General features: G+C 63.8%; 63 protein-coding genes (2 of these 63 running past the window's edge). 31 read left to right on the top strand and 32 right to left on the bottom strand.

Going from position 1 to position 53143, the window contains the following annotated elements:
- On the bottom strand, window positions 1-239 hold the 5' portion of the coding sequence (gene rsmI / locus BUA69_RS09970; RefSeq protein ID WP_046137202.1) for a 16S rRNA (cytidine(1402)-2'-O)-methyltransferase. The gene continues 658 nt to the left of window position 1, outside the view; 239 of the gene's 897 nt are visible here — the first part of the coding sequence; the start codon lies at window positions 237-239; its stop codon lies off the left edge, out of view.
- Window positions 240-380: 141 nt separating this feature from the next.
- Between rsmI and BUA69_RS09965 the strand changes: the two genes are divergently transcribed.
- Complete coding sequence (locus BUA69_RS09965; RefSeq protein ID WP_052950800.1) at window positions 381-1619, top strand: penicillin-binding protein activator; 1239 nt, start codon at window positions 381-383, stop codon at window positions 1617-1619.
- 159 nt (window positions 1620-1778) lie between these two features.
- On the opposite strand, the gene hemW is transcribed toward BUA69_RS09965, so the two are convergent.
- The 3 genes from hemW to rph form a co-directional block, all read right to left on the bottom strand.
- On the bottom strand, window positions 1779-2930 hold the full coding sequence (gene hemW / locus BUA69_RS09960) for a radical SAM family heme chaperone HemW (protein ID WP_082094004.1): 1152 nt from the start codon (window positions 2928-2930) through the stop codon (window positions 1779-1781).
- Complete coding sequence (locus BUA69_RS09955; RefSeq protein WP_046137204.1) at window positions 2917-3564, bottom strand: non-canonical purine NTP pyrophosphatase; 648 nt, start codon at window positions 3562-3564, stop codon at window positions 2917-2919. Before BUA69_RS09955 ends, hemW begins: the two co-directional genes overlap by 14 nt.
- A gap of 163 nt (window positions 3565-3727) precedes the next feature.
- On the bottom strand, window positions 3728-4444 hold the full coding sequence (gene rph / locus BUA69_RS09950) for a ribonuclease PH (RefSeq protein ID WP_046137205.1): 717 nt from the start codon (window positions 4442-4444) through the stop codon (window positions 3728-3730).
- Between the two features lie 151 nt (window positions 4445-4595).
- On the opposite strand from rph, the gene hrcA reads away from it, so the two are divergent.
- The gene (gene hrcA / locus BUA69_RS09945) at window positions 4596-5678 is read left to right on the top strand and encodes a heat-inducible transcriptional repressor HrcA (RefSeq protein WP_046137206.1); all 1083 of its coding nucleotides are present in this window, start codon (window positions 4596-4598) and stop codon (window positions 5676-5678) included.
- A gap of 99 nt (window positions 5679-5777) precedes the next feature.
- Window positions 5778-6356 (top strand): nucleotide exchange factor GrpE, encoded by a 579-nt coding sequence (gene grpE / locus BUA69_RS09940; protein ID WP_046137207.1) that lies wholly within the window; start codon window positions 5778-5780, stop codon window positions 6354-6356.
- 117 nt (window positions 6357-6473) lie between these two features.
- On the opposite strand, the gene pncA is transcribed toward grpE, so the two are convergent.
- Window positions 6474-7112: a bifunctional nicotinamidase/pyrazinamidase gene (pncA, locus tag BUA69_RS09935; protein WP_046137208.1), complete on the bottom strand. Its 639-nt coding sequence runs from the start codon at window positions 7110-7112 to the stop codon at window positions 6474-6476.
- Between the two features lie 21 nt (window positions 7113-7133).
- A complete protein-coding gene (locus BUA69_RS09930; protein ID WP_046137209.1) occupies window positions 7134-8921 on the bottom strand; it encodes an aminodeoxychorismate synthase component I in 1788 nt (595 codons plus the stop codon).
- Window positions 8922-9089: 168 nt separating this feature from the next.
- Between BUA69_RS09930 and BUA69_RS09925 the strand changes: the two genes are divergently transcribed.
- The 6 genes from BUA69_RS09925 (at window position 9090) to BUA69_RS09900 (ending at window position 16048) form a co-directional block, all read left to right on the top strand.
- Window positions 9090-9422: a hypothetical protein gene (locus BUA69_RS09925; RefSeq protein ID WP_046137210.1), complete on the top strand. Its 333-nt coding sequence runs from the start codon at window positions 9090-9092 to the stop codon at window positions 9420-9422.
- Window positions 9423-9682: 260 nt separating this feature from the next.
- Window positions 9683-11596, top strand: coding sequence for a molecular chaperone DnaK (dnaK, locus tag BUA69_RS09920; RefSeq protein WP_046137211.1), 1914 nt, complete (start codon window positions 9683-9685; stop codon window positions 11594-11596).
- A 477-nt stretch (window positions 11597-12073) separates the two neighbouring features.
- The gene (locus tag BUA69_RS09915) at window positions 12074-12532 is read left to right on the top strand and encodes a hypothetical protein (RefSeq protein ID WP_046137212.1); all 459 of its coding nucleotides are present in this window, start codon (window positions 12074-12076) and stop codon (window positions 12530-12532) included.
- Window positions 12533-12751: 219 nt separating this feature from the next.
- Window positions 12752-13801, top strand: coding sequence for an alpha/beta hydrolase (locus BUA69_RS09910; protein WP_072866534.1), 1050 nt, complete (start codon window positions 12752-12754; stop codon window positions 13799-13801).
- 208 nt (window positions 13802-14009) lie between these two features.
- Window positions 14010-15152 carry a molecular chaperone DnaJ gene (gene dnaJ, locus BUA69_RS09905; RefSeq protein ID WP_046137213.1) on the top strand — a complete coding sequence of 381 codons (1143 nt, stop codon included), beginning with the start codon at window positions 14010-14012 and terminating at the stop codon, window positions 15150-15152.
- Window positions 15153-15187: 35 nt separating this feature from the next.
- Window positions 15188-16048 (top strand): glycosyltransferase family 8 protein, encoded by an 861-nt coding sequence (locus BUA69_RS09900; protein WP_046137214.1) that lies wholly within the window; start codon window positions 15188-15190, stop codon window positions 16046-16048.
- Here the strand turns inward: BUA69_RS09900 and BUA69_RS09895 are convergent.
- Both BUA69_RS09895 and BUA69_RS09890 read right to left on the bottom strand, forming a co-directional pair.
- Window positions 16045-16254, bottom strand: coding sequence for a hypothetical protein (locus BUA69_RS09895; protein WP_046137215.1), 210 nt, complete (start codon window positions 16252-16254; stop codon window positions 16045-16047). The genes BUA69_RS09900 and BUA69_RS09895 overlap by 4 nt on opposite strands.
- Window positions 16255-16327: 73 nt before the next feature.
- On the bottom strand, window positions 16328-16735 hold the full coding sequence (locus tag BUA69_RS09890; RefSeq protein WP_046137216.1) for a VOC family protein: 408 nt from the start codon (window positions 16733-16735) through the stop codon (window positions 16328-16330).
- A 131-nt stretch (window positions 16736-16866) separates the two neighbouring features.
- On the opposite strand from BUA69_RS09890, the gene BUA69_RS09885 reads away from it, so the two are divergent.
- The 3 genes from BUA69_RS09885 (at window position 16867) to pyrF (ending at window position 18786) form a co-directional block, all read left to right on the top strand.
- Entirely contained in the window at window positions 16867-17412 is a 546-nt protein-coding gene (locus BUA69_RS09885) for an NADPH-dependent FMN reductase (RefSeq protein ID WP_046137217.1), read from the top strand.
- Between the two features lie 2 nt (window positions 17413-17414).
- Window positions 17415-18023 carry a histidine phosphatase family protein gene (locus BUA69_RS09880; RefSeq protein ID WP_046137218.1) on the top strand — a complete coding sequence of 203 codons (609 nt, stop codon included), beginning with the start codon at window positions 17415-17417 and terminating at the stop codon, window positions 18021-18023.
- 64 nt (window positions 18024-18087) lie between these two features.
- Window positions 18088-18786: an orotidine-5'-phosphate decarboxylase gene (pyrF, locus tag BUA69_RS09875; RefSeq protein WP_046137219.1), complete on the top strand. Its 699-nt coding sequence runs from the start codon at window positions 18088-18090 to the stop codon at window positions 18784-18786.
- A 650-nt stretch (window positions 18787-19436) separates the two neighbouring features.
- Here the strand turns inward: pyrF and BUA69_RS09870 are convergent.
- Window positions 19437-19787 carry a VOC family protein gene (locus BUA69_RS09870; protein WP_046137220.1) on the bottom strand — a complete coding sequence of 117 codons (351 nt, stop codon included), beginning with the start codon at window positions 19785-19787 and terminating at the stop codon, window positions 19437-19439.
- 134 nt (window positions 19788-19921) lie between these two features.
- Between BUA69_RS09870 and dapB the strand changes: the two genes are divergently transcribed.
- From dapB to BUA69_RS09855, 3 genes are read left to right on the top strand one after another with little or no spacing between them, the layout of a single operon-like run.
- Window positions 19922-20725: a 4-hydroxy-tetrahydrodipicolinate reductase gene (gene dapB / locus BUA69_RS09865; protein ID WP_046137221.1), complete on the top strand. Its 804-nt coding sequence runs from the start codon at window positions 19922-19924 to the stop codon at window positions 20723-20725.
- Window positions 20725-21165 carry an EVE domain-containing protein gene (locus tag BUA69_RS09860; protein WP_046137222.1) on the top strand — a complete coding sequence of 147 codons (441 nt, stop codon included), beginning with the start codon at window positions 20725-20727 and terminating at the stop codon, window positions 21163-21165. The genes dapB and BUA69_RS09860 overlap by 1 nt, the downstream gene beginning before the upstream one ends.
- 12 nt (window positions 21166-21177) lie before the next feature.
- Window positions 21178-21792 (top strand): 2,3-bisphosphoglycerate-dependent phosphoglycerate mutase, encoded by a 615-nt coding sequence (locus BUA69_RS09855; RefSeq protein ID WP_046137223.1) that lies wholly within the window; start codon window positions 21178-21180, stop codon window positions 21790-21792.
- A 280-nt stretch (window positions 21793-22072) separates the two neighbouring features.
- Here the strand turns inward: BUA69_RS09855 and BUA69_RS09850 are convergent, their stop codons facing one another.
- Both BUA69_RS09850 and BUA69_RS09845 read right to left on the bottom strand, forming a co-directional pair.
- Window positions 22073-22942: a methylated-DNA--[protein]-cysteine S-methyltransferase gene (locus tag BUA69_RS09850; RefSeq protein WP_046137224.1), complete on the bottom strand. Its 870-nt coding sequence runs from the start codon at window positions 22940-22942 to the stop codon at window positions 22073-22075.
- Between the two features lie 49 nt (window positions 22943-22991).
- A complete protein-coding gene (locus BUA69_RS09845; protein ID WP_082094005.1) occupies window positions 22992-23483 on the bottom strand; it encodes a DUF2244 domain-containing protein in 492 nt (163 codons plus the stop codon).
- A 25-nt stretch (window positions 23484-23508) separates the two neighbouring features.
- Between BUA69_RS09845 and nth the strand changes: the two genes are divergently transcribed.
- Entirely contained in the window at window positions 23509-24195 is a 687-nt protein-coding gene (nth, locus tag BUA69_RS09840) for an endonuclease III (protein WP_046137314.1), read from the top strand.
- 69 nt (window positions 24196-24264) lie between these two features.
- Here the strand turns inward: nth and BUA69_RS09835 are convergent, their stop codons facing one another.
- Entirely contained in the window at window positions 24265-24720 is a 456-nt protein-coding gene (locus BUA69_RS09835; RefSeq protein ID WP_046137226.1) for a DUF2214 family protein, read from the bottom strand.
- Between the two features lie 86 nt (window positions 24721-24806).
- Between BUA69_RS09835 and BUA69_RS09830 the strand changes: the two genes are divergently transcribed.
- Complete coding sequence (locus tag BUA69_RS09830; RefSeq protein WP_046137227.1) at window positions 24807-25391, top strand: TetR/AcrR family transcriptional regulator; 585 nt, start codon at window positions 24807-24809, stop codon at window positions 25389-25391.
- 65 nt (window positions 25392-25456) lie between these two features.
- Window positions 25457-26464 (top strand): adenosine kinase, encoded by a 1008-nt coding sequence (locus BUA69_RS09825; protein WP_046137228.1) that lies wholly within the window; start codon window positions 25457-25459, stop codon window positions 26462-26464.
- 477 nt (window positions 26465-26941) lie between these two features.
- Here BUA69_RS09825 and coaA read toward each other — a convergent pair whose 3' ends face one another.
- The 9 genes from coaA to hisB form a co-directional block, all read right to left on the bottom strand.
- On the bottom strand, window positions 26942-27892 hold the full coding sequence (gene coaA / locus BUA69_RS09820; protein WP_046137229.1) for a type I pantothenate kinase: 951 nt from the start codon (window positions 27890-27892) through the stop codon (window positions 26942-26944).
- Window positions 27892-28215, bottom strand: a complete 324-nt coding sequence (locus tag BUA69_RS09815) for a phosphoribosyl-ATP diphosphatase (RefSeq protein WP_046137230.1) — start codon at window positions 28213-28215, stop codon at window positions 27892-27894. Before BUA69_RS09815 ends, coaA begins: the two co-directional genes overlap by 1 nt.
- Window positions 28216-28260: 45 nt before the next feature.
- Window positions 28261-29085: an imidazole glycerol phosphate synthase subunit HisF gene (gene hisF, locus BUA69_RS09810; RefSeq protein ID WP_046137231.1), complete on the bottom strand. Its 825-nt coding sequence runs from the start codon at window positions 29083-29085 to the stop codon at window positions 28261-28263.
- A complete protein-coding gene (locus tag BUA69_RS09805; protein ID WP_046137232.1) occupies window positions 29082-29309 on the bottom strand; it encodes a hypothetical protein in 228 nt (75 codons plus the stop codon). The genes hisF and BUA69_RS09805 overlap by 4 nt, the downstream gene beginning before the upstream one ends.
- A complete protein-coding gene (locus BUA69_RS20755; protein ID WP_052950802.1) occupies window positions 29306-29641 on the bottom strand; it encodes a hypothetical protein in 336 nt (111 codons plus the stop codon). The genes BUA69_RS09805 and BUA69_RS20755 overlap by 4 nt, the downstream gene beginning before the upstream one ends.
- Window positions 29638-30366 (bottom strand): 1-(5-phosphoribosyl)-5-[(5-phosphoribosylamino)methylideneamino]imidazole-4-carboxamide isomerase, encoded by a 729-nt coding sequence (gene hisA, locus BUA69_RS09795; RefSeq protein ID WP_046137316.1) that lies wholly within the window; start codon window positions 30364-30366, stop codon window positions 29638-29640. The genes BUA69_RS20755 and hisA overlap by 4 nt, the downstream gene beginning before the upstream one ends.
- Window positions 30363-31016 carry an imidazole glycerol phosphate synthase subunit HisH gene (gene hisH / locus BUA69_RS09790; RefSeq protein WP_046137233.1) on the bottom strand — a complete coding sequence of 218 codons (654 nt, stop codon included), beginning with the start codon at window positions 31014-31016 and terminating at the stop codon, window positions 30363-30365. The genes hisA and hisH overlap by 4 nt, the downstream gene beginning before the upstream one ends.
- Entirely contained in the window at window positions 31013-31369 is a 357-nt protein-coding gene (locus BUA69_RS20955; RefSeq protein ID WP_046137234.1) for a DUF2628 domain-containing protein, read from the bottom strand. Before BUA69_RS20955 ends, hisH begins: the two co-directional genes overlap by 4 nt.
- A 139-nt stretch (window positions 31370-31508) precedes the next feature.
- Entirely contained in the window at window positions 31509-32096 is a 588-nt protein-coding gene (gene hisB, locus BUA69_RS09780; RefSeq protein WP_046137235.1) for an imidazoleglycerol-phosphate dehydratase HisB, read from the bottom strand.
- 298 nt (window positions 32097-32394) lie between these two features.
- On the opposite strand from hisB, the gene hslV reads away from it, so the two are divergent.
- From hslV to hslU, 3 genes are read left to right on the top strand one after another with little or no spacing between them, the layout of a single operon-like run.
- Window positions 32395-32955 (top strand): ATP-dependent protease subunit HslV, encoded by a 561-nt coding sequence (gene hslV / locus BUA69_RS09775; RefSeq protein ID WP_046137236.1) that lies wholly within the window; start codon window positions 32395-32397, stop codon window positions 32953-32955.
- Window positions 32952-33470 (top strand): GNAT family N-acetyltransferase, encoded by a 519-nt coding sequence (locus tag BUA69_RS09770; RefSeq protein ID WP_046137237.1) that lies wholly within the window; start codon window positions 32952-32954, stop codon window positions 33468-33470. The genes hslV and BUA69_RS09770 overlap by 4 nt, the downstream gene beginning before the upstream one ends.
- Window positions 33463-34770 carry an ATP-dependent protease ATPase subunit HslU gene (hslU, locus tag BUA69_RS09765; RefSeq protein ID WP_046137238.1) on the top strand — a complete coding sequence of 436 codons (1308 nt, stop codon included), beginning with the start codon at window positions 33463-33465 and terminating at the stop codon, window positions 34768-34770. Before BUA69_RS09770 ends, hslU begins: the two co-directional genes overlap by 8 nt.
- A 52-nt stretch (window positions 34771-34822) precedes the next feature.
- Here hslU and BUA69_RS09760 read toward each other — a convergent pair whose 3' ends face one another.
- From BUA69_RS09760 to BUA69_RS09745, 4 genes are all read right to left on the bottom strand, one after another.
- Window positions 34823-35335, bottom strand: coding sequence for a hypothetical protein (locus tag BUA69_RS09760; RefSeq protein WP_052950803.1), 513 nt, complete (start codon window positions 35333-35335; stop codon window positions 34823-34825).
- Between the two features lie 69 nt (window positions 35336-35404).
- Window positions 35405-35773: a helix-turn-helix domain-containing protein gene (locus BUA69_RS09755; protein WP_046137239.1), complete on the bottom strand. Its 369-nt coding sequence runs from the start codon at window positions 35771-35773 to the stop codon at window positions 35405-35407.
- The gene (locus tag BUA69_RS09750; protein ID WP_046137240.1) at window positions 35770-36369 is read right to left on the bottom strand and encodes a Smr/MutS family protein; all 600 of its coding nucleotides are present in this window, start codon (window positions 36367-36369) and stop codon (window positions 35770-35772) included. Before BUA69_RS09750 ends, BUA69_RS09755 begins: the two co-directional genes overlap by 4 nt.
- 26 nt (window positions 36370-36395) lie before the next feature.
- On the bottom strand, window positions 36396-37106 hold the full coding sequence (locus BUA69_RS09745) for a Tim44/TimA family putative adaptor protein (RefSeq protein WP_046137241.1): 711 nt from the start codon (window positions 37104-37106) through the stop codon (window positions 36396-36398).
- A gap of 177 nt (window positions 37107-37283) precedes the next feature.
- On the opposite strand from BUA69_RS09745, the gene BUA69_RS09740 reads away from it, so the two are divergent.
- Window positions 37284-37739 carry an FxsA family protein gene (locus BUA69_RS09740; RefSeq protein ID WP_052950804.1) on the top strand — a complete coding sequence of 152 codons (456 nt, stop codon included), beginning with the start codon at window positions 37284-37286 and terminating at the stop codon, window positions 37737-37739.
- A 77-nt stretch (window positions 37740-37816) separates the two neighbouring features.
- Window positions 37817-38338 (top strand): protein-export chaperone SecB, encoded by a 522-nt coding sequence (gene secB / locus BUA69_RS09735; protein ID WP_046137319.1) that lies wholly within the window; start codon window positions 37817-37819, stop codon window positions 38336-38338.
- A gap of 259 nt (window positions 38339-38597) precedes the next feature.
- Here secB and dnaQ read toward each other — a convergent pair whose 3' ends face one another.
- The 4 genes from dnaQ to BUA69_RS09715 are packed head-to-tail and all read right to left on the bottom strand — an operon-like array spanning window position 38598 to window position 41336.
- Window positions 38598-39296: a DNA polymerase III subunit epsilon gene (gene dnaQ / locus BUA69_RS09730; protein ID WP_046137242.1), complete on the bottom strand. Its 699-nt coding sequence runs from the start codon at window positions 39294-39296 to the stop codon at window positions 38598-38600.
- A complete protein-coding gene (gene coaE, locus BUA69_RS09725) occupies window positions 39293-39889 on the bottom strand; it encodes a dephospho-CoA kinase (RefSeq protein WP_046137243.1) in 597 nt (198 codons plus the stop codon). Before coaE ends, dnaQ begins: the two co-directional genes overlap by 4 nt.
- Window positions 39890-39891: 2 nt before the next feature.
- A complete protein-coding gene (locus BUA69_RS09720; protein WP_046137244.1) occupies window positions 39892-40722 on the bottom strand; it encodes a shikimate dehydrogenase in 831 nt (276 codons plus the stop codon).
- A complete protein-coding gene (locus BUA69_RS09715; RefSeq protein ID WP_046137245.1) occupies window positions 40719-41336 on the bottom strand; it encodes a Maf family protein in 618 nt (205 codons plus the stop codon). Before BUA69_RS09715 ends, BUA69_RS09720 begins: the two co-directional genes overlap by 4 nt.
- Before the next feature lie 444 nt (window positions 41337-41780).
- Between BUA69_RS09715 and hemE the strand changes: the two genes are divergently transcribed.
- From hemE to BUA69_RS09675, 8 genes are all read left to right on the top strand, one after another.
- Window positions 41781-42815, top strand: coding sequence for a uroporphyrinogen decarboxylase (gene hemE, locus BUA69_RS09710; RefSeq protein WP_046137246.1), 1035 nt, complete (start codon window positions 41781-41783; stop codon window positions 42813-42815).
- Between the two features lie 36 nt (window positions 42816-42851).
- Window positions 42852-43274 carry a protoporphyrinogen oxidase HemJ gene (gene hemJ / locus BUA69_RS09705; protein ID WP_046137247.1) on the top strand — a complete coding sequence of 141 codons (423 nt, stop codon included), beginning with the start codon at window positions 42852-42854 and terminating at the stop codon, window positions 43272-43274.
- A gap of 276 nt (window positions 43275-43550) precedes the next feature.
- Window positions 43551-44816, top strand: a complete 1266-nt coding sequence (rho, locus tag BUA69_RS09700; RefSeq protein ID WP_046137248.1) for a transcription termination factor Rho — start codon at window positions 43551-43553, stop codon at window positions 44814-44816.
- A gap of 74 nt (window positions 44817-44890) precedes the next feature.
- Window positions 44891-46168 (top strand): tRNA uridine-5-carboxymethylaminomethyl(34) synthesis GTPase MnmE, encoded by a 1278-nt coding sequence (gene mnmE / locus BUA69_RS09695; protein WP_244468830.1) that lies wholly within the window; start codon window positions 44891-44893, stop codon window positions 46166-46168.
- A gap of 115 nt (window positions 46169-46283) precedes the next feature.
- Window positions 46284-48146, top strand: a complete 1863-nt coding sequence (mnmG, locus tag BUA69_RS09690) for a tRNA uridine-5-carboxymethylaminomethyl(34) synthesis enzyme MnmG (protein WP_046137250.1) — start codon at window positions 46284-46286, stop codon at window positions 48144-48146.
- Window positions 48146-48793 carry a 16S rRNA (guanine(527)-N(7))-methyltransferase RsmG gene (gene rsmG / locus BUA69_RS09685; protein ID WP_052950805.1) on the top strand — a complete coding sequence of 216 codons (648 nt, stop codon included), beginning with the start codon at window positions 48146-48148 and terminating at the stop codon, window positions 48791-48793. Before mnmG ends, rsmG begins: the two co-directional genes overlap by 1 nt.
- Window positions 48794-48819: 26 nt before the next feature.
- Complete coding sequence (locus tag BUA69_RS09680) at window positions 48820-49620, top strand: ParA family protein (protein WP_046137251.1); 801 nt, start codon at window positions 48820-48822, stop codon at window positions 49618-49620.
- A 10-nt stretch (window positions 49621-49630) separates the two neighbouring features.
- Window positions 49631-50506, top strand: coding sequence for a ParB/RepB/Spo0J family partition protein (locus tag BUA69_RS09675; RefSeq protein WP_046137252.1), 876 nt, complete (start codon window positions 49631-49633; stop codon window positions 50504-50506).
- Window positions 50507-50641: 135 nt separating this feature from the next.
- Here BUA69_RS09675 and holA read toward each other — a convergent pair whose 3' ends face one another.
- The 3 genes in view from holA to leuS are tightly spaced (each overlapping or abutting the next) and all read right to left on the bottom strand, a layout consistent with a single transcriptional unit that may run on beyond the window.
- Window positions 50642-51664, bottom strand: a complete 1023-nt coding sequence (holA, locus tag BUA69_RS09670; protein WP_046137253.1) for a DNA polymerase III subunit delta — start codon at window positions 51662-51664, stop codon at window positions 50642-50644.
- Window positions 51664-52170: a hypothetical protein gene (locus BUA69_RS09665; protein WP_046137254.1), complete on the bottom strand. Its 507-nt coding sequence runs from the start codon at window positions 52168-52170 to the stop codon at window positions 51664-51666. The genes holA and BUA69_RS09665 overlap by 1 nt, the downstream gene beginning before the upstream one ends.
- Window positions 52157-53143 carry the 3' end of a leucine--tRNA ligase gene (leuS, locus tag BUA69_RS09660; protein WP_046137255.1) on the bottom strand. The gene runs 1632 nt beyond the window's last position, so only the last 987 of its 2619 coding nucleotides appear in the window; its start codon lies off the right edge, out of view — the gene reads right to left on this strand; it ends in the stop codon at window positions 52157-52159. The genes BUA69_RS09665 and leuS overlap by 14 nt, the downstream gene beginning before the upstream one ends.

The following is a 53143-nucleotide window of genomic DNA, read 5'->3' as shown; positions in this document are numbered from 1 at the left end:
TCGTGCAGGGCAATGCGTCGCCCCTTGATGCCATAGTGATCGAGCAGGCGGGCGGACTGCCGCGTATCCTCGCACAGCACGACCGAAGCGGCGGCGAGGGTCTCCAGCGCACGAATGGTGATGTCGCGCAGATTGCCGATCGGGGTGGCAACGACATAGAGCCCGGGCGCCAGCGGCGGCGCCACAAAGCTCTGCCCGGCGATGAAATAGCCCGGCGCTTTGCCCGTATCCGCGTCCATGAATGCCCCTTTGACTGCTCGTCTCTGCCAGTTTTAGCAGTGACGCCCTCCTTGTATAGGAGCGGTTAAGTTTCGGTTAGTCTTTGATTAACCCGATCGCGCGACTCTGAGGCAATGACCGGCAGACGAGGGGGATTTCCCGTGACCAGCAAGAGCCAGCCCCGGTGGCTGTGGCGACGCGCTATTGGCGCGGCGCTGGTGTTCACGCTGGCCGCCTGCTCCCCCGGTGACTTTTCCATTGGCTCGCGCCGCCTGTCCTGGCCCGGCGATAGCCAGCCGGGCATGCCACCGCAACAGCAGACCAATCCACCGATATTGCCGACAGCGGCCGGGGAAACCTTTGGCCGTGGTCCGGTGCGGGTGGCGCTGCTCCTGCCACTGAGTGGCGATCCAGCGCTGGCAGGGGTTGGCCGTTCGCTGGCCAATGCGTCCAAACTGGCCATCAGCTTTATCGAGGTCAGCCCCACCATTGCCGAGAATATTACCATCGTGCTCAAGGATACCGGTTCCAGCCCGGCCGGGGCGGCGCAGGCCGCCAGCGCCGCGGTACAGGAAGGCGCCAGCCTGATTCTGGGACCGCTGAAGGCCGACCAGGTGACGGCAGCCGGATCGGTGGCGCGCTCGTCGGGCACGCCGCTGATCGGGTTCTCCAACAATTCGGCGGCGGCGGGGCCAGGAGTCTATCTGCTCAGCGTGTTGCCGGAAGCCGAACTCAAACGCAGCCTGGCCTTTGCCGTGGGTCAGGGTCGGCGCGGCTTTGCCGCCATCATCCCGGCCACCGACTATGGCCGAGCGCAGGAAAAGGCCTTCCGGCAAGCGCTGGCCAGGATCGGGCTACCACCGGGACCGATCTACACCTATAGCAGCCAGGCGGAAGCGCGCAGCATTATCGATCAGGCCCTGCCACAGCTTCGCAATGGTGGCATCGATGCGCTGTTCATTCCCGACCGTGACGCAGCACCAAGCTTCGGCATGCTGATCGAGCAGGCCGGTATCGACCGCGGTGGCCTGACCATTATCGGGTCGGCCGATTGGGAGGGGGACGCGCGGATCGCTGGGACGACCGGGCTGGCCAGTGCCATCTATCCCAGCGTCGATCCGGCTGGATTGCAGGCGATCACCGGCGAGTACCAGGCCAGGTTTGGCGCGCCACCGCATGCGCTATCAACCATCGCCTATACCGCCACGATCCTTGCCAATGTGGGGAGCCTCTCGAAGGCCAATCCGCGCTACAACCAGATCCTGATGACCGCCGCCGCCGGCTTTAACGGCCGCGATGGCGTGTTCCGCTTCCTCGGCAATGGACAAAGCGAATATGCGCTGGCGATCAAGCAGGTCGGCAATGGGACCACGACGGTGATCGACGGACCCAAGCTCTAGTTCTTTTGGCGTCGTGCAGTTTCACCCCACCGCACGGCGCTGCCCGCGGACTTGATCCGCGGGTCATTGGCAGCGCATGCAGGGGGAGAGAGGCCCACGGATCAAGTCCGTGGGCAGCGTGGTGGGTGGGGTCAATTAGGACCCGGCAACCGACAGTGCTCAGGCGGCGAGATCGGCCACCACCGCGTCCAGGACCGGCCAGCCGCGATCGGTGACGCGGATATTGCCGTTGGGCAGCGTCTCGACAAAGCCATAGCCCTTGAGATCGTCGATCTGGCGCTGGTTGATCTTGCGACCGCTGAGGGCAGTGAAGCGCTGGGGCGAGATGCCTTCGCGCAGGCGCAGGCCCATGACGAGGAATTCGTCGCCCTGTTCTTCCCAGGTCAGAACGTCATCCACCACCATGCCATGGCCCTGGGCCACGACCTTTTTCTGCCAGTCGAAGGGCAGCAATTCGGCGGCGGTGGCGTGGCGCTGGTTGTTGATCAGCAGGCGGCCATGGGCGCCCGGGCCGATGCCGGCATATTCGCCATAGCGCCAATAGAGCAGGTTGTGCTGGCTCTCCTGGCCGGGGCGGGCATGGTTGGAAATCTCGTAGGCGGGCATGCCGGCCTGGGCGGTCAGTTCCTGCGTCATCTCGTAGAAATCGGCGGCCAGGTCTTCGTCCGGCATCTTGAGCTTGCCAGCCTGATGCAGATCGAAATAGCGCGTGCCCTGCTCGATGGTCAGCTGGTAGAGCGAGATATGGCCCTTGGCCAGCCACAGGGCTTCCTTGAGTTCGTCTTCCCAGTCTTCCAGCGTCTGGTGCGGGCGGGCATAGATCAGATCAAAGCTCGAGCGCTCGAATACCGACTGGGCAATGCGCACGGCGGCAACCGCTTCCTCGACCGAGTGGCGGCGCCCAAGTTCGGCCAGCGGCTTTTCGCGCAGGGATTGCACGCCCAGCGAAACGCGATTGACCCCGGCGCCACGGAAACCCTTGAAGCGTTCGACTTCGACGCTGGTCGGATTGGCCTCCAGCGTGATTTCGGCGCGGGTCTCCACCGTCCAGTGCCTGGCGATGGCGTCGATGATGCGCTCGACCGCCCAGGGGCTCATCAGCGATGGGGTACCACCGCCGAAAAAGATCGACTGCACGACGCGGCCCGGAGCAAGGCTGGCCGCATGAGCGATCTCTCGCTCATAAGCCTCGACATAGCTTTCCTCATCGAACGCACCGCGATGGACGTGCGAATTGAAATCGCAATAGGGGCATTTGGAGGCACAGAAGGGCCAATGCACATAGACCCCGAACAGATCATTGCCGCTCAATTGCGCCCTCGACAAATTTTGCAAAGGCCCGGGCGCGATGGCTAAGGCCCATCTCGCCCGGGGCCCAGCTGTGTTTCATGGCGCTTGGCATCTGGCCAAACGTAATGTCGTAGCCATCGGGCATGAACACCGGATCGAAACCGAAACCGATATCGCCACGCGGCGGCCAGACCAGCGTGCCCTCGACCTTGCCCTCGAACAGCCAGTCGCGGCCATCGGGATGGGCGAGGCAAAGCGTGGCATTGAACGAGCCACGGCGCTGGCCGGGCGTCGTCGCATTGGCGGCCTGCAGCGCGTCTTCGACCCGCTTCATGCCATGGGTGAAGTCCTTGTCGGGGCCAGCCCAATTGGCCGTATAGACCCCGGGCTTGCCGCCCAGTGCATCAACACACAGCCCCGAATCATCCGATAGCGCCAGCATGCCCGAAGCCGAGGCTGCAGCATGCGCCTTGATGCGGGCGTTTTCGGCAAAAGTGGTGCCGGTCTCATCGGGCTCAGACAGGTCAAGCTCGCCGGCCGAGACGATCTCTAGACCGAAGGGCGCGAACAGTTCCTGGAATTCGCGCAGCTTGCCAGCATTGTGCGAGGCCAGAACCAGCCGGTCGCCGTCGCGCAGGCGCAAGGATGGGGTCATCGTTGGCCTCCGCGAGTCTTGCGTTCGGATGGGCGCTGGGACTGATCGAGCGCCCGGGCAATATCGTGCCAAAGCGCGCAATTGGCTGCAATTGTCGGCCGAACTGCCTCAGGCCGGCGGGACGCGGGCTGGGGCGCGGCGGGTTTATTGCGGAATAGAAACCTCATGCGGAAAGCGCCGTCTGTTGCAGCAGGCTCAACTCGCCAATGCCCTGTTCGGCCAGCGCCATCAACGCATCGAGCTCGTCGCGGCTGAAGGGGGCCTGTTCGGCGGTGCCCTGAATTTCCACGAACTTGCCGGTGCCGGTCATGACGAAATTGGCGTCGGTATGGGCTTCGACGTCTTCGAGATAGTCGAGATCGAGCACCGGAGCGCCGCGATAGATGCCGCAGGAGACCGCAGCGACCGAGTCGCGCAGCGCCTTGCCCTTGGTCAGCTTGCGCTCGTCCATCCAGGCAATGGCATCGGCCAGCGCGACATAGGCGCCGGTGATCGAGGCGGTTCGGGTCCCGCCATCGGCCTCGAGCACGTCGCAGTCGATGGTGATCTGATTTTCACCCAAAAGCTGCAGGTCGACGATGGCGCGCAGCGAGCGGCCGATCAGGCGCTGGATTTCCTGGGTACGGCCCGACTGCTTGCCGGCCGTGGCTTCGCGTCGGGTGCGGCTGCCGGTGGCGCGGGGCAGCATGCCATATTCGGCGGTGACCCAGCCCTGGCCCTTGCCGCGCAGCCAGCCGGGCAGGCTGGTTTCAACCGATGCCGTTACCAGCACCTTGGTATTGCCGAACGAGACCAGGCACGACCCTTCCGCCTTCATCGCGACATTGCGCTCAATCGTCACTGCGCGCATCTGGTTGGGTTCACGTCCGGAAGGCCGCATCGGCAAATCACCTCAAAGGGGTCGGGAAAAATCCCATTAACCGCCTCTTAACCCTCCTTGGCAGCCCTCACAAGCGCCCGGCGCTTGGCGCGCGGTCACAAACCGCTTAAATGACTGACCAGGGTTAAAGCGGAAGATTTTATCTAGTCTCATGTCCAAGCCTCCCGAAGACTTCCTGGCCGTGCTCAACACCCGTAGCCAGGACATTTTCAAGAAGATCGTGCAACGCTACCTCGATACCGGCATGCCGGTGGGGTCGCGCGATCTGTCACGCATGCTTGAGGTGGGGCTATCGCCCGCCTCGGTGCGCAATGTGATGGCCGATCTCGAAGATCTCGGCCTGATCGCGGCGCCGCACACCTCGGCCGGCCGCGCGCCGACACAAGAGGGCTTGCGGTTCTTCGTCGACGCGATGCTCGAAGTGGGGGCCGTCGATGAACGCGAGCGCCAGCAGATCGCCAACAATATCGAAGGCCAGGCACGGCAGGGCCAGGTCGAGGATCTCCTCACCGAAGCCAGCCAGCTGCTGTCCGGGCTCAGCCAGGGCGCCGGGGTGGTGATTGCCGCCAAGGCCGACATGGTCATGCGCCATATCGAATTTGTGCGGCTCGACGCCAATCGGGCCATGGCGATCCTGGTCGGCGAAGACGGGCAGGTGGAGAATCGCATCCTGGCTTTGCCGGCGGGCCTCACCGCCAGCACGCTGCAGCAGGCGAGCAATTACCTGGCCCATCACGTCATCGGCCGCACCATTGCCGAAGCCCGAAAGGTGCTGGCAGCGCAGCGGGCCGAGCAGCGGGCCGAGCTGGACGAATTGACGCAAAAGCTCGTTGATGCCGGAATTGCCACCTTGTCGCAGCCTTCGGCCTCAAGCCAGCCGACGGTGATCGTGCGCGGCCGAGCCAACCTGATCAATGACACGATGGCCTCCGACGACCTGATGCGGATGCGTCAGCTGTTCGACGAGCTGGAGAGCAAGGACGGGCTGATCGACCTGCTCGGCGATGCGGAAAAAGCCCAGGGCGTGCGCATCTTTATCGGCTCCGAAAACAAGCTGTTTTCGCTCTCAGGCTCATCGGTCATCCTCTCTCCCTACAAGGATGCCAATGACAAGGTCGTCGGCGTGCTGGGGGTGATCGGGCCGACGCGGCTGAACTACGCCCGGATCGTGCCGGTGGTGGACTATACTGCCAATGTCATCACCGCGATGATGGCGCGCAAGCGCGGGCGCTGAACCCTGTGCATGCCCGCCCGGCACCGGGCAGGCTTGAAATCCCCCCCGCATTGGCCGATATGCGGGGACAAAACCAGTATCATTACGGAAGTAGCAAAGATGAGCGACGAGAACGCCTCGCAGGACGAGACCCCCGAGATCGATATTGCCGCAGCAGAGCCGGTGATCGACCCGGTGGAAGCGCTGCGTGCCGAGAACGCCGAACTCAAGGACCGGGTGCTGCGTACGGTTGCCGAAATGGAAAACCTGCGCAAGCGCACCGAACGTGAAGTCGCCGACACCCGCAGCTATGCGATTTCCGGCTTTGCCCGCGACATGCTGAGCGCCACCGATGCCCTGAGCCGGGCTCTGATGGTGTTGCCGGCCGATGCCCGCGAAAATGCCGATGCCACGACCACCTCGCTGATCGAGGGCATCGAAATGACCGAGCGCGAAATGCAGCGCCTGCTGGCCAAGCACGGCGTCAAGCCAATCGAGGCCGAGGGCCAGAAGTTCGATCCGCACCGCCACCAGGCCATGTTTGAAGTGCCCGATCCCACCCGGCCGGAAGGCACGGTCGTGCAGGTGGTGCAGACCGGTTACGCCATTGGCGACCGCGTGCTGCGCCCGGCCATGGTCGGCGTCGCCAAGGGCGGCCCAACCCAGGCGCCCGACGTAGCGATCGACAAAAGCGTCTGATCGAGACCAGACAAACGTCTGATCGAGACCAGTCAAGCGTCTAGACCAAGCAAAGGTGCTTGGTCGGGATCGACAACGTTTCACGTGAATCCCCGCGCAAGCGGGGATTTTTCGTTTCTAGTCCAGGATGTCCTGGCTCTGGATGCGCTCGACGCCGGCTTCGGCCATGGCGGCCCAGGCTTTGGCAAGGGAGCCGGCAGTGTCGATGCCGCGGGTGGCATCGTCGATAACGGTGACGTCGAAGCCGGCGGCAGCCGCGTCGATGGCGGTCCAGCCAACGCAGAAATCGGTAGCCAGGCCAACAACATAGACCCGGCCAAGGTCGCGCTCGCCGAGATAACCGGTCAACCCGGTGGGGGTCTGGCGGTCGGCTTCCTGGAAGCCGGAATAGCTATCAATCGCCCGGTTGTAGCCCTTGCGCAGGACCAATTGGGCATGGGGGATGTCGAGATCGGCGGTGATCTCGGCGCCGTGGCTGGACCAGACGCAATGGTCGGGCCAGAGCACCTGGATGCCGTAATCGAGCTCGACGGTTTCGAACGGGGCCTTGCCAACATGTTGGCTGGCAAAGGAAATATGGTCTGCCGGGTGCCAGTCCTGGGTTAGCACGACATGGCTGAAGCGCCTGGCCAGATTGTTGATCAGCGGCACGATGGCGTCGCCATCGGCGACGGCCAGGCTGCCGCCGGGCAGGAAATCGTATTGCATGTCGACGACGATCAGGACGTCATTGGGGGCGATGGTGATGGCGGCCATGGTCTGAAAGTCCTTTTAAGATCAGAGTTTTACCCATTCGGCGCGGAGCAGGCCGCGGACGGAATTGCCCAGCCAGATGGCATCGGCCGTGGCGAGATCGGCAAGGGTCAGTGTCTGTTCCTCGGCCTGGCCATTGGCGAGCAGTTCGGCGCGCAGGGTGCCGGGCAGGAGGCCGGCCGAGAGGGGCGGGGTCAGCAGCTTGCCGTGGCGCTCGACGAACAGGGAGGTGATCGAGCCTTCGGTCAATTCGTTGTTTTCGTTGAGAAATACCACTTCATCGACGCCATGGGCGGCGGCGGCGCGCTGGCGCGGCTCGTCGTAAAAGGCGCGATTGGTGGTTTTGTGGGCCAGCCAGAGGCTTTGGGAATCCAGGCGCTCCGGGGCGATGACGAAGCGGAAAATCTCGGGATTGGGGGGCAGCTGGGTGGCGGTGATGTGGGGGCCATGGGCATCGAGCGTCAGCCGCACCCGCATCGCTTCATCGCCGAAATTGGCCGCTTCGGCAGCCAGCATGCTGGATAGCTTGCTGGTATTGCTGGTTTCGCTGGTGAGCTGGAAGTAGCGGGCGGAGGCCTCCAGACGGGCCAGATGCCGCTCGAGCAGCACATAGCCCCTGTCGGGATCCCAGAGCAGGGTTTCGATCAGGGTGACCGGCTGGGCCTTGTCGGAAAAGAACGCCATTTTGAGCAGGGCCTCGCGATATTCATCTTCGGCGACACTATCGGCGACAATACCTCCGCCAATGCCGATTTCGCCATGGCCGGCGCGATCGATCACTGCGGTGCGGATGGCGACGTTGAGGGTGAGATCGCCATTGGGGGCGAACCAGCCGATCGAGCCGGTATAGAGCCCGCGCGGACCGGCCTCGACATCCCGGATGATTTGCATGGCGCGCAGCTTTGGGGCGCCGGTGATGGAGCCGCAAGGGAAGAGGTTTTCCAGGATGGCGGTGGTCGAGACCCCGGCGCGCAGGCGGGCCTTGATGCCCGTCGTCATGGTGTGCAGGGTCCGGTAGGTTTCGACGGTGAAGAGATCGGTGACCTTGACCGAGCCGATCTCGGCGATGCGGCCGAGATCGTTGCGCAGCAGGTCGACGATCATCAGGTTTTCGGCGCGGTTCTTGTCGTCGCCGGCCAGTGCGGCCCGGCCGGCGGCATCTTCGGCGAGGGAGCGGCCGCGCTTGAGGGTGCCCTTCATCGGGCGGGCCGAGAGCTCACCGCCGCGATTGCGGACAAACAGTTCGGGCGAACGCGACAGCACGACATGGGTGCCGGTATCGAGATAGGCGCCATAGGCCACCGGCTGCCTGGCGACGAGATCGCGATAAAGCGCCAAGGAATCGCCCTCGAGCTGGAAGCGGGCCTTGAAGGTGAGGTTGACCTGATAGGTATCGCCAGCGGCGATCAGGCTTTTGACCTGATCGAAGGCGACCCGATAGGCGGGCAGCTCGACACTGGGGGTGATGGCGACAGCCCGCCCGGCAGAACCAGCATGTGCTGCAAGCTGCTGGTCGACCTCGGCGGCACTCAGGCGCCTGGGCGCATCATAGAGCCCGAGCCAGAGCAGGGGCGTGGCGCTGCGCTCCGGCAGGAGCGGGGCCAGCCGTTCCTCGAAGAGGAAGCCGAGCTCATAGGCGAGGTAGCCGGCAGCCCAAAACCCGTCTTCGCGGGCGGCTTCGAGCCGGGCCAGGGCGACGGTGGCTTCGGCAGCGCTGTGGGCGACCAGGACTTCGCGCGGCTGGCTGAATAGCAGGTTGTCACCCGCCGGATCGAGATTGTCGTGGAGTAGGACTGTGCCGGCGCTGAACATGGGGGATGTTCTAAAGCGGGGTCAAGGATTTGGGAAGATTGACGGGCGCGCCCGTCGGCAAAATATAGCCCCGCCAGTGTTGCGCCGGGCCTAGGCGACATCGAAGCGATCTGGCAGATACAGCTACCGGCCGCGAATCCGCGACCGGCATGAGGGAAATCCTTTAAGATGAACAAGTCTATTCTGAGTGGCCTCGCCACCCTGGCACTGCTGATGACTGCCCTTCCGGCAGCAGCGCAGACCGTGGAATTCACGCTGACCAATGACAGCACGCAGGCATTGCACTTCTTCTACACCTCGCCCAGCAACGAAAACGACTGGGGCGATGACCTGCTGGGCGATACCGGCACGCTGGAAGCGGGCATGGAAGGCACGGTCACCATCGGCGATGGTTCGGACCAGTGCCTGTATGATTTCAAGTTCATCACCGGCGAAGGCAATGAGCTGATCGTCAACGAGATCGATATCTGCACGCTGGCGAGCTATACGCTGAGCGAGTAGCGGCATAACGGTCCGCGGTCCGCCGAAACTGTCGGCGGGCCGCCCCAACCGGAGATTTGCCCGGGGACGGCCTCTGTCAGCGCTGCCCAATCGCCTGAATCTGGGATGAGTGCGCTTGAAGCCAATCAGCGCCCCCCCTATATACCCCGCAGGCCCAGCGATGGGCACATTCAACGACTAAGGAACCCGGCCGGCAACGGCCACGGAACTGCTTCGAAAGAGGGGTTTCAAACGGGTTTGCTGAAAGAGAGGCAAGAGTTATGGCTAAAGTTATCGGTATTGACCTGGGCACCACCAATAGCTGCGTCGCAGTGATGGATGGCGCTACCCCGAAGGTAATCGAGAACGCAGAGGGTGCACGCACCACTCCCTCGATGGTTGCCTTTTCCAAGGATGGAGAACGTCTGGTTGGCCAGCCGGCCAAGCGCCAGGCCGTGACCAATCCCGAAGGCACCCTGTTTGCCGTCAAGCGCCTGATCGGGCGCCGCTACGACGACAAGGTCGTGGCCAAGGACAAGAACCTGGTGCCGTTCAAGATCGTTTCGGCCGACAATGGCGATGCATGGGTGGAAGCCTCGGGTGAAAAGTATTCGCCCTCGCAGGTTTCGGCCATGATCCTGCAGAAAATGAAGGAAACCGCCGAAAGCTATCTCGGCGAGACCGTCACGCAGGCCGTCATCACGGTTCCGGCCTATTTCAACGACAGCCAGCGTCAGGCGACCAAGGATGCCGGCAAGATTGCCGGCCTGGAAGTGCTGCGCATCATCAACGAGCCGACTGCTGCCGCCCTGGCCTATGGCCTGGACAAGAAGCAGGCCGGCACCATCGCGGTCTATGACCTTGGTGGCGGTACCTTCGACGTGTCGATCCTGGAAATCGGCGACGGCGTGTTTGAAGTGAAGTCCACCAATGGCGACACCTTCCTGGGTGGCGAAGACTTCGACATGCGCCTGGTCGATTACCTGGCCGACGAGTTCAAGAAGGAGCAGGGCATCGACCTGCGCAGCGACAAGCTGGCGCTGCAGCGCCTGAAGGAAGCCGCTGAAAAGGCCAAGATCGAGCTCTCGAGCGCGACCCAGACCGAAATCAACCTGCCCTTCATCACTGCCGATGCCTCGGGCCCCAAGCACCTGACGCTCAAGCTGACCCGCTCGAAGCTGGAAAGCCTGGTCGACGACCTGATCCAGCGCACCATCGAGCCGTGCAAGCTGGCGCTCAAGGATGCCGGCGTCACCGCGGCCCAGATCGACGAAGTCGTGCTGGTCGGCGGCATGAGCCGCATGCCCAAGGTACAGGAAGTGGTCAAGCAGCTGTTCGGCAAGGAGCCGCACAAGGGCGTGAATCCGGACGAAGTCGTGGCGCTGGGCGCTGCGATCCAGGCTGGCGTGCTGCAGGGCGACGTCAAGGACGTGCTGCTGCTGGACGTGACCCCGCTGTCGCTGGGCATTGAAACCCTTGGTGGCGTGTTTACCCGCCTGATCGATCGGAACACCACGATCCCGACCAAGAAGAGCCAGACGTTCTCGACCGCCGAAGACAGCCAGTCGGCCGTGACCATCCGCGTGTTCCAGGGTGAACGCGAAATGGCCGCCAACAACAAGCTGCTGGGCAATTTCGACCTGGCCGGCATTCCGCCCGCACCGCGTGGCGTGCCGCAGATCGAAGTGACGTTCGACATCGACGCCAACGGCATCGTCAACGTTTCGGCCAAGGACAAGGGCACCGGCAAGGAGCAGGTGATCCGCATCCAGGCTTCGGGCGGTCTCAGCGACGCTGACATCGAAAAGATGGTCCAGGAAGCCGAGCAGAATGCCGAGGCCGACAAGCAGAAGCGCGAGGCTGTCGAAGCCAAGAACCAGGGCGAGAGCCTGATCCACTCGACCGAGAAGTCGCTCAAGGAATATGGCGACAAGGTTTCGGCCGAGGACAAGGGCGCCATCGAAGCCGCTGTCGCCGACCTCAAGGGCGTGATCGACGGCGACAATGCCGAAGTGATCAAGGAAAAGACCAGCGCGCTGGCCGAAGCCTCGATGAAGCTGGGCGAGGCCATGTACAAGGCCAGCCAGGCCGAAGCCGAAGCCAAGGCCAATGGCACCGACGATGACAGCGACGACGATGTGGTCGACGCCGATTTCGAAGAGGTCAAGGACGACGACGGCCAGAAGTCGGCCTAAGCCGGTTCCGAGCTGACCAGATTGAAGGGGTCCGGCGCAAGCCGGGCCCTTTTTTGTTTGTGGGGCTTTTGGTCATGGGAGGAAGCTTCTGGTTCGTCACCGGGTCATTCCCGCGCAGGCGGGAATCCACTCTTTTGATGGTAGGCGCGAACCAAGAATGGATTCCCGCCTGCGCGGGAATGACTCCGAGGTTGAGACTGCAGCGGAGAGATCTTGGCCCTCGCGTCCTACACAGATCGCGCCACAACCTCCGCGCTGTCCCCGGGCTTGACCCGGGGATCACTCGACGCATGTGCCGCGCTGAGAATGGCCCACGGGTCAGGCCCGTGGGCAGCGCGGTGTTTGGGGAGGGTTTGGAGGCATCGTATCGGGGTAGTTGAGCCTGACATAGCCTTGGCGGGCAGCCTTGACTTGCGCGTAAATGTCGCGAGCCGCCTTTGTCCTAGGTTTCCGGCGCGCCATGGCCTATGATGGCCCATGAACATTCCAGACCCCCAGACCTTCACCGATCCCGAAAAGCTGCGCAAGCTCATGGCCAATGCCGTGCGCCTGGGCTACGAGGATCTCGCCTTCAACTGCAAACTGCGCATTGCCGAGATCGCCGGCGCTGCCCAGGACGACGTCATCGAGCGCGAATTCTGGACGGCGCTGATCGCGGCCGAGGAATTCAAGGCCGCTGCCGCCGGCAAGACCAGCCGCCTCGCCAAGATCCGCACCAAGCATCGCCGTGTCGGCGCCCAGCGCCTGCTGGCCGACATGATGATGGAAGAAGCGGTCAGCGACGGTTTTGAAACGCTGGTGGCGCATGGCCGCGCCGAGCTCACCTGCGAAGCCATCGTGCTGCGCCACGAAGACCAGTTCAGCGTCGATGCCGTCAATGCGGCCCGCAAGAAGCTGATGGACCATGGCGTGGCCATGACCGATATCGCGGCCTGATCACCCCGCGTTTTCCGCCGGGTTCGATTGCCGTTTCACGTGAATCAGCCCCGCAGCCCCGGACCGTTCCGGGGCTTTTTGTCGTCCCCGCAAGCCGTTTTGGGTGAAAGCCCTCAAATGGGCACTTTTGAGCCCAAGATTCGGCCGATTGAGGGACTGCAAGGAACAGTGGCTGCATTGCCCCCTGGCAACGCAGCCCGACCGAGCACCGAGGCCCAGATGACCCAGACCATAGCCAGCAGCGGCGGCGACAGCATTGGCCGGATTGCCGAACTGATCGGCGGCGATCCGATGAGCCGAATCGATGCCGATATGAAGCACGTGCTGGATGCCCTGGCAGGCCTGGGCGCCCGGCCGCTGGAATCGGCGACACCGGGCGCGGCGCGGCGCCAGCCCAGGCTGGCCGATGCCGTCACCGCCATTCTGGCGCGGCAGAACCGCAGCCAGGGCGATGATGGGGTGGAGGCCGAGGCGATCACCATCGAGGGCGCCGAGGGCGAGCTGGGGGCACGACTCTATCGCCCGCCCGGCCTGTTGAGTCGGCTCAATCCGATGATGCTGTATTTTCATGGCGGCGGCTTCGTCACCGGCGATCTCGACAGCCACGACGCGACGGCGCGGGCACTGGCCCGGCGCACCGGCGCCATCGTCGTGTCGGTCGACTACCGGCTGGCGCCCGAACACAAATTTCCGGCGGCCCATGAGGACGCCCACGCCGCCTGGCGCTGGCTGGTGCAGCGGGCGCGCGACCTCGGCGGCGATCCGCGCCGCATGGCGGTCGCGGGGGAAGATGCCGGGGCGAACCTGGCCGCCCATATCGCCATCCGCGCGCGCGATGCGCATCTGACCCAGCCGGTGCATCAATTGCTGATCCATCCGATTGCCGGCAGCGATCTCAGCCGCCCCTCCTATGGCGAAACGCTGCGGGCGCGGCCGATCGGGCTGCCGGCCATGCGCTGGCGGTTCCGCCATGCGCTGGAAAACAGCGAGCAGATCAGCGATGCAAGGATCGACCTCGTGGCCCGCCAGGATCTGGCGGGGTTAGCGCCGGCCACCATCGTATTGGCGCAGATCGATCCGCTGCGCTCGGAAGGGGAAGCCCTGGGCGAAGCGCTCGAGGCGGCTGGCGTCGCTGTCAGCGTCCTCAGCTATGACGGGGTCACGCAGGGCTTTTTTGGCCTGGGGCTGCTGGTCAACAAGGCGCTGTTCGCCCAGTCCGATGCCGCCCAGGCCCTGGGCCGGGCATTTGCCCCGGCGCGACACAGCTGAGCCTCCCCGGTTGCTGGATCGGACTGACCTTGCTATGCAGCGCTTTGCCGCCCTTTAATGGTCTGCAGCCTCATGTCCCCTTGCGGGATGTGGGGTTGATTGCCATTTAGGGGGAGAGTTTACGGATCGATCGACAATGACGCTGGTGCAGGCGCGCCCATAAGGGTGCGACGTGACGGCGTCTCAGCAAGACTTTCGGAGAACATACTTGGCCAAACGTGATTTCTACGAGGTGCTCGGCGTTGCCAAGGGCGCCGACGATGCGGCGCTCAAAAGCGCCTATCGCAAGCTCGCCATGCAGCATCACCCCGACCGCAATCCGGGCAATGCCGAGGCCGAAGCCACGTTCAAGGAAATCAGCGAAGCCTATGACACGCTCAAGGACGGCCAGAAGCGCGCCGCCTATGACCGGTTCGGGCATGCCGCCTTCGAGAATGGCGGCGGGCGTCCCGGCGCCGGCGGGTTCGGACCCGAGTTCACCTCCTCGATGTCCGATATTTTCGACGACATCTTTGGCGACTTCATGGGCGGTGGCGGCCGGCGTGGCGGGCAGGGCGGTGGCGCGGCCAAGCTGCGCGGCTCGGACCTGCGCTATAATCTTGAAATCTCGCTCGAAGAGAGCTTTGTCGGCCGCACCGTCGAGATCGACGTGCCGACGCTGGTCGGCTGCGTCACCTGCGACGGCTCGGGCGCCAAGCCGGGCACCGGCACGCATGCCTGCCGCCAGTGCAATGGCCATGGCAAGGTGCGCGCCGCCCAGGGATTCTTTACCATCGAGCGGACCTGCCCGGTCTGCCAGGGCCGCGGCCAGATGATGGACCAGCCCTGCACCGATTGCAGTGGTCAGGGCCGGCGCCAGGAAAACCGCAAGCTCAGCGTCGATATCCCCAAAGGCATCGAGGATGGCACGCGCATCCGGCTGGCCAATGAGGGCGAGGCGGGACTGCGCGGTGGACCGCCGGGCGATCTCTACATCTTCATTTCGATCAAGCCGCACGAGCTGTTCCACCGCGATGGAGCCGATCTTTATGCGCGCGTGCCGATCGCCATGACCACCGCCGCCTTGGGCGGGGAATTTGAAGTGCCGACGCTCGACGCGATGCGCGCCAAGGTCAAGGTTGCCGCCGGCACCCAGCCGGGGCAGCGCGTGCGCCTCAAGGGCAAGGGCATGCCGGTGCTGCGCAGCAAGGATACCGGCGATCTCTATGTGCAGCTCGATATCGAGACGCCGCAGAACCTCAGCCGCAAGCAGCGCGAGCTGCTGGAGGAATTCCAGCGGCTGACCACGGACGAGACCAATCCGACCTCGGACGGGTTTTTCTCCAAGCTCAAGAAGATGTTTGAAGCCTAGACGCTGGCCAAGTCCGCAACAGGGAAGGGCCCGGCGTGATCGAGATCGCACTGACGTTCGACGATAATTACTGGGCCCCCGCCTATGCCACGATGCGTTCGGTGTGCCTGACGACGCACCGGACCAGGGACCTGCGGTTCCATCTGCTGCATACCGGGCTATCGGGCGAACACCGGGCGGCGCTGGAGAGCATTGCCAGCGATTACGGGGCGCAGCTCAATTTCATCGACCTCGATGGCTCCGATATTCTGGGCAAGCGGATCGAACAATTCCCGCGCATAAAGATGCGGCGGTTCCGGCCGATCATCTATGCGCGGCTGTTCCTGGGCGACCTGCTGAATGCGGGGATCGAACGGGTGCTGTATCTGGACAGCGACACCTTTGTGCGCAGCCCGATCGAGATGCTCTACGATATCGACATGAAGGGCGCGGCCATTGCCGCGGTGCGCCAGCCCGACCGGCTGCACTGCATTGCCGGCACCGACCTGCGCACCCGCAATGCGTTTTCGATGGCCGAGCCCTATTTCAATTCCGGGGTCATGCTGATCGACCTGACGCAATATCGCGACATGGATTTCGTCGCGGCGCTGGTCGATAACCTGCCGCAATCGGAAATCGAGATGTTCTACTACGATCAGGACATCATCAATTTCGCCTTCCGCGACCGGTTCCTCGAGCTCGACAATCGCTGGAACCTGCAGAATCCGGAGCCGGCGCATGAAGCGTTCGATCCCCATATCCTGCATTACTCGGCGCTGGCGCGGCCCTGGAAGCTGTGGACGCGGGTGGCCTTCAAGCGCACCTATCGGCACCTGATGACCAATGCCTATTTCTACCAATACCGGCGCGAAACCTGGATGCGCAGGGCCAAGAGCTGGCTGCGGCTGGGCAATTAGGGCAGGGACAACTCGCTGGCGTCCAGCTCGCGCGCCAGGCCATCCAGCGCGGTGCGGGCGGCGGCGGCTACGTCATCCAGTGCGGTGCCATAGGGCACTTCCAGGCCCAGCCGCTTGCCCGGATCATCCGACCAGATGAACGAGACATAGGACTTTTTGGCCTGCAGATCGTGGCTGAGCCCGGTGACGACAAGTTTTTCCGCCATTGCATCCTCCTGCTGCCGATAGGATAGGCAGGCATGCCGGGCCCGACAAGCCGCCGGGGGCTGGTCCGCTGACTTATTGCGGCTGGATGAAGCTGGGATCCATCCAGACAAATTCCCAGATATGGCCGTCGAGATCGGCAAAAGCGCGCGAATACATGAAGCCGAGTTCCTGCGCCGGGCGCGGCTCGGTGCCGCCGGCGCCCAGCGCTGCATCCACCACCGTGTCGACCTCGGCGCGGCTTTCGCGCGAAATCGCATAGAGGGCCTGGGTTTCCTTTTTCGCGTCGGAGAGCGGCAGGGAGATGAAGTCTTTGAATTTGGCGTGGGTGAGCAGCATGAAATAGATGCCCTCATCCACCACCATGGCAGCGGCGGTCTCGTCGGTGAACTGGGGATTGAAGCGAAAGCCGAGGGCGCCGAAAAAGGCCTTGGTGGCATCGAGATCACGGACCGGCAGGTTGACGAAGATGTTGGTGGCCATGGACTGCACTCCATTACTTAAGTGATAACTTAACATAGGCAGCGTCGTTTCCGGGAGTCAAGCATGCGCCCTTGCGGCGCAGGAGAGCGCCGGGCACTGTCAGGGCGAAATCTGAACCCAGGGCCCACGTCATGCTCACTGCCGTCACGCTTTCCGGCTCGATCCGCAAGGGATCGTATAATCGCCAGCTGCAAATGCTGGTTGGCGCCAAACTGGCGGAGGCGGGCGTGGCCGTGACGGCGCTGGACCTGGCCGATTACCCGATGCCGATCTTCAACGAGGATCTGGAGCCCGACAATGTGCCCGAGGCGGCCGGTCGGCTGGCCGAGCTCTGGCGCAGCCATGACATCGTCTTCATCGCCAGCCCTGAATATAATGGCGGCGCCAGCCCGCTGATCGTCAATACGCTGGCCTGGATCAGCCGGCAGCGGCCCAGCCCGTTCCGCCATGCGGTGTTCGGCATTGGCGGGGTCAGTTCGGGCAAATACGGCACCATCTGGGGGCTGAGCCATTTGCGCGAATCGCTGACCAAGGTGGGCACGCTGGTGGTCCCGACATTGTTGGGGATCGGACCGGCCAGTGAAGCGTTTGATAGCGAGGGGCAATTGGTGGAGAAATCGATCCAGGCCAAGATGACCCAGATGGTCCATGAACTGACCCATTTCAGCCGAGGCTAGCCATGCTTGCGCTCTATCTCAGCCATCCGCAGGTGCTGCAGGACCCCCATGTGGCGGTGCCGCAATGGGGCCTGTCGCCCATTGGTCGCGAGCGAGCCGAGGCGCTGGCGGCCCGGATGGTGGTGCCGGCGGATGCGATGATCTTTACCAGCACCGAGCGCAAGGCGCGCGAGCTGGCCGAAATCCTGGCGCGGGGTGCCGGCAACGCCGTGATTGCCGAAGAGGAAATGGGCGAGAACGATCGCAGCGCCACCGGCTATCTGGCGCCGCAGCAATTCGAGGCCATGGCCGACCGCTTCTTTGCCGAGCCGCAGGTGAGCGCGGCGGGCTGGGAGCGCGCCATCGATGCGCAAAGTCGCATTGTCGCGGCGGTGGGCGAAGCCCTGGCGCGGGCGCCGACAGGAACACCAATGGTGTTTTGCGGACATGGCGCGGTGGGTACGCTGCTCAAATGCTTTGTCGGCGGACGCGCCATTGCGCGCAGCGAGGACCAGAGCCGGATCGGCCACAAGGGTGGCGGCAATGGCTTCATCTTCGACCTGGCGGCAATGCGGCTGGGCAGCGACTGGATGGCGTTCGAGGACCTGCCTATCGACTGGGAACAGCGCTAGCGCGGTTGCAGCGTCAGCGGAATTCTGGCAAGGCAGGCCAACGCAAAGACATCGGAGACAGATCATGAGCGGGCAACTGATTGTTGGCCTCGACGTTTCGTCGCGCGCGCAGGCCGAAGCCATCGTGACGGCGCTGGGCGACAGCGTCGACTTCTACAAGATCGGCTATCAGTGCTTTTACGGCGCGGACGGCTATGCGCTGGGCAAGGCGCTGCTGGCCGCGGGCAAGAAGGTGTTCTTCGACCTCAAACTGCTCGATATCGACAACACCGTCGAAAAGGGCGTGGCCGCCATCGCCGATACCGGGGCGACCATGCTGACCGTGCATGCCTATCCCAAGACCATGCGCGCCGCCGCCAGGGCTGCCGAAGGCTCGGGGCTGACGGTGCTGGGCGTGACAGTGCTGACCTCGATGGACGATGCCGACGTCAAGGAAGCCGGTTATGAGCGCGACGCGGCGGGCCTCGTTGCACTGCGGGCGCAGCAGGGGCGCGACGCCGGGATTGGCGGGCTGGTCGCCTCGCCGCATGAAGCCGAGATGGTGCGCACCATTGTGGGGCCGAAGCTGGCCATCGTGACGCCGGGGATCCGGCCGGCCGGGGCTGATCTGGGCGACCAGAAGCGGGTGATGAGCCCACGCCAGGCGCTGGATGCCGGCGCGACGCATCTGGTGGTGGCGCGCCCGATCATCGCGGCGGCCGATCCGGCAGCGGCGGCGCGGTCGATCCTGGCCGAGATGAATGCGGGCTCGCGCCTAGCTTAGGTTTTTCGTCTCCCAATGGCGAGCCGCCCGCGGAGGTAATCCGCGGGCTTTTTCATGCGCGTGCCGGGGTGAGAATGGCCCCCGGATCCAGTCCGGGGGCGGCCGGTGGGTGGGGATGAAGGCGGGCGCGGGGCAGTGGGTGCGATGTTTCGACCATCGTCATCACCCGGCTCGTCCGGGTGATCCAGTCTTTGACCCGGAAAGATGGATTGCCCGGACGAGCCGGGCAATGACGGTGGGGGGAGTGTGGTGGTTTTTTGGGAAAATGTCGGGCTGTCGCAGGCATATCGCCCATTCCCGGATCATCACCCTCGGGGTTTGGACGAGGGTTCTTTCCCGTCGCATCGGGCCTCCGGATCCAGTCCCGGGGGCAGCGCGGTGGGGATGGATGGAGGCGGGCGTGGGGCAGTGGGTGCGATGTTGCAACCATCGTCATCACCCGGCTCGTCCGGGTGATCCAGTCTTTGACCCGGAAAGATGGATTGCCCGGACGCGCCGGGCAATGACGGTGGGGAAATGCGGTGGTTTTTCGGGAAATGTCGGGCTGTCGCAGGCGGATCGCCCATTGCCGGATATTCACCTCGGGAGTTGGGCGAGCCAGCGGCCGCGAAGGCGCCCGCCAGCCTGCCGCCTTCAAAGCCCAAAAATCCCTAATAGGTGTTTTTCAGCGGCTGGGTGAAGATCAGTTGATTGCCGTCGGGGTCGCGGAAGATGGCGGTTTTGACGTAGTCGCCGATGCGCTTGGAGACCGGGGCAATGTCGCGGCTGGCGAGTTCGGTGACCAGCGCGGCCAAATCATCGACGATCAGGGTGACGCTCGAGGCCCCGGCGCGGTCACTGTCGGTGAAGACCTGGACCCAGCCCCCGGTGGTGAATTTCCACTCGGCGATGTCGGCCAGCGGGCGGGCGTCGGCGGGGCGGCCGAACACTTGCTCGTACCACGCGAGCACCGCCGCGAGGTCATCGACGGCGATGCCGGCCAGCGCGTTGGTGATGGTCATAGACGTTCCTTAATCGCAGTTACCCTCGAAGCTTAGCATGAATGGCACAGTGTTGGCGTTTGCGGCGGGCGCTGCTATAGCCGAAGCACTATTGAGCCGCCTGAATATGGCGCAAGGTTGATCGGGAGACGGGAATGGCTGAACTCAGGGTCGTGGTGGCTGGGGCGGGTGGGCGCATGGGCGCGGCCAATATCCGCGCCGTCACCAGCCTGGCGGGGCTGACCCTGCATGCCGCTATCGACCGCGCCGGAGCACCGGCAGTGGGACGCGATGCCGGGCTCTATGCGGGGATCGAACCACTTGGCGTGGAGATTTCCGAGGACATCGAGGCGGCGCTGGATGGCGCCGACGCCATCATCGATTTTACCGCGCCGGCTGCCAGCGTGGCGCTGGCACAAAAGGCCGGGGCGCGCGGGCTGATCCATGTCATCGGCACCACCGGGCTGGGCGAAGCCGACGACGTGGCGATTGCCGCAGCGGCAAGCGGGGCGCGGATCGTCAAGTCGGGCAATTTCTCGATGGGCGTGACGGTTCTGGCCAATCTCGTGCGCAAGGCGGCCGAGGCGCTGGCCGAATACGATATCGAAATTCTCGAAATGCACCATTCGCGCAAGGTCGATGCGCCATCGGGCACGGCTCTGCTGCTGGGCCAGGCAGCGGCCGAGGGGCGCGATATCTCGCTCAGGGACCATTCGGTGCGGGTGCGCGATGGCCATACCGGGCCGCGCGAAAAGGGCACGATCGGCTTTGCCACCTTGCGTGGCGGCACCGTGGTGGGTGAGCACAGCGTGATCTTTGCCGGCCCCTCCGAGCGGATCGAAATGATCCACCGCGCCGAAGACCGGGCCATTTTCGCGCATGGCGCGGCGCGCGCGGCACTGTGGGCGCAGAGCCAGCCCAATGGGCTTTATGCCATGACTGACGTGCTGGGCCTCTGATGGCAGCGCACCCCGCCTATTGGATCGGGGTGGCGGCTGCTGCCCATGTGGCCATCGGCCGGGCGGATGGCATCGTGATGTTCGCCCATGGCGACCACAGCGCCGCCAAGCGGGTGCAGCCGGGCGACTGGTTCGCTTATTATTCGCCAACCCAGACGCTGGGTGGCAAGGACAGCGTGCGGCGCTTTACCGGTATCGGCGTGATCGAGCCGGGTGAGCCCGAACAGATGCTGATGGCGCCTGGAATGACCGGCTGGCGCCGGCGGGCGCGTTATCTCGATGCGCAGGACGCCGATATCTATCTGCTGCTGCCCCAACTTTCCTTCGTGACCAATCCCAGCCATTGGGGCATGTATTTCCGCAAATCGCTGTTTGGCATCGGGCGGGAGGATTTTCTCCGCATCGCCACGGCCATGGGCGTTGGCGACCCTATCAACTGATCGGAGACAAGAATGACCGGAACCCTGATCCTCGTGCGCCATGGCGAGAGCGAGTGGAACCTCAAGAACCTCTTCACCGGCTGGCGCAATCCGGGCCTGACCGAGAAGGGGATCGGGGAAGCCCGCGCCACCGGCAAGGCGCTCAAGGCCAAGGGCATCGTGCCCGATCTCTATTACACTTCGGCGCTGCGCCGGGCCCAGCACACGCTGGACCTGATGCTCGAGGAAATGGACATTCTCAATGTCACCATTACCCGCAATGTGGCGCTGAACGAACGTGACTATGGCGAGCTGTCGGGGCTCAACAAGGACGATGCCCGGGCCAAGTGGGGCGAGGAGCAGGTGCTGATCTGGCGCCGCTCGTTCGATGTGCCCCCGCCGGGCGGCGAGAGCCTCAAGGACACCGCGGCACGTACGCTGCCCTATTACGAGGCCGAGATCCTGCCGCTGCTGAAGGCCGGCAAGACGGTGCTGGTGGCCGCGCATGGCAATTCGCTGCGGGCGCTGGTGATGGCGATCGAGGGGCTGACGCCGGACGAAATCCTCAAGCGCGAAATCGCCACGGGCCAGCCGACGATCTATCGGATCGGCGCGGATGGGCAGCTTGAGGGGCGGGTGGAGATTTAGCTCCCGCCCACGGGGCTGTGCACGGGCTTCGTCCGTGGATCACGCTCACCTCTGCACAAGCGGCGAATGGCCCCCGGATCAAGTCCGGGGGCAGCGCGGTGGGTGGGGAGGGGACTTATTCGGGGGTCCTCTGGGACAGCAACCGCGATGTCATTCCGGCGCAGGCCGGAATCCATGCTGTGTTCCATCCATGAACTGGATGCTGCAGAGAGCCTTCGGAATGGATCCCGGCCTGCGCCGGGATGACCCGGTGGGTGGGACCCAGGGTTTCACGTGAATCCTAGTGGGCGGCGGAGATGACACCGGCTTCCCAGCCGAGGATGGCGCGTTTGCGCGGGACGCCCCAGTGATAGCCGGTCAGGGCGCCGGAGGTGCCGACGACGCGGTGGCAGGGGACGACGAAGGAAATCGGGTTTTTGCCGACAGCAGCGCCGACGGCGCGGGAGGCGCTGGGGCGGCCGATATGGCTGGCAACTTCGCCATAAGTGGTGGCGCAGCCGACCGGGATCTTGAGCAGCGTTTCCCAGACTTTCACCTCGAAATCGGTGCCGATCAGCACCACGCGCACCGGATGGTCGGCGGACCAGCGGGCGGGATCGAAGGCCTGCGCCGCCAGCGGGGCGATGCGGGCGTCGTTGCGGGTGAAGCGGGCATTGGGCCAGCGGCGCGCGAGATCCTCAAAGGCCTGCTCGATGCTCGTTTCGGCATCGGCAAAGCCGAGGCCCGACATGCCATATTCGGTGGCGGTGACCACGGCCGTGCCGAAGGGCGAGGGCGCGGCGCCCCAGACCATGTCGATGCCGGCGCCACCGGCGCGGAACACGCCCGGCGGCATGGCCTCGTAAGTCACGAACAGATCATGTAGGCGCGAGGTCGAGGACAGGCCGACCTCATAGGTGGTGTCGAGGACGCTTTCCTGGGCGCGCAGCAGCGACTTGGCATGGTCGAGCGCCACGGCCTGGGCGAAGGATTTGGGACTGAGCCCGCACCAGCGGCGGAACAGATCGGTCAGCTGGCGCTCGGTCAGGCCCAGCGCCCGGGCGAAGCGCCCCAGATCGGCCACGTCCGGGCCGGTCTCGCTGAGATAGCGGATGGCGGCGCGAATGGTGTCGTAATCGGTGGCGGGGGTGGCAGTCGCGAGCGTGTTCATGGCCCCAATGTAGGAGCGCCAGCGCGGCAAAGCGACCCGATTTTGACGATCAGAACCGCCCGCTGCGGGCCTGGCGCAGGGCGGTGCCGAAGGCCTTGCCAAAGCTGGACTTGTCATCCAGCGTCAGGAAGGCGCCGATTTCGGTTTCCTCGCCGCCGGCGCGGAGCTTGAGCGCCGTGGTGCGCTCATCGTAATCGCGGTCGAGCTGCAGGCGCAGGGTGCGCGGATCGAAACGCTTGGTCACGGCATTGCCCTTGGCATCGGTGACCGTGATATCCAGCCGATCGGGCCAGAGGGTGATCTGCTCGCGCCGCTTACCGGCGTTCATCGAAACGCGCAGCGCCCAGATGATGGCGATGATATCGAGGCCCATAAAGCCGATGATCGGCCAAGCGCCGAGCGAGAAGAAGATCAGCCCGGGCAGGGCGCCCAGCACAATGATCAGGGCAATGACGATGCGCATGCCGCGCAGGGTCATGGACCGGTGGGGCGTCAATTCTGCCGCGAACAACGGCGACGTGGTTGTGGCTTGCAAGGGCATGATGAGTGACTATAGCCGCAGAATCATGGGCGAGAGAATGGCGAAGCCAAGAAAAGTGAAGTCGCTGTCGAAGGCGGACGTGGAATCGATTTTCGCGCGCTTCGCGCAAATGGACCCCGAGCCCAAGGGCGAGCTGGATTACAGCAATGCCTTTACCCTGCTGGTGGCGGTAGTGCTGTCGGCGCAGGCAACGGACGTTGGGGTCAACAAGGCCACCAAGGCGCTGTTCCAGCTGGCCCCGACCCCGGCTGCGATGGTGGCGCTGGGGCAGCAGGCGATCGAAGATCACGTCAAGACGATCGGCCTGTATCGGACCAAGGCCAAGAATGTCTATGCGCTGAGCCAGCTGCTGCTGGAGCGGCATAATGGCGAAGTGCCCGATACGCGCGAGGAACTCGAGGCGTTGCCGGGCGTGGGGCGGAAAACCGCCAATGTGGTGCTCAATATCTGGTTCAAGCAGCCGACCATTGCGGTGGACACGCATCTGTTCCGCGTCGGCAACCGCACCGGCATAGCCCCGGGGGCGACGCCGCTGGCGGTGGAACTGGCCATGCAGAAGGCGGTACCCGAGCGCTACCTGCTGCATGCGCATCACTGGCTGATCCTGCACGGGCGTTACATCTGCAAGGCGCGCAAGCCGGAATGCTGGCGCTGCATCATTGCGGAATGGTGCCAGTTTGAACCCAAGACACCGGCGCCGGTGCAGAAATAGCGGCTCCCCAAGGCGTCATCCCGGCGAAAGCCGGGATGACGACTTATGGCTTGGTTGGTCGGCTCTGGCCTAGAGGCCGTAGCCGCGGGCCATGGCGGCGGCGAAGATGGGGATGAGGGCGAGCAGGCCGATCTGGGCATAGAGGATGGGGCGGAGGGTGGCGATCTCGGTGGCCGGCGGCGCGTAATCCGGATCGGCCTTGGCCTGGCGGCTCCAGCCGAGGATGGCCATGGTCGGGCGGATCGACAGCAGGCCAGCACCTAGGAAGGCGCCAATCTTGCCCCAGAACACCCAATTGCTCAGGTAGTATTCCGCGCCCGACGCACCGAAGAACACCCGCAGGAAACCGGCGACGATGACAAGGCCGGCGACACCGCCATAGGCGCCATCGATGCGGGCCAGCTGGTTGAGGCGCGGCCCGGCAAGACCCGGACGCAACAGCGCAAACTCGGCGGCGAGGATGCCGACCAGCGTGAAAACGGCAAGGTGGTGCAGGATGGCCAGCAGCAGATCGATATCAGGCATCAGAGCCTCACCTAAACTTCTTGCGGCCTTGCATCGTCCGCCGATGATGTTAACAGTGACCACATAAGTAGAATTCAGTGTAAGCAATGTCAACATCTCTGCCGAAACCCCAACCCTACCACCATGGCGACCTGCGCCGGGCGCTGCTGGATGGCGCCATGGCCATGCTGGAAAGCGGCGGTGCCGCCAATTTGGGGCTACGCGAGCTGGCGCGGCTGCTCAAGGTCTCGCCCGCCGCCCCCTATCGGCATTTCGACAACAAGATCTCGCTGCTCGAGGCATTGGCGGTGCGCGGCTATCAGCAATTCAGCGCGCAGATGAAAGAGGCCGCCATCGGCGACACCCCGGAAGCGCGGCTGGCGGCGATGGGGCATGCCTATGTCCGCTTTGCGCTCGACAATATGGAATTGTTCCGGCTGATGTTCTCGCCGGAGCTGAAGCGGGCCAACCGGCCGACGCTGCGCATGGCGGCGGACGCGGCGTTTGAAACGCTGCGCATTGCCACCGCCACCAGCAGCCCCGATGGCGGGCGGATCGCGGCGCTGCAGGCCTGGGCCAAGGTGCATGGGCTGGCCATCCTCTTGCTCGACGGGCAGATCGCCATTCGCGAGGGCGAGAACCTGGATGGGCTGATCAGGGCCATCATCGGGACCGAGCCGGCCGGCGCTTAAGCGTTGCGCCGCCGGGGTCGATCCGCTACATCGCTCGGGTAATCCCTCACATTTTCGGACCCGCAATGGCCCAGACCCGCTTCGACGTCCTCACCATCGGCAATGCGATTGTCGACATCATCGCACCGGCCGAGCAGGGCTTTATCGAAGCCGAAGGCATGAGCCGTGGTATCATGCATCTGATCGATGCGGATCGCGCCATCGACCTTTATGGCCGCATGCCGGCCGGCAAGCAGCAGATTTCGGGTGGCAGCGCCGCCAATACCGCCGCCGGCGTCGCCTCGCTGGGCGGCCGCGCCGCCTTTGTCGGCAAGGTGGCCGAGGACGAACTGGGCGATTTCTTCGACGAGGATTTCCGCGCCATCGGCGTGCACTACGCCACGCCGCGCCTGATCCATGGCGCCCCCACCGCGCGCTCGATGATCTATGTCTGCGACGACGATGGCGAGCGCACCATGAATACCTATCTGGGGGCCTGCCAGCAGCTGACCGAGGCCGACATTGTCGAGGACGAAATCGGCGGCGCGGCGATCACCTATATGGAAGGCTTTCTGTGGGACCCGGCTGAGGCCAAGAAGGCGTTTGTGCGCGCCGCCCATTATGCCCACAAGCACGAACGCGCTGCCGCCTTCACGCTGAGCGATCCGTTCTGCGTCGATCGTTTCCGCGATGAATTCCTCGACCTGATGCGCAGCCAGACCATGGATTATGTGTTTGCCAATGTGCATGAGCTGAAGTCGCTGTACCAGACCGACGACCTGGGCGAGGCGGTGCGCCAGATTGCCAAGGATGCCGAACTGGCCGCGATCACCATGGGCGCCGATGGCGCCATGGCCATCCATAATGGCGAGATCGTTTCGATCCCGGCCTATGCCATCGACAAGGTGGTCGATGCCACCGGCGCCGGCGATCTGTTCGCCTCGGGGTTCCTCTTGGGCATGGCGCGCGGCCAGACGCTGGAAAGCGCCCTCAAGACCGGGTGCCTCGCCGCATCGGAAGTGATCACCCATATCGGGGCGCGGCCACAGCTGGATCTGGAAGAGCTGAGCAAGCAGCACGGGCTGGCCGGGTAGGCGTCTGGACGCCGCGACTGAAGAGGGCCTTGTCCCGAGGGGTTGGCGTAAACACTGCGCCCAGTACGCGCTGGTAGTGGCCCACGGGTCGAGCCCGTGGGCAGCCCGGTGGGTGGGCTGGGCTCAACTCACCGCACTGTGCAGTGCAGCTCCGCTCCGTTTCAGCACCAGCGTCATCACCGGGCTTGTCCGGGTGATCCATCTTTCATGCGGTGGAAGAGTGGATTGCCCGGACGAGCCGGGCAATGACGATTGAGGAGGGATGGAATTTACCCCTAAATCGCGGTCTGCGTGATGCCTGCGCGCCGCGTGTCCAACACCCACTGTGCTGCCCGCGGGCTTGACCCGCGGGTCATTCGCCGCAAACACCGAGATATCTTGGCGCGCTGATAGTGGCCCACGGGTCGAGCCCGTGGGCAGCGCGGTGGGTGGGGTGGGATCCGGGGTGGCGGCCGTGACCCGAACGCCCCGTAACCATCAAACCCGGCGCAGTTGCACTTCCTCGATCAAATGGCTCTTGCCCTTTTTGAGGATCAGGTCGGCGCGGCCGCGGGTGGGGACGACATTGTCCAGCAGGTTGGGCAGGTTGATGGTCTCCCAGACCTTCTGGCCGAAGGTGCCGGCCTCGTCCTTGCTCATTTCCGAGAAGCGGCGGAAGAACGAAGTGGGGTCGCGGAAGGCGGTTTCGCGCAGGCGGAAGAAGCGCTCCATGAACCAGTCGCGCAGGTCCGCCTCGTCGGCGTCGATATAGACCGAGAAATCGATGAAGTCGGAGGCAAAGACAATCGGCTTGCCGGTGCGCGGCAATTCGCCGGGCTGCAGGATGTTGAGACCCTCGACAATCAGGATATCGGGGCGCTCGATCGTCACTTCCTCGCCCGGCACCACATCATAGACCAGGTGGGAATAGACCGGGACCTGCACCCGGGGCTTGCCCGATTTGATATCGGCCAGGAAGGCAACGAAGCGCGTGCGATCGTAGCTTTCGGGAAACCCCTTGCGCTCCATCAGCCCGCGCTCGGTGAGCACCGCATTGGGATGCAGGAACCCGTCGGTGGTGACCAGATCGACCTTGGGGCTGGAGGGCCAGCGCTGCAGCAGGGCCTGCAGGATACGCGCCGTGGTCGACTTGCCCACCGCGACCGAGCCAGCGACGCCGATGATGAACGGCACCTTCTGGTCGGGGGTATTGAGGAAGCGGGTCGAGACATTGTGCAGGCCCTGGACGGCCTCGACATAATAGGAGAGCAGGCGCGTCAGCGGCAGGTAGATCTCCTCGGCTTCCTTGAGCGAGATCGGATCGGACAGGGTGCGCAGGCGCTTGATGTCCTCGGCGGTCAGGGTCATCAGCTCGCCATCGCGCAGCTTGGACCATTGGGCCTTGGTGAACCGGTGATAGGGCGCCGGAACGGCAGCACGCCTGGCCATTAGCGATCGCCCCGGCGGCCGGCTTTTTCAGCGAGGCCGGACTGGGCGGTGCGGCTTTCCAGCTCGGCCATGACCGCGCTCAGCGGCACATCGGCGGCGCGCAGCAGCACCAGCAGGTGATAGAGCACGTCGCCGGCCTCCTTGGTCAATTCGGGCTGGTCATTGCCGACAGCGGCGATCACCGCTTCGGTGGCTTCCTCGCCGAGCTTTTGCGCACATTTGGCGACGCCGCGGCTCAACAGCTTGGCCGTATAGCTTTCCTCGGGGGAGGCGGCGGCGCGCATGGCCAGACGGGCATCGAGGTCTTCGAGGGTAAAGCTCATCGGGGTCTCCGAGCGTCAGCAAAAACAGGGTAGGCTCTTCCGGACCTAAGCGGCGCGGTCCATACGCACGGCAATGCCATGGCTCTGCAGATACTGCTTGGCCTGGGGGATGGTGAAGGTGCCGAAGTGGAAAATCGAGGCGGCCAGCACGGCGCTGGCATGGCCTTCGCGCACGCCCTCGACCAGGTGATCGAGCGTGCCGACGCCGCCCGAGGCAATCACCGGAACTGCCACCGCATCGGCAATGGCGCGGGTCAGGGCGATATCAAAGCCCGAGCGGGTGCCGTCGCGATCCATCGAGGTCACCAGCAATTCGCCGGCGCCGCGCTCGACCATGCGGGCAGCGAACTCTACCGCATCGAGCCCCGACGGCTTGCGGCCGCCATGGGTATAGATTTCCCATTGGCTTTCCTTGTCCTCGCGGCGGACCGCCTGGCCGTTATCGCCACCCACCGCCTGATCGAGCCGCTGCTTGGCGTCGACGGAAACGACGATGCACTGATTGCCGAACTTGTCGGCGGCGCGGGAGATGAAATCGGGATCGGTGACGGCAGCCGAATTGATCGCCACCTTGTCGGCGCCCGAGAGCAGGAGCTTGCGGATATCCTCGATGGTGCGCACGCCGCCGCCGACGGTAACCGGCATGAAGCAATGCTCGGCGGTGCGGGCGACGACATCGAAAATGGTCTCGCGGCCTTCATGGCTGGCGGCGATATCGAGGAAGCAGAGTTCATCGGCGCCGGCGGCATCATAGGCAATGGCGGCCGCAACCGGGTCGCCGGCATCGATCAGATCGACAAACTGCACACCCTTGACCACGCGGCCATCCTTGACATCGAGGCAGGGGATCAGGCGGGTCTTGAGGCTCATGAACGGGGATCCTTGTTGCGGCGCTTCAACACGGCAAACAGCGTGAACAGCAGCGAAAACAGCCACATGAAAAAGGCAAAGACGGCGATCAGCGCCACCCAGGAGGGCAAATAGCCGGCGATCGCGGCATAGAAAGCGGCCAGGATCGGCAGGATGGGCAGGCCATACCAGAGGAAGTTGACCCGCTGCACCAGGATGGCGCGGGGCTGGCGCTGTCGGCTCATGCGGCGCCTCCCGGTTGGGTGCGGCGCCAGGCGAGGCGGTGGATGATCAGCATGACCGGCCAGACGATCAGCGCCCCCCCGCCCAGCGGCAGGGTGACCAGCATGAACCAGCCCATGACGCCGGTGGTATAGAGCACGCCGCCAATATCCTGGCCCAGGACGAGGCAGGGATTGATGCCGGCTTCATTGACCACGCAGCCGGTGGCCTCGGCAACCAGATAGGTGAAGCACACCGAGAGCACGGGCCAGAGGGCAAACAACAGGATCATCACCAGCACGATGGTGTAGAAGCGCCAGGGAAAGCGGCGGACCTGGGCAGGTTGGGTGGTCACGCCGCCCTCAGCAGAGCCAGTGCTTCACGTGAATCAATGCGCCCGTCATAGAGCGCGCGGCCGGAAATGGCGCCTTCCAGCACCTGATAGTCCGGCCGGGTCATGCGCTCGATATCGTCCATCGAGGCGAGGCCGCCCGAGGCGATGACCGGAATGGAGGTGGCGCGGGCCAGCTCCAGCGTCGCGTCCCAGTTGATCCCAGCCAGAATGCCGTCGCGGTCGATATCGGTATAGATGATCGCCGCCACGCCGGCGCCCTCGAAGCGCTTGGCCAGTTCGATGACGCTGAGTTCGGAGGTTTCCGCCCAGCCTTCGACCGCCACCATGCCGGCGCGGGCATCAATGCCGACAGCCACCTGGCCGGGGAAGTTTCTGGCCGCCGCTTTGACCAGCTCGGGATCGCGCACGGCGACCGTGCCGAGGATGACGCGGGCCAGGCCCTTGCCCAGCCAGCTTTCGATATGGCCGAGATTGCGAATGCCACCGCCCAGCTGCACCGGGAAATTCACCGCCTTGAGGATGGCATCGACCGCCGATCCATTGACGCTTTCGCCGGCAAAGGCGCCGTTGAGATCGACGACATGGAGATATTCAAAGCCCTGGTCCTCGAACGACTTGGCCTGCGCGGCGGGATTGTCGTTGAACACGGTGGCCTGGTCCATGTCGCCCAGCTTGAGGCGCACGCACTGACCGTCCTTGAGATCGATAGCGGGAAACAGGATCACGGCGTCCACCTCAAAAAATTCTCGATCAGCTTCAGGCCCAGCGCCTGGCTTTTTTCCGGGTGGAACTGGGTGCCAAAGATATTGTCGCGGCCGACAGCGGCGGTCACCGGCCCGCCGTAATCGGCGATGGCGAGGCGGGTATCGGCACTGTCGGTGACCAGGTGATAGGAGTGCACGAAATAGGCGTGCAGCCCATCGGGGCCATCGGGAATGCCGGCCAGCAAGGCATGGGGCTTCTGCACGGTCAGCGTGTTCCAGCCCATATGGGGAATCTTGAGGCCGGGATCGGACGGGGTCAGCCGCTCGACGGCGCCGGGGATCCAGCCAAGGCCGGGGGTCACGGTCTTTTCGCGGCCCTCGCTGGCCAGCAGCTGCATGCCGACACAGACGCCCAGGAACGGCACGCCGCCGGCGATCACCCGCTCCTCGAGCACTTCGCGCATGCCGGCGACGGCATCGAGGCCCGCCTTGCAATCGGCAAAGGCGCCGACGCCGGGCAGCATGATGCGATCAGCGCGACGCACGGCTTCGGGATCGGCGGTGACGAGAATTTCGGGCGGGGTATCGAGCGTGGCGGCAACGCGCTCGAAGGCATTGGCCGCCGAGCGCAGATTGCCGGCGCCGTAATCGATAATGGTAACTAGGCTCATCGTTCTGCCTGCAGGAAAGAGAGACGGGCGAGGTCGGCGGTCGGGGCCACGACATCGCCGCGATGGCGCCAGCCCCGCCATGCCAGACCATGGCGGCGCAGGCTGGCGGCGGCGAGGCCGCACCAGAGCGCCAAGGCCAGATAGAGCCAGCCGGTGGCGGACGCGCCGATCCAGTCGCCGAGATAGGCGAGGGCAGCGACCAGCACGATGAAGGCGATCAGTTCCAGCCACAATCCATGCACAATGGCGAAGACCGGCGGCAGCAGCGCCGCCAGCCAGGAGAATTTCTCCGGGATGGCGCGGGGAGCGGCGGGCTTGCCCGGCCGGGGCGCAAAGATCGCGTAGAGGGTCATGACGGCTCCACAAAGGCGGTGTGCCCACCGATTGCGACAGCGGTCCTGTCGAAATCCGGACATGGTCCCCGGTCTGGTCCGGGGTGACACCGTTATCGGGGTGGACTTAGAGCAAAATGCCCCGAGTTTAAAGGCCTTGCTACAGCGTGCCCTTGGTCGAGGGAATGCGATCGGCGGCGCGGGGGTCGATCTCGACCGCATCGCGCAGGGCGCGGGCCACCGCCTTGAACATCGACTCGGCCAGATGGTGGTTGTTGTCGGTATAGAAATTCTCGATGTGCAGGGTAATACCGGCATTCATGGCGAAGGCCTGAAAGAATTCGCGGAACAGCTCGGTATCCATCTCGCCGACCTTGTCGCGGCTGAATTCGGCCCGGAACACCAGGAAAGGACGGCCGGACACATCCAGCGCGGCGCGGGTCAGCGTGCCGTCCATCGGCAGGTCGCAGCTGGCATAGCGGCGGATGCCCTTCTTGTCACCGAGAGCTTTCGAAATGGCCTGGCCGATGGCAATGCCCACATCTTCCGCCGTGTGGTGGAAATCGATGTGCAGGTCACCCTTGCAGGACACGTCCATGTCGATCAGCGAGTGGCGCGACAGCTGGTCGAGCATGTGATCGAAAAAGCCGATGCCGGTGGCCATGGCATGGGCGCCGGTGCCATCCAGATTCACTGCGACCGTGATCTCGGTCTCGTTGGTCTTGCGGGCAATCTGTGCAGTGCGCATGCGGGCGGTCTCCGGGAATACGGGGGCTCAGTAGCAGATAGCCACGATGGCGTGAAGATTGGGTTGAGGGGCGATGTAGGTCAGCTTGTTCCTGACCCAGCCACCGGCGCTGCCCTAAAGGAAACTGGATCTCGGCTTTCGCCGGGATGACGCGGTGGGTGAAACGGGAAGGCGCGGAGGCGGCAGCCCCCTCGTATCGCCAGCTCACGCAGAGGAGAACAGGCCGGCGCAGAACCACGCATTGCAATCGCTCGACCGTTCCCTAAATATCACCCAACAGTTCTGGAGTATTTTTCCAATGAGTGAGAGCAATTTCCCCGGGTGGCACGGGACGACCATCGTTTCCGTGCGCAAGGGCAATAAGGTCGTGGTGGCTGGCGATGGCCAGGTTTCCATGGGCCCCACGGTGATGAAGCACACCGCCAAGAAGGTTCGTCGCCTGGCCGGCGGCAAGGTGATCGGCGGATTTGCCGGCTCGACCGCCGATGCGTTCACGCTGTTCGAGCGGCTTGAAGCCAAGCTGGAGCAATATCCCGACCAGTTGATGCGCGCTGCCGTCGAATTGGCCAAGGACTGGCGCACCGATCGCTATCTGCGCAAGCTGGAAGCCATGATGATCGTGGCCGACAAGACCGATACCCTGGTACTGACCGGCACGGGCGACGTGCTGACCCCTGACCATGGGGTCATCGCCATTGGTTCGGGTGGCAATTACGCCCATTCGGCCGCGCTGGCGCTGCATCAGGCGACCGAATTCGATGCCGAGGACATTGCCCGCCGGGCCATGAAGATCGCCGAGGAAATCTGCGTCTATACTAATGGCAATGTGACGCTTGAAACCATCGAGCTCAGCGCGTGAGCTTTGCCATCAGGCGCCTGACGGGAAGTGACGTTGCGGATTATCGCGCCATCCGGCTCGAGGCCCTGACCAATCACCCCGAGGCCTTTGCCAGTACGCCCGAGCAATTCGTGCAGCGGACGCCGGACGAATTGCGGGCGGTGCTGGAGGCCATGGTCTTTGTCGGCGCCATCCGGCCCGATGGCAGCCTTGCCGGGATCATGGCGTTGGAGTTCGGCAGCGGGCGGGAAGCCCATCGCGCCTGGCTCTACCAGGTCTATGTGCGGCCCGACATGCGCGGCACCGGCTGCGCGCAGGCGCTGCTCGACGCGGCGCTCGCGCATAGCAAGGGCAAGGTTGCCCAGGTCCATCTGGGCGTCGCTGCCCATAACGAGCCGGCGATCCGGCTCTACCAAAAGGCGGGGTTCGTGCGCTACGGAACCGATCCCCGCTCGCAATTCGTGAACGGTCGCTTTGTCGACGAACACCTGATGGTGCGCTTCCTGGATGAGGCACCTGGAGAAACACATGAGTGAAACCAATTTTTCCCCGCGCGAGATCGTCAGCGAACTCGACCGCAATATTGTCGGCCAGCATGACGCCAAGCGCGCCGTCGCCGTGGCCCTGCGCAATCGCTGGCGCCGCCAGCAGCTGGACGCCGACATGCGCCGCGAGGTGACGCCCAAGAACATCCTGATGATCGGGCCGACCGGGGTTGGCAAGACCGAGATCGCGCGCCGGCTGGCGCGGCTGGCGCAGGCGCCCTTCATCAAGGTTGAGGCCACCAAGTTTACCGAAGTGGGCTATGTCGGCCGCGATGTCGAGCAGATCATCCGGGACCTGGTGGAAGCCGGGATTTCGCTGCTGCGCGACAAGCGCCGGGCCGACGTGCAGGCGCAGGCCCATCACAATGCCGAAGAGCGCGTGCTCGATGCCCTGGTGGGTACGTCGGCAACGCCGTCGACCCGCGACAGTTTCCGCCGGAAGCTGCGCGACAACGAACTCGACGACAAGGAAATCGAAATCGAGATGACGCCGCCCCAGGGCCTGGGGGGCATGGAAATCCCCGGCATGCCCGGCGGCATCGGCATGATCAATCTCAGCGAGATGTTCGGCAAGGCAATGGGCGGGCGCGGGGTCAAGCGCAAGGTCAAGGTGAAGGACGCCTATGAGCCGCTGATTGCCGAGGAAGCCGACAAGCTGCTCGACCAGGACCAGCTGAAAAGCGAAGCCGTCGACCTGGTGGAAAACCACGGCATCGTCTTCCTTGATGAAATCGACAAGATCGCCATCCGCGAAGGCGCGCCCAGCGGCGGACCATCGCGCGAAGGCGTGCAGCGCGACCTGCTGCCGCTGATCGAAGGCACCACGGTTTCGACCAAGTATGGTCCGGTCAAGACTGACCATATCCTGTTCATCGCCTCGGGCGCCTTCCATGTCAGCAAGCCCAGCGACCTGTTGCCGGAATTGCAGGGCCGCCTGCCGATCCGGGTCGAGCTCAAGGCGCTGACGCGGGACGATTTCATCCGCATCCTCAACGATACCGAGGCCAGCCTGATCAAGCAGTATGTCGCCTTGATCGGCACCGAAGGGGTGACGCTGGACTTCACCAGTGACGCGATCGAGGCGATCGCCGACGCGGCGGTCAAGGTCAACAATTCGGTCGAAAATATCGGGGCGCGGCGGCTGCAGACGGTGATGGAACGGCTGGTGGAGGATATTTCCTTCGAGGCCCCCGACAAGCAGGGCCAGACCATCCGCATCGACAAGGCCTTCGTCGCCGAAAAGGTTGGCGTGCTGGCCCAGGATACCGATCTGAGCAAATTCGTGCTGTAGCGCACCAACACCACGACGACACGGCCGCCGGGTTCGCCTGGCGGCCTTTTTTTCAGATCAGCGCCGCGATCCGCGCCGCACCGAGCGCCTGGATGCAGGCATTGCGGGCCGGCATCAGCGCCGGATCAAGAATGGCGGCGACCGCGACCAGCGCGTCATCGATGAAATCCACCGCCCCAGTCACCGGTGCAGTGACCGGTGCGGCGCTGGCGCCATCGCGGCAGATAGCGCTGGCGCTATAGCGTTCGGGGATCAGCCCGAGCACGCCGGCGGGATTGTGCGTCAGCGCCTGCGACAGCGCCATCCGCAGTGCGTCGGCCGTCCCGGCATCCGTGCCGGGCGCCAGCAGCGGCACCAGATCGAGCCAATCCTGTTCGCCCGCCCGCATATGGGTGAGCACCTGTGCCCAGGGATCATCGGCCCCGGGCCGGTTATCGAGTGATTGCACCACGGTGGCGGCGTCCTGGGCCGCCAGCATGGCCTGGAGCATGTCGGGTGTGAGATCAGCGGCAAGGATGGGGCTGGTCAGCCCGGCAAGGATGGTCACGACAGTCAGACTGCGCATGGGAACCTCCTGGCATATGCCGCAGAATACACCTGCCGACCGCGCCAAGCCAGGCGAATGCGAGTGGGATCAGCGGCTGCGACCGGAGCGCTTGATCAACTCGTTGCGCAGGAATTTGAGATCCTCCACATCGAGCTTGCCGATATCGGCGGCGAGCCGGTTGGTCAGCTCGGTGGCTTCGGGGGCGAGGCCGGCGGTGTCGATGGTGATCTTGGGATCGCTCATTTCGGCGAGGCGCTGGAGTTCCTCGGCCTCGTCCCAGATGACGTTGAAATAGGTGATCATCCGATGCAGCAGGAAACCGGTCGGCTTGCCGCGGCGGCCATGTTCGAGGGCCGACAGATAGGCGCTCGAGACATTGAGTGCCGCCGCCATGTCCTTGAGGGAAACCCCGCGCTCTTCACGCAGAGCACGGATGCGCGCGCCGAGCGGGGTCATGAGCGGCGCAGGCGCACATACCACGCCCCCTCCCCACCATGGCCGCGCGCCGCCACACTCCAGCCGGAAATCAGCGGCGACAGCGCGGGTTCGGACAGCCAGATCGGCAGCATGGTGCGCAGGATGCCGCGCTCGGTCATGGCCGCGATATAGTCATTATCGGTTTTCTGGCCCTTGCCGGTGATGACCAGAATGGTGCGATCGCCGCGGGCAAAGCGGGACTGCACATAGCGATGCAGGGCGCCCCGCGCCTCATTCTGGGTCATGCCATGCAGATCGATGGTGCCATCGATCTCGATACGGCCACGGCCGAGCTTTTTGGTGATGGTCGGCTCGATGGCGCGCTCGGGCGTTGGCGCCGAGGGCAGGGGCGCCTGATAGGGCGGCAGGAAGGGTTGGCGCGGTGGCTTGCGGGTTGGTGGCGCCTTGGTGGGCGGGGCGGCAGCAGCGGCCGGCTCGGGGGCCGGTTCCGGCATGGGCAGCGGGCCGCCGCCCAGTTTCAGCAGACCCTTGCGGCGCAGGGGATCGACCGTGGCGGCAACAGCCGTCCACAGGTGAAAGTCGTGCGGCAGGCGCTTGGGATCACGCTTGGACATGAATGCAAACGGCCTGCCGCTCGGGGTTAGTCGAGTGGGCTGGTGGTCACGAGCTTCCAGTTCGGATCGCGCGACTTGGGATTGCGCACGAAGGTCCATTCATCGGCGATCGACTGCACCTGGTCGGCATTGCCTTCCACCAGATTGCCATCCTTGTCGCGGGTGGCCGAAACCACCTCGGCATGGAAGCGAATGGTGACCAGCACATTCTTGCGGTCATATTCGGCGTCGGCATATTCGACCTTGGGCAGGCCGACAAAGGTGAAGTCGACGGTCTGGCCGGCGGCTTCGCGATCGGCAATGGCGCGCTGGAAGCCGTCAAAGACCTCCTTCTCCAGGAGATTTTTGAGCGTATTGCGGTCGCCGGCGGCAAACGCGGTCACGATCATTTCATAGGCCTGCTTGGCGCCATCGAGGAACGATTTGGGCGTGAAGGTCGGATCGACCTCGGCCACGGCCTTGAGCCCGGCCGCCAGGCCTTCATTGCCGCGCGAGAACTGCTCGATTTCGGCTTCGAGCTTGCGGGCCCGGCGTTCGTCGTCGAGTTCGGGGGCAGCAGTACCCTGCGGGCGCAGCGGCACCACGGTATCATCGGACTTGGCGGCGTCGGGCTTGCGCCGCTCCAGCGGTGGCCGTTCGGTGCCGGTTCGAGTTCCCAGCACGGAGCGCAGGCGGAACAAGATCACCACCGCGACGCCGATGACAATGAGGGTGGGAAGATCGAAAAACTCGTCCATGGGCCTATTACACCTGTTGCTATTGCGCCGAAACGAGCCTGCCGCCCGAAGCGCGGCGCTCGCAGCGCGCGAAAACTGTCCTATATATAGGGAAAGCTTCACCCTGAAACCAGTTCACGTTGGAGCGAGAATGCTATGAGACGCGACAAAACCACTCGATCACGAGGATAAGAGCCCTTGGCCCGCTTGTTTCTGCTTGGATTTCTGCTGCTGCCGATCATCGAAATCGCCCTGTTCATCAAGGTTGGGCAGTGGATCGGCCTGTGGCCGACCCTGGCGCTGGTGGTCGGAGCGGCTGTGCTTGGCGTTGCCCTGCTGCGCCGGCAGGGGCTGTCGGTGCTGACGCAGATGCGCAGCAATGTCAGCGCCGGCAAGGTGCCCGGCCAGGCAATTGCCGACACGATGATGATCGGCCTGGCCGCGATGCTGCTGATCATTCCGGGGTTTTTCACCGATGCGATCGGCCTGGCGCTGCTGCTGCCGGCGGTTCGGGCCATGATCTACAAGGCCTTGGCCAGCCGGGTGAGCGTAGTCGAAACCTCAAGCTATCGGCGCTATGGGCCGGCCAATGACCCCACCATCAAGGGGCCAGACACCATTGACCTCGATGAAGACGACTATCGTCCGCACTAGCAAGTCGTCCCGTGCTTGTCCGTCCGGCGCAAAGATGTTAGCCCCAAGCAGCAAAATTCTCGGCAAAGGACCAGATGATGGCTGACGAAAACCAGGGCGCCGCAGCGCCGCAAGCCAGCAACGCCCCCACGATGAATCTCGTGGGCCAGTATATCCGCGATCTCAGCTTCGAAAATCCGGGCGCACCGGCCTCGATCATGGCCGGTGGCGGCAATCCGGCGTTCAATGTCTCGATCAGCGTTGCGGTCAAGAAGCAGGCCGACGACGTCTATGCGGTCGAATTGACGCTCAACGCCAAGGCCAATCGCGAACAGGCCATCCTGTTCAATGTGGAGCTGGTCTATGGCGGCGTCTTCCGCCTCAAGAACATTCCCGAGGCCCAGCTCAGCCAGCTGCTGATGATCGAATGCCCGCGCCTGATCTTCCCGTTTGCGCGGCAGGTGCTGGCCAGCGTCACCCAGCAGGGTGGCTTCCCGCCGCTGATGATGGAGCCGGTCGACTTTGCCTCGATCTATCGCCAGAACCTGGCCCAGCTCGCCGCCAAGCAGGGCGCTGCCCCGCTGACCGCCGAAAACGCCGATGCCGACAAGCCGAACTGAGGCTGTCGCAGAGTGATTTGAAAAACCCGGGTCCCGTGCCCGGGTTTTTTGTTTTTGCCACTGAAGGGTGCGCCGGTGGGTGATCCACGTTCACCGGGTCATTCCCGCGTTGGTGGGAATCCACTCTTTGGCGGCGTCCCACAAAAGTCAGAATGGATTCCCGCCTGCGCGGGAATGACTCCGTGGGGGTGGGGAATGCACAGAGTGTCGGAAATAGGCGCCGAGATCCACCGGCCCAAAAGTCCCAGCGTCTACGACGCTACGACGCCTCGTACTTCGCCCAGATCGAATCGGGGCCCATGGCGGCGATGAGGGCGGCGTGGGCGGCGATTTCGGCGTCGGAGATGCGGGGCCGCAGCGGGGAGGGACGCTGGGCGGCCACGGCGATGGTGGCAATGCCTTCGGCGCCCGAGACGCCGGTTTCGGCCATCAGCGCCAGACTGACCTGCTTGCCGCCGATCAGCTCGAGATAGACCTCGGCGAGGATCTCGCTGTCGAGCAAAGCGCCGTGCAGGGTGCGGCGGGAATTGTCGATGCCATAGTGCTTGCAGAGCGCATCGAGGCTGACGCGGGCACCGGGATGCACGCTGCGCGCCAGCATAACCGTATCGAGCACGTCATTGCTCAGCACCGGCTGGCCAAGCTTGGTCAGCTCGGCATTGAGAAAGCCCATGTCGAAGGGGGCATTGTGGATGATGAGCCTGGAATCGCCGATGAAATCACGGAAATCACTGGCCACGTCGGCAAAAACCGGCTTGTCGGCGAGGAATTCCTCGGACAGGCCATGCACGCGAAAGGCCTCTTCGGGCATCGAGCGCTTGGGATTGATATAGACGTGATAGGTGCGTCCCGAGGGAATGTGGTTGAGCAATTCAACACACCCGATTTCGACCAGACGGTCGCCGCTGGCCGGTGACAGGCCGGTGGTTTCGGTATCGAGGACGATTTCGCGATTCATTGCTGCCCTTGCCGCGCCTGGATCGCGGCCACCAGGGCGCGGACCATGGCTTGGGTCTGCGCCAGCGTGCCGCCGGTATCGAACAGATAGGTTGCCCGTGCCTTCTTTTCGGCCTGTGGCAGCTGCCGGGCAAGGATGGTGTCGAGCTTTTCCACGGTCATCCCCGGCCGCGCCAGAACCCGCTGGCGCTGGATAGCCTCGTCGACAAAGGTCACGCCCACGGCATCAAAGCCATAATCATAGCCGCTTTCGAACAGCAGCGGCACTTCGACCACGGCCAGGGCCGCGCCCGATTGCTCCGCCTTGTCCATGAAGTCCTTGATACGGGCACGGACCAGCGGATGCACCACGGCTTCGAGGCGCTTGAAGCCGGAGGGATCGGCGGCAAGGCGTTGCGCGAGCAGATTGCGGTCGATGACGCCATCAATGGCGACACCGGGAAACAGCGCTTCGACGGCAGCGACGGCCTCGCCGGCATAGAGCTCGGCCACGGCGGCATCAGCCGAGAAGACCGGCACGCCCAGGGTCCTGAAGGCGTCGAGAACCGTCGATTTTCCGGTTGCGATCGACCCGGTTATGCCGATCCGCCACATGGTCAATGCTCCAATGTCGCTTCGATGCGGGCGCGCAGGGCAGGCGTCACTTGGGGGCGGATGCCAAACCAGGCTGCAAAGCCCGGCACGGCCTGATGCAGCAACATGCCCAGCCCATCGACAATCGGCAAGCCACGCGCTGCTGCATCGGCCAGCAGGGGGGTGATCAGCGGCGCATAAACGATGTCGGTCACCAGCGCGTTTTCCGGCAGCAGGTTGAGGTCAAGGCCATCGAAACGGGTGCCGTGCATGCCGATGGATGTGGTGTTGACCACGAGGCCGGCGCCCGGCGCCAGATCGGCAAAGCTATCCAAGCCATGCGCGGCAAAGAGCCCCTCGATATCGCCGACCAGCGCTTCGGCATTGGCGCGGGTGCGATTGAGCACATGCACCTTGCCGACGCCACGGCTGCGCAGCGCCACGAGGATGGCGCGGGCGGCGCCGCCAGCACCGAGCACGATGGCTTCGTGCAGATCATCCGACCAGCCGGGCGCCTTGGCATCGAGATTGCCGAGAAAGCCCAGATAATCGGTATTGCTGCCATGCACCTTGCCGCCAGCGACCACCAGCGTATTGACCGCGCCAATGGTGGTGGCAAGCGGATCGACGCTATCGCAAAGGGCGAAGACGGCTTCCTTGTGCGGAATGGTGACATTGCCGCCGGCAAATTCGCCGCTGCGCAGACGATCGAAAAAGTCCGGCAGCTCGGCGGGCGCGACGTCGATGGCGCTATAGCTGCCATCAATGCCATGCTCCGCCAGCCAGGTGCGATGGATGATGGGCGAGCGCGAATGGGCGATCGGATGACCGATGACGAAGGCCTTGATAGTCAAAGGGAATTGTCTCCGCCTGGCTGGGCCAGCGTCTGGGGGGCATGTTCGCGCAAGGCGGCCAGAAGCGGCAGTAATGGCAGGCCCAGAATGGTGAAATAGTCGCCGGTGACGGTTTCGAACAGGCGAATGGACGGGCCTTCCAGCCGATAGCCGCCGACGGAGGACAAGATGGCATCGCCTTCGCGATCGAGCACATCGTCGCGATCGGCAGCGCTGAAATCGCGCATGGTCAGTTCGGCCGTTTCGACGCCCGACCAGAGCAGCAGATCATCCTGCACCAGCGCGACCGCGGCATGGAGCCGGTGGGTCTTGCCCTTGAGGCGATCCAGCTGCTCGGCCGCGGCGGCGCGCGTTTCCGGCTTGTGCAGCAGCTCGGTGCCCAGGGCCAGGGTCTGATCGGCGCCGATGACGATGGCGCCGGGATGCTGGGCAGCAATGGCGGCAGCCTTCTCGCGGGCCAGCAAGAGAGCGACATCGCGGCCCCCGGCGCCCGAGGCAATCGCCGCGGTTTCCAGCGTGCGTTCATCGACGCTGGCGGGATGGGTGGCAAAGTGCAAACCGGCCTGAGCCAGCAAGGCTTTGCGGGTGGAACTGGCAGACGCAAGGATCAGCATGGGACTAGGTTTTTCCACAGTGTCATCCACAGCTCAAGCCTTGGCTGTGATAATGACTCATAGTTTTGCGTGATCGGCCGAACTGTTCGACCTCGCTAAGAATTCGTTAACACTTTAGCCCCGGTGGGTATCGGCGAATTGCTATGGATAGGTCTGGGGATAACCTGGCTTGGCGGGGCACCCGAAATGACAGAGTTTTGCACAGGGTCGGCGTTTTGTCGGTAACCCCGGAGTCACCCGTTAAGACTTCATTAAGAGCTGGGGCAGGGGCCGGAAATGCTGGGGTAAGCCACAGGTGTTTACAGAGCGTTAACCAAATGGATGCGCCCATCTGTCACCAGGGCCTGCGATTGTGGACGGCCATGAATTGGGGTTAAACACCGCCATGATAATACAGATACTAAACCTAAGACTCTTTTCTTTAGGTTTTGGAAGGAAGCGGGTTTGACCGACACGGCGCATAAGCCACTCCTGGCCACAGTCCTTGGACAGCAGCAGGAACGCCCCCCAATTTGGATCATGCGGCAGGCAGGCCGCTATCTTCCCGAGTATCGGGAAACGCGAGCCCGTTCCAAGGGGTTCCTGGATCTGTGCTATTCGCCGGATCTGGCAGTCGAGGTCAGCCTGCAGCCGCTGCGGCGGTTCGCGCTCGACGCGGCAATCATGTTCTCGGACATTCTGGTCATTCCCGATGCGTTGGGACAATCGGTGCGCTTCGAGGTCGGGGAAGGTCCTGTGCTCGAGCCCATCACTCCAGAGGGGCTGGGGAAGTTAAGGCCAGAGCGTGTGCTCGATCATCTGGCGCCTGTGCTGGAGACCTTGCGGCGTCTGCGGGCTGCCCTGCCACCCGAAAAGACCCTGATCGGCTTCTGTGGCTCTCCCTGGACGGTGGCGACCTATATGATTGGCGGGCGCGGCTCGACCGATCAGGCGGCGGCGCGGCTGTTTGCACTGCAGCATCCGCAGGCATTCGACAAACTGATCGATATCCTGGTTCAAGTGAGCATTGATTACTTGGTGGCACAGTTCGCCGCCGGCGCCGATGTGGTGCAGCTGTTCGAGAGCTGGGCGCTCAATCTCGACGAAGTGGCGTTTGCCCATCAGGTCATCGGCCCCAACAAGCGGATCATCGAGGGCGTGCGCGCCCGTGTGCCGCATGCGCCGATCATCGGTTTTCCGCGCGGCGCCGCCGGCAATATCGCGGCCTATGTGGCGGCGACCGGGGTCAATGCCGTGGGGCTGGATTATGCCACGCCGCTGGGTTTTGCCCGCAACAGCCTGCCCCATACCGTGGCGGTACAGGGAAATCTGGATCCGCTGCGCCTCGTCGCCGGCGGGGCGCAGATGGAGGATCGGGCGCGCCAGATCATCGCCGCCTTTGCCGACCGGCCGCATATTTTCAATCTCGGCCACGGCATCGTGCCGCAAACCCCGATCGAGCACGTTGCCCGTCTGGTGGACCTGGTCAAGAATGGATAGTTTGGCCGAAGTCACTGAGGCAGAAGGATAAAATCCATGGAATGGATCAAGGCAGCCCATGTGATCGCGGTGATCTCCTGGATGGCCGGCATGCTCTATCTGCCGCGGCTCTTCGTCTATCACGCGGTCACCGAGATCGGCTCGGACAAGTCCGAGACCTTCAAGGTCATGGAACGCCGGCTGCTGCGCGGCATCATGAACCCGGCAATGATCGCCACCTGGCTGTTCGGGCTGTGGATGGTGTTTCTGGGCGTGGTGGACTGGAGCCAGGGCTGGCCCTGGGTCAAGGCGGCGATGGTCATCGCGCTGTCGGGCTGCCACGGCGTGCTGTCCAGCCATCGCAAGGCGTTTGCCGAGGATCGCAACGTCAAGCCGCAGAAATATTTCCGCATCATCAACGAAGTGCCGACCGTCCTGTTGATCATCATCGTCATCGCGGTGATCGCCAAGCCGTTCTAGGCTGGCGGTTTGTGGTGACGTCCTGCCATTGGGGCCTAGCCCTCATGGCCTGCTCGCCGAAAACCGCGCCACTGGCGCGGTTTTGTCTGCGGCCGGCTCGAAGTTTCACGTGAATCCGACCGGCTGGTGGTTTCAATCTTGAAACTGGCCTTGGTTCGGGCTACATGAGTGCCAACGCATCCCATTTTTGCGCGACCGGCCCCGGTTGCCGCGCGGTGCCTACCCTCCCAGATTACTTTCCCGCCTTATCGATTTCCCTAAAGGGTCATCCGCCACATGCAGAATATGAAGCTCAGCGAGCTCAAGGCCAAATCACCGGCAGAGCTGCTGGTGTTCGCCGAAGAACACGAGGTCGAAAACGCGTCGACCATGCGCAAACAGGAATTGATGTTTGCCATCCTCAAGGAACTGGCCGCCAAGGATATCGACATCACCGGCGAAGGCGTCGTTGAAGTCCTGCCCGACGGCTTCGGTTTCCTGCGTTCGCCGGACGCAAATTACCTTCCGGGTCCCGACGACATCTATGTCAGTCCCTCCCAGATCCGCCGCTTCGGCCTGCGGACGGGCGATACGGTCGAGGGCGAAATTCGCTCTCCCAAGGACGGCGAGCGCTACTTTGCACTGCTCAAGGTATCGACCATCAATTTCGAAGACCCCGAGGCCGTGCGCCACAAGGTCAATTTCGACAATCTGACCCCGCTCTATCCCGAGGAACGCCTCCGGATGGAACTGCCGGACCCGACCAGCAAGGATCGCAGCGCGCGGATTCTCGATCTGGTGGCACCGCTCGGCAAGGGCCAGCGCGCCCTGATTGTTGCGCCGCCGCGTACTGGTAAGACTGTATTGTTGCAGAATATCGCACAGTCCATCGCCACCAATCATCCCGAATGCTACCTCATCGTGCTGCTGATCGACGAGCGGCCCGAGGAAGTGACCGATATGCAGCGCTCGGTGAAGGGCGAAGTGATTTCCTCGACCTTTGACGAGCCGGCATCGCGCCACGTTCAGGTCGCCGAAATGGTCATCGAAAAGGCCAAGCGCCTGGTCGAACACAAGCGCGACGTCGTTATCCTGCTCGATTCGATCACCCGTCTCGGCCGTGCCTACAACACCGTGGTGCCGAGCTCCGGCAAGGTGCTGACCGGTGGTGTGGACGCCAATGCGCTGCAGCGGCCGAAGCGCTTCTTCGGTGCCGCGCGCAATATCGAGGATGGCGGTTCGCTGACCATCATTTCGACGGCGCTGATCGACACCGGCTCGCGCATGGACGAAGTGATCTTTGAAGAATTCAAGGGTACCGGTAACTCGGAAATCATCCTGGATCGCAAGGTTGCCGACAAGCGCGTCTTCCCGGCGCTCGACATCACCAAGTCGGGCACCCGCAAGGAAGAGCTGCTGGTCGAGCCCGATATCCTCAAGAAGATGTATGTGCTGCGCCGTATCCTGACCCCAATGGGCACGATCGATGCGATGGAATTCCTGATGGACAAGATCCGTCAGACCAAGACGAATTCCGACTTCTTCGATTCGATGAATACCTGACGATGATGGGCGCTGTGCTGAGATCAGTCCTCGCCCATCCTTTCGCCTGAGCCATGGGCCCGGGCGAGACCATTGTGGCGCTGTCCTCCGGGCAGCCGCCATCCGGGGTGGCGGTGATCCGCCTCTCCGGACCCGCAACGGCTGAGATCGTGCTCGCCATTGCCGGAAAACTCCCCAAACCCCGCCATTTGACGCTGCTGCCCATCGGCACCGATACGGTGCTGGATCGGGGCCTCGTTGCCTATTTTCCAGCGCCGCACAGCTTTACCGGTGAGGACTGCGCCGAATTGCAGGTGCATGGTTCGCCCGCTGGCGTGCGCGCCATTTTGCGGCTGGTGACCGGGCAGGGGGCCCGCCTTGCCGAAGCCGGAGAATTCACCCGCCGGGCGTTTGAGAATGGCAAGCTCGATCTGGTCGAGGTTGAAGGCCTGGGCGATCTGATTGAGGCCGAAACCGAAAACCAGCGCCGCCAAGCCCTGGCGCGGTTTGAAGGTGGGCTGACCCAACGCATCGATTCCTGGCGCGATCAATTGCTGGACCTGCGCGCCGAAATCGAGGCCCGGCTGGACTTTTCCGATGAGGGCGACGTCGCCGAGGCCCTGCCGGCAAGCTTTGGCCAGCAGATCATAGCATTACGCAATGATGTGGCCGCGGGTTTGGCCTCGGTCGAGCATGGCCGGATCGTGCGCGAAGGCATCCGTGTCGCCCTGGCGGGTGTGCCCAATGCCGGCAAATCCAGCCTGCTCAATGCGCTGGCCAAATCCGACATTGCCATCGTCACCGACGAGGCCGGCACCACCCGCGACGTGCGCGAAGTGCCGGTCGATATCGGCGGGCAGCTGTTCATCTTCCTTGATCTAGCCGGCCTGCGTGACACCGACAGCAAGGCGGAGGCCGAGGGTGTGCGGCGGGCGCGTCATGAAATCGAACGCGCCGATCTGGTGCTGTGGCTGCAGGCGCCCGATGTGGAGGACGATATCCCCCCGGTCACCGGCATGCCGATGTGGCTGGTTGCCACCAAGACCGACCTCGCGGTCGATACCGAACTGCATGATCTCGCGGTCTCCGTGCGCAGCGGCCATGGTCTGGACCAGCTGACTGCGCGGCTGACCGAATTCGCCCGGCAATTGGGTGGCGGGGGCGAGCCATCACTGTTGAGCCGCGAGCGTGATCGGCTGGCATTGGAAGCCGCGGTCATAGCTCTCGATGATGCCGGCGAGCGGCTAGCCGAACCCGAACTGGCGGCGGAAGCGCTGCGGCTTGCCTCGCAGGCGCTCGAACGCCTGCTGGGCCGGCTCGACGCGGAGCGCGTGCTCGACCGGCTGTTTGTCAGCTTCTGTATCGGCAAATGATTCACGTGAAACACTGATACCGCCCGCTTGAACCAATGGCGCATGGCAGTCGTGACGGCGCGGCAATTGATTCACGTGAAACATTGGCCTATGCAGCGGGCCGGAGATCCTGATTATGAGCGACTATGCAGTCATCATTGTAGGCGGTGGACATGCCGGCTGCGAAGCCGCGGCCGCATCCGCACGTCTTGGCGTGCCCACGGCGCTGGTTACCCACAAATTCGCGACCATCGGCGAGATGAGCTGCAATCCGGCTATTGGCGGCCTGGGCAAGGGGCATCTGGTGCGCGAGATCGACGCGCTGGATGGCTTGATGGGCCGGGTGGCCGACGCTGCCGGCATTCAATTCCGCGTGCTCAATCGCCGAAAGGGCCCGGCAGTGCGGGGGCCACGCGCCCAGGCCGATCGCAAGCTCTACCGCAATGCGATGCAGGCGGCAATCACCGCGCAGCCCAATCTCGAGGTGATCGAGGGCGAGGTCGACGATATCGAAGTCACCAATGGCGCGGTCAGCGGTGTCGTGCTGCTCGACGGTCGCCGCATCGGCACCAAGGCCGTGGTGCTGACCACCGGGACTTTTCTGCGCGGCCTGATCCATAGCGGCGAGGTGACCACACCGGCTGGTCGTGTCGGCGAACGCCCGGTCCTCGGTCTATCCACGCGTCTCGAAGCGCTCGGGCTGCAACTTGGCCGTTTGAAAACCGGGACGCCGGCGCGCCTTGATGGCACCAGCATCGACTATACCAATCTCGATGCGCAACCCGGCGATGAGCCACCCGAGCCATTCTCGGCGCTGACCGCAGCGATCACCACGCCGCAGGTCAGCTGCCATATCACCCGCACCACCAGCGAAACGCATCGGATTATCTCGGACAATCTGCATCGCTCGGCGATGTATTCCGGCCGGATCCAAAGCCGGGGGCCGCGCTATTGTCCGTCAATCGAGGACAAGGTGGTCCGCTTCGCCGATCGGGACAGCCACCAGATTTTCCTTGAGCCCGAGGGGCTGGACGATACCACGGTCTATCCCAATGGGCTCTCGACGTCTTTGCCCCCCGACGTGCAGGAAGTCTTCCTGCGGTCGATGCCGGGGCTGGAGGCTGTCAGGATCGTGCGGCCGGGCTATGCCATTGAATATGACTATGTCGACCCGCGAGAATTGCGCCCGACATTGGAACTCAAGCGGCAGCCGGGGCTGTATCTGGCCGGCCAGATCAACGGTACGACCGGCTATGAGGAGGCGGGGGCGCAGGGCCTGCTCGCCGGGGCCAATGCGGCGCTGGCGTCCGCTGGTCATCCGCCATTGGTGTTGTCGCGCACCGAGAGCTATCTCGGTGTCATGGTCGATGATCTGGTGACACGGGGCGTCAACGAGCCCTATCGGATGTTTACCTCGCGGGCTGAATTCAGGCTGCATCTGCGCGCCGACAATGCCGATCAGCGGTTGACGCCACTGGGCGTGGAAACCGGCCTGGTCGGCGAGCAGCGCGCCGAACTCTATGCCGACAAGGCAGCAGCCCTGGCGGATGGCCGCCGCATGTTGACGGCGCTTACAACAACACCCAATGCGGCGCGCAAGGTCGGAATTGGTGTCAACGAAGATGGCAAGGCGCGGTCGGCGTTCGACCTGTTGTCCTATCCCGATGTGACCCCAGCCGATGTCGCCAAGCTGTGGCCAGAGATTGCGGCAATTGCGCCGGCGACGATGGGACAACTGGTGGTGGATGCGCAATATGCGGTCTATCTCAATCGGCAGTGGGCCGATATCGAAGCGGTGCGCCGCGACGAACAGCGCGCCATTCCCGATGCGCTCGACTATGACGAGATCCCGGGCCTGTCGATCGAGCTGCGGCAGAAGCTGCAATCGCTGCGGCCACAGACCATTGCCCAGGCGCAGGCCATGGATGGCATGACCCCTGCGGCCATTTCCTTGCTATTGTCGGTGATCCGGCGTGGCAGCTTGCGCAAGGCCAGCTGATGCAATCGAAAATCGACGCCGTCGGCCGCTATGCCGAATATTTTGTGCGCCCCCAGGCCGAGGTGATGGCGGATCTGGAATCCTATGCTCAGCTGCTGGAAAAATGGCAGGCAGTACAGAATCTTGTTTCACGTGAAACACTGAGTGAGGTCTGGACCCGGCACTTCGCCGACAGCCTGCAGGTTCTGAAACTGGTACGTGAGAGCGATCAGGCGTTCCTGGACCTCGGCAGTGGCGGCGGCTTCCCGGCGCTGCCGCTGGCCATCGCGCTCAAGGGCAGCAAGCGCCATTTCACTCTGGTGGAACCGAATGGCCGCAAGGTCAGCTTCCTGCGCACCGTGGCGCGGGATCTGGGGCTGCTGGTCAATGTCGAGGGCCGCCGCAGCGATCAGATTGATTCACGTGAAACAATCACTCCGGATGTGATCACGTCGCGGGCTTTGGCCTCCATGCCGCGGCTTTGCAGCTGGATGGCGCCATTCTTTGGCCAGCAAACCCGCGCCCTGCTGCATAAAGGCCGGGAACATGTTGAAGAATTGGCGGAATCGGGTGCGTTGTGGCACCATGACGTGTTAATAACTCCCAGTGACACCGACGACAACGGCGTTCTCATCGAGCTTACGAATTTAAGCTTGAAAAACAGGTAGTTAGCGGCAACGTCCTGGAGGCCGATTTGGCACCCCGTATTCTGACTCTCGCCAATCAAAAGGGCGGAGTGGGTAAAACCACCACCGCTATTAACCTTGCTACGGCCCTTGCGGCCATTGGCGAGCGTGTTTTGATCGTTGATCTCGATCCGCAGGGCAATGCGTCCACGGGCCTGGGCATTTCGCGTATTGATCGCGAAATCTCGGCCTATGACCTGCTGATCGGCGAGGTCAGCGTGGCACAGTCGGCGATCATGACCAGCGTTCCCAACGTGGCGATCGTGCCCTCGACCATGGATCTGCTCGGCGTCGAGCTGACCATTGCCGGGCAGGCGGATCGTGCCTTCAAGCTGCGCAACGCGTTCAAGGCGATTGACGAGCTGACCATTAATGGCAAGCCGGTGAGCTATGTGCTGATCGATTGCCCGCCATCGCTGAACCTGCTGACGGTGAATTCGCTGGTCGCGGCCGATGCGGTGCTGGTGCCATTGCAGTGCGAGTTCTTTGCGCTGGAAGGCCTGAGCCAATTGCTGCAGACCATTGAACAGATTCGCTCGACGCTCAATCCGCGCCTGTCGATCCAGGGCGTGGTGATGACCATGTTCGACAAGCGCAACAATCTCAGCGAGCAGGTGCTGCAGGATGTGCGCAGCGAAATGGGCTCGCTGGTTTATGATACGGTCATTCCGCGCAATGTGCGGCTGAGCGAGGCGCCGTCCTATGGCAAGCCGGCTTTGCTGTATGATCTGAAATGCGCCGGCAGCCAGGCCTATCTGCGATTGGCCACTGAAGTTATTCGTCGCGAGCGCCAGCTCGCCGCGGCATAGGAGCCCGATAATGAACGATAAACCCAACAGACTGGGTCGCGGGCTTGCCGCGCTGATTGGCGATATGGGCAGCTTCGAGGGCCAGCGGGTTGCCGATAATGGTGGCAGCAAGCGGCTGCCGGTCGAATTCATCATCGCCAATCGCGCCAATCCACGGCGCACTTTCGATCCCGATCAGCTGGAAGAGCTGACCAATTCGATTCGCGAAAAGGGCGTGATGCAGCCCTTGCTGGTGCGGCCCAGCGACGACCCCAATATTTTCGAGCTCATTGCCGGTGAGCGCCGCTGGCGGGCAGCGCAGCGCGCCGGCCTGCATGACGTGCCGGTTATCGTTCGGGATGTGGATGACAAGGAAGCGCTCGAGCTTGCCATCATCGAGAACGTGCAGCGTGCCGATCTCAATCCACTCGAAGAAGCCATGGGTTACGGCCAGCTGATCGAACAGTTCGACTATACCCAGCAGGACCTGGCGCAGGTGATCGGCAAGAGCCGCTCGCATGTCGCCAATACGCTGCGGCTGCTGCGGCTGCCCGAAGATGTGCGGGGCATGGTGGCCAGCGGGACGCTGACAGCCGGTCATGCGCGCACGCTGATCACCGCCGAGGACCCGGCGGCGCTGGCGCAGCAGATCGTGTCCAGCGGTCTGTCGGTGCGCGAAGCCGAGGCCCTGAGTCAGCAGCGCGATGTGGCCGGCAAGCGCAAGCCGGCGGAAGCTCCGGCCGAGCGTGATCCCGATACTTTGGCGCTGGAGCGCCGCCTGTCGGATGCGCTGGGGCTGTCGGTTTCGGTGGCGCATGGCGAGCGCGGCGGCAAGCTGGAGATTCGCTACAAGACGCTGGAACAGCTGGATGGGATCTGTTCGCGGCTGACGGGATATCAGAACTAGGTTTCTGTAGGAAATTGGATTGCCCGGACGAGCCGGGCAATGACGATAGAGCGGCAGTGTCAGTACTCACTGGCAAAAGAATCCCGGTGTGAGCCGGGATTTTTTGTGTCCAGCGTTTCACGTGAAACGTTGTGGTTACTGGGTGGCGGCGAGCATGCAGATGCCGAGCAGGGCCCGCCGGAGCGAGGCTTCGGCCAGAGCCGGGCGGCGGCGGCTATCGGCCGTGGCCTGCAACAGGCGCTCGGAGGCGCTGGCAAGGGCGCTGTCGGACCACAGGCGCAATTGCTGTTCCAGGCCGGAGGTGCGCGAGAAATGCGGCTTGGGGCGGGCCCCGGCCAGCACGTCGCGTGGGCTCTTGCCGGCATCGACCTCGCCGCGCCAGCGGCGCAGGGTGGCGAAGTGAATGGTGGCCGTGGCCAGTAGACGCTGGGGATCGACAGCGGAGCTGAGAGCGCGGTTCAGTGCCAGTTCCAGCTTTTCGGCATGGCCGGCGCCGGTCGAATCCAGAATGGTATCAATGACTAAAGCGGCATTGTCGGCGCAGAGCAGCAGAACTTCATCGCGGCTGAGCGACTTGTTGGTCGCAGCATAGAGACAGAGCTTTTCCAGCTCGCGGCGGGTGATTTCGCGGTCATTGCCGAGAATATCGCGCAGGGTGGAGATGACGTCGGCATCGACCCGAATGGCCTCCTTGGCGAAGGTGTCGCGGATCAGGGCGTTGAGGGTCTCGTCGCTATCGGGATAGCAGGGCAGGGCACGACCGAGCTTGGCGGCCTCGACCAGGGCGCGCAGCGCGTCCTTGGGCAGCAGATTGCCGGCCTCGAGCACGATGGCGGCGCCGCCGGGATCATCGCGCAGCTCGGTCAGCGTCATGACGATGGATTTGGTCGCGCCACGGACCCGGATGATGCGTTTGCCGCCAAATAGCGACACGGTACGGGCCTCAACGGCCAGCAGCGACGGATCGGCATCGACTTCGGCGCCTTCCAGGGTCACGATGCTGGCCGAATGCGGATCATCGGCGGAGAAATGCCGGATCAGGCGCTGCCCGGTTTCGCGCACCAGCCCGGCATCGGGACCATAAGCGAGGAAAATACCCTCACTGATGTCCGGCCGGGCGAGGAAGCGGGCAACTTCATGGGCCTTCAGCGCCGTCATTAGCGGCTGCGTTCGGCCAGAACGGCAAGGCGCAGCGATTCGGCGACGGCCTTGGCGGCGCGTTCGGCAGCTTCGATCTCGGCTGCCTTGTCGGCGAGGACCTGGCCATTGCGCGTGTAGGTGGCCGAGGCCTTGCGGGTAATGGTCTGCACCTTGCTGTCCGAACCATCACGCGGGGTAATGGTCATCGTTGCGGTCACAAACACTTCCACGGGCTTGCTGGGATTGCTGGTCGCCGACAGGGTCATGTCCCCAGCCGAGGAGCTGACGCTGACGGTGACCAGCGGTGCAGTCGCGCTGTCGCTGCTGCCGAGACGGAAGGACATGTCCTGATAAACGATCTGCTCCAGCCGGGTGCGCGGCTTGGCGAAGGCCAGGTTCATCGCCGGCGATTCGGCCATGGCGCCGCTATAGACCGGCGTCAGCGTGCAGGCGCTGAGCACTATCGGGGTGCCCAGCGTCAGAACGATAAAACCCAGGCGCGTGAGTGGCTTAGACCACGACATTGACGATCCTGTCTGGAACGATGACGATCTTTTTGGGCGGCTTGCCGTCCAGCATGCGGGCAATGGCTTCCAGTGACAAGACCAGCTGTTCGACTTCGGCCGATGGCGTGCCCTTGGGCACGACGATTTCGCCGCGGCGCTTGCCATTGACCTGGATCGGCAGGGTGACACTGTCGTCCACCAGCATGGCGGGGTCGACCTCGGGCCACAGCGCGTCTGCGACCAGCCCGGTCTTGCCGAGGGCCTCCCAGCAGGTTTCGGCCAGATGCGGCATCATCGGCGCGATCAGCTGGATCAGCCGCTCGACGCCCTGCTCCAAGGCGTCCAGACGCGTTGCAGGCGCCGCGCCGGCAATACCGGCCGAGCGCACCAGTGCGTTGGTCAGCTCATAGATCTGGGCCACGGCGCGGTTGAAGCGCAGGCCTTCGATATCGTCGGCCACCTGCTGAACGGCGCGATGCACGATCTTGCGCAGGGCCAGGCCTTCGGCATCGTCGTTTTCGCGAACAGTGCTTTTGGACTGTCCAATCAGAGCGATGGTTTCGCCGACCAGGCGCCAGACGCGCTGCTGGAAACGGCTGGCGCCTTCAACGCCGGCCTCGGTCCACTGGATATCGCGTTCCGGCGGGGAGTCCGACAGCATGAACCAGCGGGCGGTATCGGCACCATAGGCGGCGACGATCTCATCGGGATCGACGACGTTCTTCTTGGATTTGCTCATCTTTTCGATTGAGCCGATGGTGATCGGCTCGCCCGATTGCAGATGACGCGCGGTCCGGACCTCGCCCTGGCTCTCCAGCACGATATCGGTGGGCGCGACCCAATCGCCCTTGGGCGACTTGTAGGTCTCGTGGGTGACCATGCCCTGGGTGAACAGGCCCTTGAACGGCTCGTCGATATTGACGTGGCCGGTGGCCTTCATCGCCCGGGTGAAGAAGCGCGAATAGAGCAGGTGCAGGATCGCGTGCTCGAC

The organism is Devosia limi DSM 17137, from assembly GCF_900128975.1.
Lineage (GTDB): Bacteria > Pseudomonadota > Alphaproteobacteria > Rhizobiales > Devosiaceae > Devosia > Devosia limi.
This window is presented reverse-complemented; position numbering and strand designations above follow the sequence as displayed.

Excerpts from the sequence above, each read along its gene's own strand:
- BUA69_RS09955 (WP_046137204.1), bottom strand. The coding sequence starts at position 3,564 with ATGACCCCATCCTTGCGCCTGCGCGACGGCGACCGGCTGGTTCTGGCC.
- rph (WP_046137205.1), bottom strand. The coding sequence starts at position 4,444 with ATGCGGCCTTCCGGACGTGAACCCAACCAGATGCGCGCAGTGACGATT.
- hrcA (WP_046137206.1), top strand. The coding sequence starts at position 4,596 with ATGTCCAAGCCTCCCGAAGACTTCCTGGCCGTGCTCAACACCCGTAGC.
- grpE (WP_046137207.1), top strand. The coding sequence starts at position 5,778 with ATGAGCGACGAGAACGCCTCGCAGGACGAGACCCCCGAGATCGATATT.
- pncA (WP_046137208.1), bottom strand. The coding sequence starts at position 7,112 with ATGGCCGCCATCACCATCGCCCCCAATGACGTCCTGATCGTCGTCGAC.
- BUA69_RS09930 (WP_046137209.1), bottom strand. The coding sequence starts at position 8,921 with ATGTTCAGCGCCGGCACAGTCCTACTCCACGACAATCTCGATCCGGCG.
- BUA69_RS09925 (WP_046137210.1), top strand. The coding sequence starts at position 9,090 with ATGAACAAGTCTATTCTGAGTGGCCTCGCCACCCTGGCACTGCTGATG.
- dnaK (WP_046137211.1), top strand. The coding sequence starts at position 9,683 with ATGGCTAAAGTTATCGGTATTGACCTGGGCACCACCAATAGCTGCGTC.
- BUA69_RS09915 (WP_046137212.1), top strand. The coding sequence starts at position 12,074 with ATGAACATTCCAGACCCCCAGACCTTCACCGATCCCGAAAAGCTGCGC.
- BUA69_RS09910 (WP_072866534.1), top strand. The coding sequence starts at position 12,752 with ATGACCCAGACCATAGCCAGCAGCGGCGGCGACAGCATTGGCCGGATT.
- BUA69_RS09895 (WP_046137215.1), bottom strand. The coding sequence starts at position 16,254 with ATGGCGGAAAAACTTGTCGTCACCGGGCTCAGCCACGATCTGCAGGCC.
- BUA69_RS09890 (WP_046137216.1), bottom strand. The coding sequence starts at position 16,735 with ATGGCCACCAACATCTTCGTCAACCTGCCGGTCCGTGATCTCGATGCC.
- BUA69_RS09885 (WP_046137217.1), top strand. The coding sequence starts at position 16,867 with ATGCTCACTGCCGTCACGCTTTCCGGCTCGATCCGCAAGGGATCGTAT.
- BUA69_RS09880 (WP_046137218.1), top strand. The coding sequence starts at position 17,415 with ATGCTTGCGCTCTATCTCAGCCATCCGCAGGTGCTGCAGGACCCCCAT.
- pyrF (WP_046137219.1), top strand. The coding sequence starts at position 18,088 with ATGAGCGGGCAACTGATTGTTGGCCTCGACGTTTCGTCGCGCGCGCAG.
- BUA69_RS09870 (WP_046137220.1), bottom strand. The coding sequence starts at position 19,787 with ATGACCATCACCAACGCGCTGGCCGGCATCGCCGTCGATGACCTCGCG.
- dapB (WP_046137221.1), top strand. The coding sequence starts at position 19,922 with ATGGCTGAACTCAGGGTCGTGGTGGCTGGGGCGGGTGGGCGCATGGGC.
- BUA69_RS09860 (WP_046137222.1), top strand. The coding sequence starts at position 20,725 with ATGGCAGCGCACCCCGCCTATTGGATCGGGGTGGCGGCTGCTGCCCAT.
- BUA69_RS09855 (WP_046137223.1), top strand. The coding sequence starts at position 21,178 with ATGACCGGAACCCTGATCCTCGTGCGCCATGGCGAGAGCGAGTGGAAC.
- BUA69_RS09850 (WP_046137224.1), bottom strand. The coding sequence starts at position 22,942 with ATGAACACGCTCGCGACTGCCACCCCCGCCACCGATTACGACACCATT.
- BUA69_RS09845 (WP_082094005.1), bottom strand. The coding sequence starts at position 23,483 with ATGCCCTTGCAAGCCACAACCACGTCGCCGTTGTTCGCGGCAGAATTG.
- nth (WP_046137314.1), top strand. The coding sequence starts at position 23,509 with ATGGGCGAGAGAATGGCGAAGCCAAGAAAAGTGAAGTCGCTGTCGAAG.
- BUA69_RS09835 (WP_046137226.1), bottom strand. The coding sequence starts at position 24,720 with ATGCCTGATATCGATCTGCTGCTGGCCATCCTGCACCACCTTGCCGTT.
- BUA69_RS09830 (WP_046137227.1), top strand. The coding sequence starts at position 24,807 with ATGTCAACATCTCTGCCGAAACCCCAACCCTACCACCATGGCGACCTG.
- BUA69_RS09825 (WP_046137228.1), top strand. The coding sequence starts at position 25,457 with ATGGCCCAGACCCGCTTCGACGTCCTCACCATCGGCAATGCGATTGTC.
- coaA (WP_046137229.1), bottom strand. The coding sequence starts at position 27,892 with ATGGCCAGGCGTGCTGCCGTTCCGGCGCCCTATCACCGGTTCACCAAG.
- BUA69_RS09815 (WP_046137230.1), bottom strand. The coding sequence starts at position 28,215 with ATGAGCTTTACCCTCGAAGACCTCGATGCCCGTCTGGCCATGCGCGCC.
- hisF (WP_046137231.1), bottom strand. The coding sequence starts at position 29,085 with ATGAGCCTCAAGACCCGCCTGATCCCCTGCCTCGATGTCAAGGATGGC.
- BUA69_RS09805 (WP_046137232.1), bottom strand. The coding sequence starts at position 29,309 with ATGAGCCGACAGCGCCAGCCCCGCGCCATCCTGGTGCAGCGGGTCAAC.
- hisH (WP_046137233.1), bottom strand. The coding sequence starts at position 31,016 with ATGAGCCTAGTTACCATTATCGATTACGGCGCCGGCAATCTGCGCTCG.
- BUA69_RS20955 (WP_046137234.1), bottom strand. The coding sequence starts at position 31,369 with ATGACCCTCTACGCGATCTTTGCGCCCCGGCCGGGCAAGCCCGCCGCT.
- hisB (WP_046137235.1), bottom strand. The coding sequence starts at position 32,096 with ATGCGCACTGCACAGATTGCCCGCAAGACCAACGAGACCGAGATCACG.
- hslV (WP_046137236.1), top strand. The coding sequence starts at position 32,395 with ATGAGTGAGAGCAATTTCCCCGGGTGGCACGGGACGACCATCGTTTCC.
- hslU (WP_046137238.1), top strand. The coding sequence starts at position 33,463 with ATGAGTGAAACCAATTTTTCCCCGCGCGAGATCGTCAGCGAACTCGAC.
- BUA69_RS09760 (WP_052950803.1), bottom strand. The coding sequence starts at position 35,335 with ATGCGCAGTCTGACTGTCGTGACCATCCTTGCCGGGCTGACCAGCCCC.
- BUA69_RS09755 (WP_046137239.1), bottom strand. The coding sequence starts at position 35,773 with ATGACCCCGCTCGGCGCGCGCATCCGTGCTCTGCGTGAAGAGCGCGGG.
- BUA69_RS09750 (WP_046137240.1), bottom strand. The coding sequence starts at position 36,369 with ATGTCCAAGCGTGATCCCAAGCGCCTGCCGCACGACTTTCACCTGTGG.
- BUA69_RS09745 (WP_046137241.1), bottom strand. The coding sequence starts at position 37,106 with ATGGACGAGTTTTTCGATCTTCCCACCCTCATTGTCATCGGCGTCGCG.
- secB (WP_046137319.1), top strand. The coding sequence starts at position 37,817 with ATGGCTGACGAAAACCAGGGCGCCGCAGCGCCGCAAGCCAGCAACGCC.
- dnaQ (WP_046137242.1), bottom strand. The coding sequence starts at position 39,296 with ATGAATCGCGAAATCGTCCTCGATACCGAAACCACCGGCCTGTCACCG.
- coaE (WP_046137243.1), bottom strand. The coding sequence starts at position 39,889 with ATGTGGCGGATCGGCATAACCGGGTCGATCGCAACCGGAAAATCGACG.
- BUA69_RS09715 (WP_046137245.1), bottom strand. The coding sequence starts at position 41,336 with ATGCTGATCCTTGCGTCTGCCAGTTCCACCCGCAAAGCCTTGCTGGCT.
- hemJ (WP_046137247.1), top strand. The coding sequence starts at position 42,852 with ATGGAATGGATCAAGGCAGCCCATGTGATCGCGGTGATCTCCTGGATG.
- rho (WP_046137248.1), top strand. The coding sequence starts at position 43,551 with ATGCAGAATATGAAGCTCAGCGAGCTCAAGGCCAAATCACCGGCAGAG.
- mnmG (WP_046137250.1), top strand. The coding sequence starts at position 46,284 with ATGAGCGACTATGCAGTCATCATTGTAGGCGGTGGACATGCCGGCTGC.
- rsmG (WP_052950805.1), top strand. The coding sequence starts at position 48,146 with ATGCAATCGAAAATCGACGCCGTCGGCCGCTATGCCGAATATTTTGTG.
- BUA69_RS09675 (WP_046137252.1), top strand. The coding sequence starts at position 49,631 with ATGAACGATAAACCCAACAGACTGGGTCGCGGGCTTGCCGCGCTGATT.
- holA (WP_046137253.1), bottom strand. The coding sequence starts at position 51,664 with ATGACGGCGCTGAAGGCCCATGAAGTTGCCCGCTTCCTCGCCCGGCCG.
- BUA69_RS09665 (WP_046137254.1), bottom strand. The coding sequence starts at position 52,170 with ATGTCGTGGTCTAAGCCACTCACGCGCCTGGGTTTTATCGTTCTGACG.